The sequence below is a fragment of the Aureispira sp. CCB-E genome (assembly GCF_031326345.1).
Taxonomy (GTDB): domain Bacteria; phylum Bacteroidota; class Bacteroidia; order Chitinophagales; family Saprospiraceae; genus Aureispira.
This window is the reverse complement of record NZ_CP133671.1, coordinates 5186580-5241689: the sequence shown is the minus strand read 5'-3', so window position 1 is coordinate 5241689 and position 55110 is coordinate 5186580. Positions and strand designations below refer to the sequence as shown.

The window sequence follows — 55110 nt, the reverse complement described above, 5'->3', positions numbered from 1 at the left end:
CATAAGCTTTGGGTTCTAATCTTAATAAGGGGTGGATTGCCAAGTTTTGGTCATAAAAGGAAATACCAGTGTATTCAGATGTAAAACCTTTAACTTTTGCTGCAAAAATATACTTTGGAGTTATCCAGACTTTTAAAATTCTGTTTCCAATGATATTTATGTACTCCATTGCATAGAAAATATCAATTTTATCATTCATGAGTTTGTATGTTGATAGTTCTGTTTTTTAATCTATATGTTTAAAATCTAAAAGCATTAAGAGTTCAGAAATTATTGCTTGTAAATAATGCGAGCACATATGTTTGTGACACATTATTTTTTATTCAGACATAATGGATGGATTTAAAACCTGCTCAAGATTTCCCTTTTTTAATAGGGCAGAGATTGTTTTTTCAATGCATTCTCTGGAAAGCTCCTTTACAAACAAGTCTGGAGGTATTAGATACAATCCATTTAGATTTTTACCATTTTTTATATCGTAGTTGATTGAAGTTTCAAGAAATTTGTAGGTCCAAACATTGATTCCATAATGTCTGCCATCAGATAAGTCAACATGAATATTTGTAAATTCATTTTCTTTGTTCCAATCTCCAAAATCAACTTCTTCAAATTCTAGCCAAAGTTTAAATTTCATTTTTTTTGCTTTTATATATAATATCTGTTCTAAGAACATACTTTAATCCTTTAGTGATAATGTTTCCAGAGTGTACTCTTTCATGTTTAAATATAATAGCAGTTCCAGTTTTAGGCTGGATTTTTAATTTAGTAAACTCTGTTTCGCCTCCAATCATTTCTTCATTTAGATAAATAATCAATGTGTATTCACTCCGTTCATTTGTATTTCGTATGTATGCTCCGTCTTGATGTCTTTTAAATTCTTGACCAGGAGAGTATTTATAAAATCGAAATCTTTCATTTAGACCACAAGCTTTAGCATATTTAGTTTCAGAAACAACGAAAATTTTAATTTTTTCCCAAAGCTGATTTGCTAAATCAAGACTGTTGTAAATAACTCGTTCATTATTTCGAATTCCTGTATTTACTACTTGACTTCTAAAACCCATATTGATTTTAGCGACTTCATATCCCTTTTTTTCACTGAACTCAATCCAATGATTACATTCTTCTTTTGATAAGAAATTTTCAATTTCAAATACTTCGTCAGAGAGTCGTTTTACTTTCATAATAAGCTATTCTTTAAACTAGATTTAAGAGTACTATTTTCATAAAACATTTTAAGTAAAAATAGTTTCCAGATGATAGTATTTAAAAGGGTTTTATGGTCTATAGTAGACTTATAAATAATTCCCTGTAAAGCCTTCTAGTAAAAAACAGCAGCAAAGAATCAATTCCTTGCTGCTGTTTTCATTTTTTTGAAGACCGTTTCAATTTTACAAGTCGTTCAATCTTTTGGTTAGCAATCTTGTTTTCTGTCTGTTTGATGCGTGTGTCAAGCTCAGATAGTTGTTGTAACAACGCATCTTTTAGTTTTAGATTTGTTTTCATTAAGTAATTGTACAGGATTTAGCCGATTAGTTAAACCATACAATAAGGGACTTAATACAACGAATTAGACAGCAAAAAGATTCATATTTAAAGTAAAAAATTATTAAAAATTAAAACGCTACAACGCTTTATTTATAATGGTTACAGCCTTTATTGAGTTAGTTTATTCTTATTCAGTTAGTAGATTATTAACATCTTTATAATAACTATTTTGAAGATGTATTTTGAAACATAATCATCTGTCATATTACTAACTTTAATTCTTAATAAGTTTCCCCAATATCTTTAACCCATCCCATGAGCAACTTCTATCATAAAATGTTATCATCTTATTTTTTTGAACAAAAATGATTTTAACAGAGGACATACACAATCCAAAAGGAATTTCTAAGCAGCTTTCTTCAAGTTCTTTTAATCTTGCTTCAAATTCAAGCTTTGGTATTTTTGATATAGAGGTCGTAGATTTCTCATAAAACTTAGATTTCATTTCAATAAGACAAGAATCTTCAAGCGAGTATATTTTATATTTTGAATAACCGACATATGCAATATCTCCTATTATTTCAGATAAAATAAACAAAGTATCTGATTCCCATTCCCTTAAAAAAGATTCATCATATTCATCATAATTGCTTTCATATAGGTCTTCTATATTCACGACTCCTCCTTCTTGATTTTGAGTCGTATCTATTTTAAAATCATTAAAATATTCAACCTGATAATGGTTTGTTACGTTATGGGGGGGATTTAGAATATTAATAGAATCAGATAATACAAAAGTAGTATCAAATTTAGTATTCAACCCTATATAGGAAATGTCGATTTGGTCTCTTTCTACTTGATCAAGTAGAAAATAATGTTCTAGTTTTTTGTGATCCCATGTAAAATCCTCAGAAGAAACTATAACTTTTTCTTCTCCCAGTGAAATTTCAACTCTTTCCCAAAGAAATGATGGAGTAAATAAAATTTTAACTTTACTTGCTTTGGAGAGAGTATTTGGAGATTTTGTTTCCAAACAAGCAAAAGTAGTATAAAATACAAGTGCAAGCGATAGGAAATAAAACGCAAGTTTTCTCATTAGTTTTCAGGTTTATCTTTCATTTGATTGCCTAGATTTTACTGACACCATTGCATCAAATATATTTCTAATCCTCGTCTGGTAGTGCTTCTACTATTTTTCTGATCCGATCTAATTCTTCAGCTAGTCCATTAACTTCTTTTCTAAGCATCGTATTTTCTCTTTCTAAACTATCTGCCAAGCGATCCAAGTATTCTTTACTCATTGGATTTTCATCCACAAACATTTCTCCCTTTCCTGAAATTAACCAATTTAAATTAACAGTAGGGTATTTCTCTAGTAGAGGAACAAATAACTTTGAGCTTGGCAAAGTTGCACCGCTCAATGTTTTTGCAATTGTAGGTTGTGAAATATTAAGCTCTTTTGCCAATTGATTAGCATTTACCTTAAGCTCTTCTAATAATTGTTTAAATCGCTGATTGATAGCCATTTTGGGATATTGAAAGATTTTTAAGTATAATTTTAAGAATAATTTTATACTTTTTGTTTGACTTTTTTAAATAATAATTATATGTTTGTATTAAGAAATAGCTACAGATATTAATACAAATAAAAAAACATTACGATTAAAAATATATTCGACTCAAATAATTAAAACTCTATTCAAGGTTTTAAATATACCTTTTATCATTTACCATGTAGACCAATGTAAACAAATGTAGACGAAAATCCGAGAATCGAACCTAAAAAAATAACATTTCATACTAGGATGAATGGTTTTGGGCGTACCGAGTGGTATTGTTGAGATTTTATGAGGATGGAGGATCAACAACTAGAAGGCGACTTCTAGCGTCCAACAAAACAAATAAATTTTAATGTATTAGCTCCTTTGTTTGTGAACTCAGCAAATGTTAAAGCGAGTTGATGCTTTCACTTATTTTATTCATGTGGCTTGTCACTGCTTTTAAGCGGTAGGGCGAAGCCATGCCCAAACAACAAATTTTATGACCGATTTTGAAACACCAACTTTTTGTCAATTCCTAAGACAAAACCTTTCGATTGACCAATACGAAGCACTAAACACCACCTTAGGCATTAGCCAAAACAAGCTTACTCGCTTGCTCAAAACGCCAGCCAATACGCCTTATGAGGTGGTATTAAAACTGGAAAAACTATTAGAAATAAAAGCCATTGAATTGGTCGAACAATTCGAGTTAGGCATAGATAGAATAACGATTCGACAGCATTCAGAAATACAATAAATAATTATTTAAAATCCAACAGGATTCATCCTAAAAATACAAATATGGAGGATCAAAACAGTAGAGTAGATAAAATGGATGAGAAACTTGAAAAAATTTATCTACTACAGCTTATCGAAACGAAAGACTTCTTAAACACAGAGGAAACGGCATATTTCCTAGGTTTCAAACCTAGAACAATAAGAAAGCTTGCGGACGAGGGCAAACTAGATGGATTCAAATACAAAAAAACAGGCTATTTGTTTTTTGAAAAAGAATCCCTCAAAGCTTATCAGCGAAACAATTTAAGACATGTTTCATCTTTTGATTAAGCATGTTAAAACAGAATAGGGTGAGCTACAGCTCCGCCCTATTCAAAAATTTTGACAACAAGAAACGATCAGGCGGGGAAGATTGTCTATCCGCAGCAATCAAAGGAGTTCGACTCTCCTTCTGGTCACAGGGTAGCAAGTTTTTACTTGTATAGTTACGGCGACTTATATGCCGAGGTACAGCTGCAAGGCTGTGCCATTTTTTAAGCTTTAAACAGAATAACAATATGGCGCAACACGCCCAATTTTTAACCAAGTTTCATCAATTCTCTATCTACGATCTACTGGACCGAAAAGCCAGCTTGGAAAAGATTTATGATTTGATGGAGATCTATCAACGAAAGTGGCTTCGTACGCACAAACGAGGTGGTATGGTTTCTAGTGTACACGATGTCCTACAAGCAATCTTGTCGCTGATGCCTCGCACCATGGAAGCCATGAAAACCGAGCAGCCCAATGTTTTTGATTGGTCGATACACCAACAAGAATTCTTTTGCTTTGCCAACAACGAGTACCTGGCCACGATGGTCAACCAGCAAGCCGCTCGTCCCCTACTCCAAATTAGTGGGCGCACGGTGCGCTCTTGTATTCAAAAGCTCTTAGAGGCTAAAATTTTGGTGCAGAAGGTCAACTTTATGCACACAGGAAAAGCGTATCCTTTGCCCATGCATGAGGATCCTAGAGGACGTGGAAAATTTAAGTTGATTCTGAATTATGAGTTGCTAGTTTGGGGCGAAATAGAGGCAAATGAAGCCTTGGGCTCCTCTCGTTCTGATGCTGCTCAGCCCCTTGATGCTGCGGATAGAAGGACATCTTTTCCGCAGATGTCTATACTAGATAATATAGATACTTTAAAACAATATAATACAACACCAACAGGAGTTGTGGATAAGGCTTCTGCTAGCGCAGAGCTAAATCACAAGATTATCTCAGGTGCAGAGCAGGGAAGCAAGTCAATTTCCAATTGTCCTCCAAATCTTTTGCCGAACAATTTTGTGCAAAAAGTCTTCATTCCGAGCAGCAACAAAGAAGATTTTTTGGCTCGTCAGCTCTTTGAGCAAGCTCGAGTCGCACTTTGGGGCGGCAAAAATTTCAATGTCGCTCAAACAGAGCAAGCCGTTGACCTGCTCCGCTCGCATTTGCGCTTGGTAGAGGATCATGTGCGCCTGTTTCGCAAACAAAAGCTCGAGCAATTCAAGGATTCTGCTTATTTCAAAGGTTTGGCCAAGAATCCAAAGTATCAATGGAAGATGTTGAACGAGTGGTTTGCCAAAAAACTGCCCAATATTGAGCTATCGGCTCTTAGAATTGTGTCCGAAGCCATTCAAAAACAACGAGAAAATGCTTTAAAGAATGATTATATGGACAAAATCTTTGCGCCAACTCAATATTTCATTTCTAAGCATTGGGATCGTGCACTGGGCTATTCTAAAGATGATTTTAATACCATCTATACCAAGTTTAGTCCCAAAAATCGAAGCCTCTCTTATTATCAAATGGTGATGGAGCAAATCAACCAAGCACATACTTCAGCCTTGCAAGCCTTACAGGATGGTAAGACGCCTTATGCAATGCGTGTCACCGAAAAAGCCTGGAGAAAATTGAGGGGCATGATTGCACAAGCACCTCCTTGTATGAGTGCCGCTCAAAAACAAAAACTCATTCGAAAATTCAAAGATCGTTTACAACCTATTTTTTCAAATCAACTCTCTTAATTATGGCTAGTAGTACCAAAACCGAATTTAAAATCAAAAGAGATTCTTTAAGTTATTTATTAATCAAAACACCAGGTAACCCCACCCCAATCAAACGCTATTCATTGGATGCTAAAACCCCTCAAAACCCAAGCTTGGGCATTCATCGCTTGGAACGTGTTTTTCTCAAAGGAAAAGTATTTGAATGGGCGGTTTTGTATGATAACAAAACGGGTAAAATCAACGCTTATTACCACCCTCAAAAGCAGGATCAAGCCTTGAGTAAAGAAGCTTTTCAACAGCTCTTAGGCAGCGTCAAACTAAAGCTTTATATCATTTACAAAGCGGCTTACAAATTAAAAACAGGTCGTACCAAAGGCTTGAGTATGCCAATTGAACGACTGGATGAAACGCCTCAATATTGGAATCAAGACGTAGAGCGGATTATGGTCTACCAAAATGGACAACACACGCATAATTTTATCAGAGGACAATTTTTTAGAGTATGACCTATTATCAAGCCATTGAGCAAATCAAGGTTCTACATATTCCAATCAAACTGACTTTGAAAGATTGGATCTACTTGGCAAAAATGCTGCTCCCCTTCTCTGCTCCAGAGCCTGCCGATGATTTTATACAAAAAGGTTGGAGAGCTGCCTTGATTCAGATTATTATCAAAATCAGCAAACGACAGGAGAAACACTGGCAAAACGAAGCTAAAATCTATCGAATCCAACTCACGCCAACAGAGAAATATGCTTTGGAAGAGTTGCTTTACAACGACGACCCAAGTGATCTTTATTTAAGGACGATCTTCTACGAAATCAAAGTACAATTGGAACAATTTGACCAGCATAAAAAAAGGATCCCTAGCGGCAACTAGAAATCCTCTTAGACAAATTCTTAAAAAAACAAATTTATGACATCTTTTGCAGAAAATCCACACAACAAGCAGCGTAAAGTTCAAAATTACGCCATTTTCAATTGGTCTTTAAACAAGACATTAGAACAGAAATTTGAACACAAAAACTTTGCCCATCGTTTTGCTTGGGCAAATCGAGCCTTTTTAGGCATGGGTATGATTGCACAGCTGGCAAGTTTAACAACAGCATTCACCATGCTTTCTTATCTATTTCTCAACATTCATTGGGTGATTCGAATCGCTTGTTCTATTGCTTTGGTGATTATGATTGAGGTCATCAAACGAGAATCAACCGATGATGTGATGAAGGGCTTATTTCAGTACAAAGAAGTTGAAAAGTTCTCTGCTCTCTTGGCAATCGTAGCGGTTGGGGCAAGTATTTACATTTCGATAGAAGGGGCTAAAATTCTCCCTTCCCTACTGGTTGAAGAAGCGACTCCTCAAGCACCTGTTTTAAAATCTTCTGAAGGCATTATTTCTGATTATGATAATCGAATGGCAGCGCTCGAGATACAACGGGATAATTTTCGGAATACTAGGTTGTACAAAGGGCGTTTGGCTCGAAAGGATTCTAAAGTGGTGCAAGAATACAATGAAAAGATTGAAGCGACTCAAGCACAAAAAGACGCTGCTCTGGCGGCTCTTTTACTCGAGAACCAAGTCATCGAACAAAAGGCATTGGAGGATTTTGAATCTAGGAAATCTACCATGACTTTGGAGCGAGAAAAATTGAGTACACAATTGGTTCGAGCAGCCATTGGTTTTGAGTTGTTGTTTCTGCTTTCGATGGGCTTTTCTTGGTGGTATTATACCGAATGTGAGAAGGAGAAAAAGGAAACTGCTCAAAATACGGAAACCCCGATAAACACAGGAAGTACTACTGCAGTACTGCAGCAGTACTACGGCGAAAAACCACAAGAAAAAGCTCCTCAACCACATGCGGCGCCAAGTATCCAAAAGATTGGTTTTATTGATTATGAAAAGCAAAAAAAAGATCCTCCAAAAGAGGAAAAAATTAAGAAGGAATATACTCGTATTTGCCCTGAATGTGGCAGTGGTTTTATTCACAAATCGCATAATCATACCTATTGCAAACGCTCTTGTTTGATTGCTGCTAGAGAGAAAAAAACAAATCTTTTATCCAATTCATAATCAAGCAGTACTGCAGTAGTACTACTGCAGTACTGCCCCATAAAACAGCGACTCATGACAACAAAAAATGCTTGTGTTATTCTTGATCAATTGCTGCAGAAGCTACAGCAGAAATTAGAAAAAGAACAGCAAAAATTAACTCAAATGAAAGGAAGTAAGAATCCTTTACAATTGCTTTGTCAAGAACAACAAATTTGCTTGCTAAAAACAAAAATTAAAAGCACTCAAACTTATTTGCAGCAGCTGAGACCCAAAGCCTCCTCAGCAAAAATATAGAAAAAATCAACCTTTAAAATTTACGCCATTAGTTCCTAGTGGCGTTTTTTATTGCCTTGTTTTTTGCATTCAAAGTCCGTATTTTAGGGGCTTTCATTCTTTCATCAAATCTAAAAACACATGAAAAAACTAAAAAAAACCAGAGCTAAATTACATCCTGATGAGCAGATTGTTGGGAGAGGGGTTCCCTTATCCATGCTCAACCAAAAGAAACTAAAACGATTAGGAAAACTTAAAAAAAGACGCTAAGCCATGAAAATTGTAGATACTTTAAGTCCAGAAGGAGGCTCTAGAGCCGAACGATGGTGGGAAGATCAAGGTTTTGTAGAATTGTATCAATTCTTTCGAAAAGGAGCGATGGAAAAACGCTTTTATGACAAGCTCAAAGATGTTCGAACGGTGCACGAAGTCTTTCAATTGAGGGGCTATCAGTTTGGTAACTGGGTAACGCATGAAGACCGTTTTAATTATTTGGCTGCTTTAGGCATTTGTTTGTATGACTTAAATCGAGTGTTGCGATTCAAAGGAAACAACCTTGGTTTGGACAAAACTTTGGGCATTGCCTTTGGAGCCCGAGGGGTAAAGGGAGCTTTAGCCCATTATGAACCCTCTACCAATATTATCAATCTCACTCGTTACTACGAAGAGAACCGTTTTGATGAACCTACCGAGAAAAAAGTCCGCTTTGTCTTTTCGGGCGGGGTGGGATCCTTTGCACATGAGTATGGTCATTTCCTGGATTATTTTTTTGGCGCTAGGGTAGAGGCGAACCCCAAAATCTATGCGCTATCCGATGGTCGCTCGACAGATCCTAGACGCATCACTTACGATGCCGCTAAAATGCCCATGCGTTACTGGATGGAGGAGATTCTTGAAAAGGCGTATTGGGACAAGAGCAAAACAGCGGATTCTAGTTATGTGAGACGTATTCGAAAAGCAATTCCTAAACAATATCTAGATTACTTCTTGAGAAGAAATGAAATCTTTGCTCGGCTCTTTGAGCAGTACGTTGGTTACAAACTCCAGGAGATGAAGATTCAAAATATCTTTTTGACCAAAACGAAGTACCATGCTATCCAATATATGACACCTACTGAGTTAAAAACAGTGGTGCCTTTGTTTGATAAGTTGCTGCTGCAGATGCGGAAACATTTTTAGAAGGCTTCCCATTTTAGGTTCTATTTTCAAAATAGAATAAATTATAATATAATTAAATATATAAAACCTTTATTATTAAGTATTTTTACTTCTTGGCATTGCTTTAGCATTTATAGTAAGTGTATCAAAAGTGATCATAACTAACTAAGAATAAATTTGGGTTTTAATTGGGGTGATTTAGACCTTACATGGATGGGAATACATGTAAGGTCTTTTCTTTTTATTTTTTATTGTAAGGTAATTGTATTTGTGGAATTAGACCAGTTTTATGATGGCAATACTGCGATACTCCACAGTTAATACATTTATTGGGTTTTAATGAATTAACATTAAAATTTATAGCTTTTTTAGTGTTAAAATCTCTTATATTTAAGATAACTTGATTATAGTATTTCCTATTTTCAGGAGTCAACTTTACTTCATGAATCTTTACATTTCTTAATCTATAGTCGGTTGAAACTCTATTTTCATATCGTACTTTTTCAAAATTCCATAGCCAATAAATAATGTACCCATTTTTTGCACCCAATTTATCTAGTTCAATCATTTGAGCTAATAATTCTGCTTTATGATTTAAATACTCATTTTCACTACTTACTTTATTTTCATTATAACGTGTAAATTTTTCTTCTACGACAAAGTTTTCATTATTCGAAAGCCAATAATCAGGTACCCCACAAAAATCATTTGCTTTATTATAAAAAATTATTGATTTTTTATTTTTTTTATTTTCTTGGAGTATTTTAGAACTTAATATGTATCCTATACTTTTGGGTAAAGTTCCAATTTTATTCATTTCTTCTGAAGAGAACGCATGATTTATATTTTTTGCTTTTTTGTAAGCATTAATTCGATCTAATAATATTTTTTTTTCATCCCAAATAAGTTCAACATTACTCTCTGGGTCTTCATCTACTAAAAGAGATTTCTGAATACTATATGAAACTGGGCAAAACACAAAATTCCCAACTTCACTTGCTGAAATCATGTTATAATTTATAGTAAGAAAACTAGATGTTGTTGCTTTTAACTCTATTTCTTTATATAATCTCTTAATAGCTCGACCTAGCATTAAAACCTGAAAATTTCTTGAATAATCATTAGGGAATCCCATTGTCCAACTCTCAGTATATTCAAGATTTATCAATGCTTTTAAATAATTCTTTCTAACTCTATCAATTTTAAAGCCTATTTTTTTTAACATTTTATCGAATAAATCATATCCTTTGCAACTGAATTCTTGGTAGTGATGTAGATTGTATGATAAGTTAGAAAAAAAGACAATGAAGACTATATTTGTAAGATGTGTTCAATATCTATACAAATAAAATGTCCTCATTGCCACAATTCAAAGGTCGTTAAAAACGGGAAAAAAACCACAGGAAGACAAAACTTTCTGTGTAAGAATTGTGGCAAACAATTTCAAGCTGAATATTTATACCAAGGAGCAGATCCAAGTATGAAAGCCCAGCTACAAAGTTCTTTATTACATGGTAGTGGTATTAGAGATTGTTACAAAATATTTGGAATTAGTCCTAAAACTACTCTTCGATTTATACTAGAGCAAGGAGAAAAAATTAAAATTACTCCTAGACAAAAGAAGTATAAAAAAGTGCAAATTGATGAGTTATATTCCTTTGTGAATCAGAAAGGTAAAAAAGTGTGGGTTTTCTACGTTTACGCTCCTGAGACCAAAGAAATATTAGCTGTAACAATGGGCAAACGTACAAAAAAGCAACTTCGATATTTAATGACACAATTAAAGTGTCTAGATATAGAAATTGAATTTTACTGTACAGATGCTTTTAAGAGTTTTAAAGAGGTCTTACCTTATTATCAACATATTATTGGTAAATCTTTTACTAAAGATATTGAAGGTATTAATACTCTTATTCGCTCTAAAATTGCACGATTTCACCGAAGAACTACCAAGTTTTCTAAGAAACTTAAGTATCAATGGCATTTGTTTAAAATTTTTGTCTTTTATTTCAATGAACTTCCATCATACATTTAACAACACAACCGAATTCTTTTTCTGCGATTTTTAATAACATTTCTGACAACTTATTCCAAAAAGGATATGTATAAAGAGCTTCTATTATTAAAAGTTTAGCTTCTTCATTTTTCCCAAGATTCAGCAAAGAATTACTCATATAAAGATAATATTTAGCTCTTTGAGGGACAAAAACAATAGTTTCATCCCCTTTCTTGAATTTCCCTATTTTATTCAATTTTTTGCCATCCAATTCTGATAACCAATTGTAACAATTTTGATAATTACCTTTATAATGGTAAAACTCAGATATATATAATAAAACAATGTCATATGGTGTAAATTCTCTATTACTTACGTTTTTGAATTTAGTTTTAACTTCATTAGCAAAATCCAAAATTTTATTTTCAGAAACATCAGATATATTCCTACCTTTTATATCTTTATAAAATAAAGTCCAATAATATTCACTTAATATAGGTTTAAAATTTGGAGATCTTTTCTTTACAATGTTGCAAATATTCAAAGCCTCTTCATATTTCTCATTCTTTCGAAGAGCATTTGCAAAATGCCGAAAATCCCAATCAGAAAAAGAAATTTTATTTTCATCCCACATTTTATAGCATTCTACTAATTCTTTAAAACGTTTAGCTTTTCTAAGAATTTCAGCGTATAAGGGCATAAAATCCTTCACTAAGGAAGGATCAGCTATAACTTTTTTTGCTTCTTCAACAGCCTTTTTATATTTTCTTTCTTTGATTAAGCTTGATACCAAGTCAATTTCATTTGACATAACAAATCATTTTATAATTATGAAACTGAATAATAAAAATATTTAATTAATAATATAAAAATATTTCCACTAAGTTCTTTATTCGTAATAAAAAGAATTTTATTTTTTAATCAAATATACGCCACAAAATTCCCCAACCTCAGCAGCAAAACTTTCCAATACCAAACACATACAATACTTTTACAGATATAAAATATTCTATTCTAAAAAAAAGTAACGTATGAAAAAACAACAACTGGGCAATGCCCAAACCGACCATCCACAACCGATTGACAAAACAATTGTAGTAGGCTTAATTAAAGCACAAATCCAAAAACTAGAAGCCCACGAAATTCGCATTCTCAACAATGGCATTTTTGAAGACGATTGGCTGGAGACAGACGAAAATCAAGCGATGGCAGACAACTTTTCTTTGGCAGCACACGCCACCAATGCCACCCTTATTATGGAGTTAAAATCCTTGTGCAAAAAAAATCCAACAACTGACTTAAAAAACGATTTTCAAACTAACGTAGAAACTGGATTAGAAACTGCTCAGAAACTGGCTAGAAATTAACAAAAACTGCGTCTACTGGCTCTACTAGCACAAAAACTGATTTTCAAACTGCCTAGAAATGAAACAGAAATTAGCTAGAAACTGCTCAGAAATTAAACAGAAACTGCCATAGAAACTACTAAAAATTATTACAAAAATAACTTCAAAAAAAATGGAAAACAAGCAACCAAATACCACCTATGATTTGGAAGAGGAGCTGCGCCAACAGCTGCTGGAGCAAGCCAATAACAAGGATTTGACCACCGATCTAGACGAAGAGGAAGAACTAGATTTTGAAACCGCAAAAGACCTAGAGCAAAAATCAACAAAAACCGCCTCTACTGACTCTACTGGCACAAAAACTGATTTTTCAGAAGTAGAAACTGCTGCAGAAACGGCAGAAAATAATTCTGATATCCAAGAACAGTTGGCAGAAAATTGGGAGGAAGAGCCTATCATTGAAATTGAAGAAGATCCACTGGATGGATATGTCCAAGAACCACCCAAAACCAATCCTGTTGAAGAAATCAAAAAAGCAACAGGCTCCAGTAGCAAAAATCTCAAAAACTTGGCAGAGTTGGGAGAAATTGCCTTCACCTATATTGACCTAGCCAAAGCTCAATTGTGTAGCTCTATTAGTGGGCAGCATGTGGCAGAATATACGGCAGATGAAAAAGCAAAAAAAGTTTTAATTGCTGCCGTTCAAGAATACTTGAGTACTCAAGAAATTAAAGCCCCCACACCTTTGATGACGCTGCTCTTGGCAGTGGGTACTTGGGCAGCGGCTGGTTTGGGAGCTGCTTTTTGGCATCGTTATCAAATTCAACAAATGGAATCTAAAGCCACACCAAGTACTTCTGCAGCAAACACGGCAGAAGATCCCTTGGAAGAGGAACAAGAGCAGGAGCAAGGACAAGCCAGCTCTGATTTTTCCCATTTAAAAGAATACCAGGATGGGCGCAAATTATTCAGCATTCACAAAACAACAGGGAGATACAAACACCTTCCCAACAATACTTATTGCGCTATTGATGTTGCCGATGAAGTTCCCAGTCCTGAAATTCAAGCCTTGATTGACCAAGGAAAAACGAATCCTGAAATTAGAGCAATTATTTACGATGAGTAAGCTTACAACCACGACAATAGACCAACACCATCCGTTCTTTTTAGCTTATTTTGGAAAACCCCATTCAGGAAAGACCTACGATTTGCAGCAATTTGCATTGCGTTGTAATCGACCCACTATTTTTGTGTACAATTCGGGTTGGGACAAAGATTGGGTGGGTTATGAATTGATTGAATTGTGGTCGGATAAAAAAGAACAGGAACTTTATTTTTCTTACAAAGGCAAAGATTATGTCTTTGAAAAGCACTTTATGAAAAAGTTTCGAGGCAAAAAAGTCAAAGCCATGATGGCAGATGAAAAACTTACCGAGATGCTTTTATACAAACGCCTTTCTCGCAAAGGCTATGAAGGGCTGTTTTTTATTATTGATGATGCCACCAATATTTTGACCTCTACCTTGACCCAAGCACAAAAAGCTTGTTTCTATCGAGCCAAACATGTGGGTATTTGGTTTGCCTTGGTTTTTCACGATCCCAATATGTTTCCCAATGGTGCTTGGGGAGCTTTGACCAAAGCCAAGTTTTTTAAAAACAATGTGGCACCACCGACTCAAAAGAGTAAAATCATTCCACACTTTAGAGAAATTATGAAAGCTTACAAAGTTCTTAAAGAGGCTCCAAAATACAGCTATTGCACCTTGATTATGGACACGGGCGATTTATCTTATACACCTTTTAAAACAAAGAAAAACAAAACATAACGATGCTAAAAACCTTGCTTAAACTGAATCTGCCAACGCTGCAGAAAAACCTAGAAGCCATTGTTGAAGATTTGCTCACAGAAGTAGCGGATCAACACCAATGCAATCCCTTTGATTTGCAACTGATCTTAACCAAAGTCGAGCAGCAAGCACTTGGAAAAATCTATGATTCTGACAACAACTGCTTGCATCAATTAAATGCCGCTCAATTGTTAGAAGACTTATTTTATCTCCAGCTGGAGCAATTGCCTGCTGTTGTCCAAAAATTGGTTCAAAAACAGGTTGGCACCATCAATATCCAGGACTTTATTATCGAACAGCTCGAAACAATGAATCTTTTGATTCGATACAACGACGCTTGTCAATTGCAATTATTTAAAATTACCACGGCAGGCACCGATCCAATTGATCTAACGGCTTTTTTTGCTAACTTAGAGCTGTAGTTTTTTATTTTTATAATCGTCCTTTTTATCATTTTTAAACACACATACATTTTATGAATCGTCAGGGCAATAACTTGACCATTCATCCACCCATTTCCTCCAAGCTCCTAGGTCGCTATCGACACAAAAAAGGCATTTATGTCATTCGGTTAAAAGACCAGGTCATTTATATTGGCAACTCGGTTAATATCTACAAATCAGGCTTGCGCCTCTTTCAAAAAGGGGGCGTTTTACAAGCCATTCCAGTCCAAAAGGTCAGCTTTGAAATTCTATTGACCAGCATGCGCTTATCATCGGTAGAGATGGTGCTCAAACGGCATTTTCAACCCCAATACAACTACATTGGTAAATTGCCCAACCATCAATCTACTTACGAAAAAAAGCAGATCCAACGCATTCAAAACATTTATTTTAGTCAGAGCCGCTTTAGCGTTGAAGGAGCTCGACCATCTAATACTTAACCCCAAAACTAACGTTATCATGTCTTGCATTCCAATTATCAGCAATGGGCATGGTGGTTTGATTGGCAACGTCTACCAAACAAAGGGCAAACGCTCTCCTGTTTGGTCTGACGGTGCGGTTCTTTATGAAGGAGAATTTAATCGAGCCATCAAAAACCGTTTGTTAGAACTGCTCCATTTTAAAGGCATTCCTTATTATGATTTGGTGCCAGAGCAGCACGACATTCATCGGAGTGTTCGAGTTGCTCGAGCAAATCGTTTTCATGCCCAAAACAAAAATACCTTTCTGCTCGACTTGCATTCCAATGCGGGAGGAGGCAAAGGATCGGAAGTTTTTATCTCCAGTGCTGCCAGTAGCTCCAGCTTGGCTTTAGCGCATTGGTCTCAAGCCTTGTTTGTCCAACATTTTCCAGAAAGTACGTTTCGAGGCATCAAACGCAGGAATTTTGATTTGGTACATTTGACCGACATGCCCGCCATTCTCCTGGAGCATTTTTTTATGGACAATGAACAAGAATGCAGAACCTATTTAATGACAACCAAAGGAAGAGATCGGATTGCCGCTTATACCTTGGCAATTATTGAAGCCTACCTTAAATACCATCATTCATGAAAGATAAGTTACAATTTGCCTTGATTCTATGTTTGTTTGGATACGTAATTTTCCTCCAGCAATGCAAGCAAGGATCTAGCTCGAGTAATCAGCAAACAATTCGAATGGATACAACGATTGTTCTAGATACGATTTTGCCAGCTCCTGTTATCGTGCAATTGCCTCGACAAGTTATTCCTGAACCTAGAATTATTTATGTGGATAGTTTCCAAAATAGAATAAAATCAGAGTTTGTTGATACCACTCAACACATGGCTGCAAAGCTTTATCAAGACAGTTTAGAAGATGATAATTTGACGGTCTATTATGAATCGTTGGTGGATGGTCAGCTGTTGCAGAATCATTTAGATTATAAACTAAAAATACCAAAGCAGATTACTAAAACCATTCGCATCAATACCCCTGTTCCAACACCTAGCAATGGGCTGTTTTTGAATGCGGGGGTGGGTGGGAATGTCAATGCTTTTTCTAGTTTGACGGTTGGTTTGCAATTTGTCTCCCAAAAAGGTTGGGCACTCGGTTATGATTATGATGTGTTGCAAAAGGTACATCAAGTTAGATTGGGGGTTCGTTTGCTGCCTTTTAAGAAACGAAAACAGTAAAAGCGTAATTTTAGGCGTATATTTTTTTCAGCCCTCTTTTTAATCCGTTTAACTGCCGTTTGTTCAAGGTTATTTTTAATCCAAAAAGCTGCTTTAAAGTTGCTAGAATTACGCCCATTCTGAGGACTAAAGCCCCGCTCATATTCGTTTTTTTAGCATTTTTTACCGCATCTTTGTCTTGTCAAAAAAGCAGCCTAATTACTTCCTAAAACCCTTGTTTTTATTATGCTCATCCCTGATGAATCCAAACACACCCTCATTATCAAACCCGATTACCTTGGCGTTGGTGTCATTGGATTGGTGGTTTTACTAATCCTGATTATCAACAAAAAACTCCTTTAAATGAAAGCGCTTCTTAAATCGGTTTTTACCAGTTTGTTAAGCCTGTTTAATGTCGGGATCTATTGCTCGGATGGCGTAGATAGTTTGTTGCAACAATTGCACTTGTTAGAACTCGAAAATCAAGCCAATGAAATCCTCCGATTGTATGCCTTGATGGAGTATCAAAACCAATTGATCCTTGCCTTAGATGCCTTTAGAACGGGTTTAATGTTCCTTTCCTTGCTCTTTCTTTTTATCCTCAATTTTGCCCTCTTCAAACGCTCTTATCTATGGGCAATTAAGAAAGTCCAAACTGCTTATTCTTTTATTACTACCAAACTCAAAACGAAACTTAGAAAATGGCGAATGTAAAACGTATTTATGCCCCTTTCACCAAAGATTTATGCATGGCGAGCCCTTGGGCTTATGTCGATGGTGAATTATCCTATCGTCCTCTACCTGCTGGGACTGTTGAGCAGGAATTAATCACCGATGTCCAAAAAGCAGGTGGTATTGTTGATGCCAACTATTCTATCTTGGTTCAAAAACAAGGCAGCGACGAACAAGGACAATTGGAATTGACCTTGCTTTTGTCCGATGAAAAAAAGGAAGATGGCAGCTATAAATTTCCAGAAAAAGCCATGGTGAAGATTGGTATTGATGGCGATAGCCCTGAAATTTTCCCTGGTGATCATGCTGACTTTTTGATCGGCTTGGAAATTGGTGGAACCTATGGTCCTGGTACCTTACAAACCATTGCCCAATTGGCTCGTCAAGGCAAACAATTGGTCATTAATGGCATGCACATTGATGCGGACAACGACAAACATTTTACCGCTAAAATGGTCGAGCGTCAATTCAAACACGATGGTTCTAGCATGGGCGACCGAAATATTTTGTATCCCAAATCGTTGGCTAGTGACGAACAAACCACCATTCGAGTCCTAGCAGACATTGACGTCACCTTAGATGGCTTTGGCTATTTAGAAGTGCCTATTTATCGGGGCATTGGTGCCAACATCACCCTAGATACCACCTTCACCAAATAACACCAACCCTCCTTTAACCCTTAAAGCCAAGTTGCGGGAAGACCTCCCCCGTACTTTTTAGGATCTCCTCCTTGTTGCTCGACCCATCAAAAGGAATTGTCTTCCCTCATGCAACTTGGCTTGTTTTAATGCTTTTTCTATGGCAGGTTCTGTTTTTGAATCCATCTCCACAGGTGATATTGGCATCTTGGATGGTGGTTTAAATATTGGCACCCAAGGACTGTCCAACAAAGACCTCAAAGTCATTTTTGGCTCCTTGGCTCAAGCACAAACGGCTCAGGCTAGCCAACAACTGCAAGTTCAACAACGGCGGGATCAACTGCTCATCATTAGCGCCTCTGTTGTTGTTTTATTGCTGCTTCTACTCCTTCTTTTCTTTTACTCCAAACACCCTACATCATGAGTCTAGGTACCCTTTCTGAATCTCGTATGGCAACGGCTCCGATTGCAACGATTACCACCACTGCAATGCCTTCTGTTCCTGATCCCAAACCCACTAAAAACACTCCTCAGGTATTAGAAAATACGGTCAACCCAACCAATACCTCCAATACGACCAACTCCAACAATGAGAATTTGGTCAACCCATCCAATCCAACTCTTAGTACGACTACCATCACAGTACCAACAACAACGCCAACGCCCACACCAACAGCAACACCCAACAAACCTTGTGGTTATTGCACGGCTAAAAGCATCACAGGGCTTGCGCTGCAAATCAGCATCGTTCTTTTTATGTTGGCACTTTCTTTTCACTTCGTTAAAAAAGTATAACCATGGCTTGTGAAGATCCTAATGCCCCCCTCTTTATGGCTTGCCATTTAGAAGGGGAAGGCACGGTGAGTGAAGACCGAAACAAAAACCAGAACAACAACGCTAACAGCGATTCCAACCAAGAACCCAACAAAAAACCACAAAATGCCGCTGATATTATCAATGCCAGTGCCAATGGTTTGGACAGCATTACAGGCTTCTTAGGGTCCTTGATGGGAAAACCCAGTCCTTCCACTCCAACTTATGTGCCTGCTCCTGATCCTCCACCCAAACCTTCGCCCTGGTTGATTGGAGGCGTCATTGGTGGAGTTGTCTTATTAATCGCCCTATTAATCTTTTTTAAGCATGGAAAATCCAACGAATAAAACACCCTTATTGGTCATTGGTTTGCTGCTCATTCTAGCCCTTGGCGGTTGGGCGGTTTGGGCGGTACTCCGTCCTAAAAAAGAAGAAGAGCCCACTGTTACCACCAAAAAAGAAACCGCTGCTTCAACGCCAGTGGTTACAGGACGCAACAATGTCTCCAGTCAAAACACAGGTTTGACCAAAGAACAGATTGCCTTTTTATTTGGTCATAACAATTCTAGTTTTAACAGTGGCAACACAGGCAACGAAAACCAACCCAAACAAAAAGAGCCGCTTTACATCAAAGGCACTCGAGCACAAGCTTTGATTACTGCCAAAGCAGAGCATTTACAATCCAAAGTAGCGGTCATGGACATCATTCGTGCTAAGTACGATATTGGCAGGGAGTTGATTAAATTCAACTCCGATACACAAAAAGCCATTGACCAGCTCTTTGACAAAGTATCTGGCGTGGACGTCCATTCGGATCCTGCCAAGCGTTATTTGACCTTCCCGATTTATGGCAAACACGAATCACAAGGACCTGCCCTAAGATCGGATTTACAAAAGCTCTTGGATAGGGGCTGGGAGGGCTTAAATCTCAGCAACAAACGAGATCCCACCATGCCTTGGTGGTTGCCCTCGGTACAATTGAATTTGCTGCTAGGAACAACCGTTTCAACCACCATTAGTGCCGATAATATTTGGTGGTATTGGGGACAACGCAGCGAGTTGGACTTTTTTAAAGATTTTAATGGGCATCAAGTGGATGATCGTTGGTTGGTCAAAGTGAACGACAACGGCAAAGCCGCTTATCCTGCAGGGAATCTCTATACTTTTGTGCAGCGCTGGGTGGAAGCCATTGATCAGCTCAACAAAGTAACCGAATGGGAAGCCATCCGAACCTTAACCGCTCCAACCTCCAAAGGGGGCGATGGGTGGCTGTTTACCTACCTAGATCCTGAGACAGGAACGGACTACAGCAAGAACTATGATCCGCAAGATAGTCGTACCAACGATGCCCTTGATCTTATTTTAACCTAATTCAAACTTCCCCTAAAAAGCCCATTGTTATGGAAAACAAACACCTATTTTTAGGCGCTGGGGTACTCCTGGCAATTGCTCTTGCTTATCTGATTGGTAAACGCCAAAAGAAAGCGGTGGAGCAACGAGAAATTGATGTGACAGTCAACCTCCAAGACGAGCATGGACAAACAGTGGTTTATGATCCGAATCCTTTACTCGTTCGACTCAACAAAGGGTTGATCACTCGATATTACTTTGATTTTTCAGAGCGCTGCAATCCCATCAAAGAGCTCTATGATTTGGATCCTGCTCGTTTTATGGCAACGGTCAAAGCCTACAAAGTCAAGTATGGCGTGGACATCACCATTCCTATGAAAGCTTGTCATGTGGATTGTAATCTAAAAACAGGCATCAACAGCTTGAGTTATTTTGACTTGATTTATCAACGCATCCAGCAATTGCAAGCCGTGACCAGCTAGTTAATCCTTTATTTTATCACCTTCTTTTTTTAATTGTCAATCATCATGTTATCAAAACCTTCGTATAAAATAGCGGGCATTTTCTTTGTTGTGGCTCTTTTGGGAGTGGGCACTTTTTTCTACCTCAAGAAAAAGAAAGCCGAAAAGCAAGCGGCTGAAAAAGCAGCTCCAAAGAAAACGACCAACAAAGATTTGACTAAAAATGCCCCAGCGCCTCAAACCACCAACGCTCAAGCCAAAAACTTGGAAGTAGCAGGAGGAGAAAACCAAGATCAACCCATTTAACATGAAAGAAAAACTGATCCAATATCAAAAACCACTTCTTGCCGTTGGTTTGTTGGTCCTCTTGCTTGTCTTGTATTTTTATCGACATCGCCTTTTTAAAGGAACGCTCTTAACAGGGGCTAAATCAACAGCGGTTTCTAATAATACAACTACCTCTAATCCTGAAAGCCTCCTTCTTAAAAAAGGCAGTCAAGGAGAACAAGTGCGACAGCTGCAACAACTCTTAAATCAAGAGCATCAAAAACACGCTCCAACCTTCATTCCTCTACTAGAAGAGGATGGCATTTTTGGAGATAGAACCGAGCAAATGCTCCTTCGATACACCCAACAAAAGAGCATTACTTTAGCTCAACTGCAGACAAGTCTTGCAGCTGCTTAAAACAATCTAAACCCATGTTTTTATTACTTCCTTTTTTATTAGGTGCTGGTAGTACAGGCTATTGGTGGTGGTCGAGTCAAGAGCAAAAAGAACCTTCTTTAATGCAAGAACTCTTTGACCTACTCAAACCTATTTTGCTTGTGCTACTTGTCCTTTTATTCTTTCGTTGGCTCTACGCCCAATCTACTCCAGCAACTCCAGCACCAAGCGCTTGAGTTGCTGTTGCTTTTTCAAAACCACTTCAAAAACCTCTTCCTATGGCTAGTTTCAACAGTTGGATGCTGCCCACCAAACGACGGTGGCGGCGTATCATGGCAGGTTACCAGGATTTATATAACGACAAGGGCAATTGGTCCTCAAATAAAGTAGGTGTTGGTACTTTGATCGGTACCAATCGAAGTATTGCTGCTCCGACACTCATTGCCTGGCGTGGGCGCATGGTCTCTAAAGCAGAAATGGAAAACTTATCTATTACTGAAGCCATGCAGATTTACAAGGTGAGGTATTGGGATAAGATCCAAGGCGACTTGATCCAGAGCCAAGCCCTTGCAGATATTTTGGCGGATATGAAAAGTTCGGCTGGAGGTAATGCCATCAAAGAAATGCAGCGCACCCTTAATGACTTGGGAGAGCGCCTTTCGGTGGATGGTGCTTTTGGGGTGGCTTCTGTTCAGGCGCTCAATCGGCAAATCCTGCGAGTAGGGCAGGCTCGTATTTTTAATGCTTTTAGACAGCGAATGATTGGCTATTATCAACGTATTAATAGTCCTTATGAAAGGCAGTTAATCGGTTCTTTGAATCGGGATTATCCTGCTATGAAAACCGATTGGACTCGAGTGGCAGTGACGGTTGGGATTGTCACTTCAGTGATTTTGCTTTTGGGGTATACTTATTATCAATTTAAACAACATCAAAATACAAAAGTATCCTTTAAAAAGTATATATATCACTTCTAGTTACTTTTTTACAATCAGTATTTCTCTTGTAGTAAATTCCATCCAAGCAAAATCATAGACATAATAATAAATCTTCTTCTTCGAATTAACATACGTACTTGTATGATAGTTAAATTGAAAACCTATTTGCTCCAATACTAAACGATTATAATATATTTTTTTCTTTCCCTCTGACATTAGCATTCGTAATATTTCATAATTTCTATGTAATATAGCGTCTATTGTTTTTGTTATTGTTTTTGTATCTCGTCTCAATTCATAATTAAATGTATTTTTACATTTTAAGGAACAAAATTTTTTATCCCTTCTTCCTTTTAATCCCTTCTTACAATAACTACAAGTCTTATCTTTCATCTCATTATAATTTTTTATTATTCTCTACCATTTTATTTCACACTGCTTTTTTCCTAAATACAAATCCCCTCTAATTATCTTCATCTCTCTTATTAGATCAAATAATCGTTTATTATCTGATTGTAATCGTTTATTATCTGATTACAATCAATTAAGATAATAAAATCCTGATTAAAAGCTTTTTATCCTAATTGTAAAGTCTTAATTTTATATACAAAAATCATTGAGCCTATGGGAAATTTGAACAAAAGCACTCTTTTAGTCAACTATGAAGAACAGTTGATGATAAAACGATATAGTTACAACACGATAAAAACCTATAAATCTTGCTTTAAAGAATTTATTGATTTTTATCCTAAAAAGAATTTGAATCAAATGAAAAATTCTGATATTCAAAGATTTATGATCCATTTGATTAGAAGAAAAAACATTGCACGTTCTACTCAAAACCAATACATTAATGCGATTAAATTTTATTTTGAAAAAGTCTTAAATCGCCCCAAAGAAACTTACCAATGGCACCGTCCTAGAGCTGTTAAAAAATTACCTCATGTATTTTCAGAGCAAGAAGTCATGTTAATAATAAAATCTATCAAGAATTTAAAACACAGATGCATCATCTTAACGATTTATTCTGCAGGGTTACGACTTAGTGAAGTGCTTAATCTTAGGATAAGTGATATTCATAGTAAAGAAAACTGTATTTTTATAAGAGATGCCAAAGGTAATAAGGACCGATATACGCTTCTTTCCGAAAAATTGCTCCTAACTTTAAGAGAATATTATATTAATTACAAACCTTCTTTTTGGTTATTTGAAGGAGCTAATGCTGGTAGGTATAGTAAAAGTAGTGTCCAAGCTATTTTTAAAAGAGCTTTAGTTAAAGCGAAAATTGGAAAAAATGGAACGATACATACATTGAGACATAGTTTTGCCACCCATTTATTGGAAAGAGGCGTCAATTTAAGATATATTCAAACCTTACTAGGACATAATTCCATTAAAACTACTGAAATTTATACTCATATCTCTAAACAAAATTTAAAAAAAATTGCTAGCCCTTTAGATTTTTTAATAATTTAGGATATCTCTATATTAGAAATAAACACAATAGACTATTGCGTTTAGCAAGTAGTTATGAGCAAGTTAGAAAATTGCACCCACGAAATTGAGACTCAAATGGCTAAAGAAATTAAAACCTGCAATGAATGTAATGGAGAATTTTATTCTAAATCTTCTCAAATGGCTGGACTTTGTCCTGAATGCTCCCACTATCTGTATGGATATGAAAATTGCGTCCATATCTTTAAAAAGGAAAGATGCATTCATTGTTATTGGGATGGTAAAAATTCTGAATTCATAAATAAAAAAAGAAGAAAAAATAACGAAAATGCTGACTAAGAATGAAATACTATCCAAAATTACATATAAAGTTGACAAGAAAGCTTTCTTCTTTATTGGAGATGAAATAAATCAAAATGAATTTGACCTTGAAAAAGATGAAAAAATAATTGTCTTCTATACGAAGAATAAAATCCTATTCCTACTATCAAATACCAAGCTACATTTTAAAGATGAGAAAGGGGAAAACAAAAGCATTTCTCATTCGAAAATTTCGGGGAAAGAACTAAAAATTCGTGTAGAAGAAAAATCTTATATCCTAAAAATTTTTGTAAAAATCAGCAACCAGAAAAGGCTACATATTTCTTTAAATTTTGAAAAATATGATGATGCAAATGTAGCTTATGAAATATTTGATTTTATCCCTCAGTGGTTCCGAAATAAAAAATCGAAAGAAAACCTTGAACGGATAGATAAAGTTACCATATCCATTCTTGAAGAAAATTGGAATAGAGAATTAACTGTAGAAGAAAAAGAAAACCCAACTAAAACATTCACTAACTATGTAAAAACTCTCAATAAAGTAGCACAAGCAAATATTGTTAAAAAGCTTCTAAAGAAAATGTAAAAAAAACCAGCTCATAACAGGGCGCATATGGCCATTGGGGCTATATTTCGGCCGCAAAAAGTACCGTTTCTACGCCCGCAGCGCCAAATCTACGATTTGACGATAACTAGGAAAAATAATCGAAAAATCGTAGATTTGGCTATGGGTAACGTTCGGCTTCGTCGCCTTGCTATTCCCCAACGTCATATGCGCATTCGTTGGCTGCCATGAGAAAAAAGAAAATAACAAACTACAAATAATGGAATACGATGCAGATATTTTTGATGCGGTTGAATTTGGAGATTTAGAATCGGTAAAAATGTATTGGTCGAAGGAGATGAATATTGATTGGCAAGATAGTAATGGAATAAATTTGATAATGCTTGCATCAAGATATAACCATAAAGAAATCGTAAAGCATTTATTGTAAAGGTCCCCTAAATAATCCGACAAGATTACAGATAAAAAAGTGTAATTTAGGATTATGGAAAAAAGAAGATTCACAAAAGAAGAAAAACTAAAGATTTTGCGGGAAGCCTCTCTAAATGGCGTAAAAGTAACATTGGATAAGTATGGAGTTTATGCAGCAACCTATTATTCTTGGAAGAAAAAGCTAGAATCAGAAGGAGAAGAGAATTTTGGCAAAAAAGTATCGAAAGCAAGGACAAAAGAGCTCAAACGCTTGGAGGATGAAAATCGTAAACTCAAAGAGCTAGTAGCAGAAAAAGAGTTAATGATACGGATGTTGAAGGATTTGCGAAAAAAGCCCTAAGCCTGAGTGAGTTGAAAGAATTGGTTCGGAAATACATGGCTTTAGGCTTACTACGAGATCAGGCATTAGATTTGGCAGAGATAAGTAAAGACCAGTTTTATTATAATCCCAAAGAAGGAAAACAAGGGAAGAGGGCTAGTAAATCAACAAAGTACCGAAAAGCAGGAAGTTGGGATATAGTAGATAATCAAGAAGTAGTTGAAAAGATAAAAACACAATTATCACAACGAGATATGAACTATGGTTATCGAAAAATGAGTTATTTTTTGCAACAGTCTGGCTATTTGATTAATCACAAAAAAGTCTATCGGCTAATGAAAGAACATAGTCTTTTGCAAGCTAAGAAAGTCTCCGCCCAAAAAAATTATGTAAAATATCGCATAGTTGTACCCAATAGACCATTAGAAGTATTAGAAATGGACATAAAACAAATATGGGTAGAAGAACAACGCAGATATGCATATAATTTGACAATATTAGATACTTTTACAAGGGCAGCTTTGTATTTTACGGTTGGTTATAACATGCGTCAAACTCAAGTTAAACAGGCTTGGGAGTATGTGATAGAGCATTATTTGCAGCCAGCAGATGCATTGAATAGGAAGTTACATATTGAAGTTCGAAATGATAATGGTCCTCAATTTTCAGCAAAAATGATTCAAAAATTCTTTGAAGAAAATGGGCTAAATCAGATGTTTACTCATCCTTATACACCTCAAGAGAATGGTCATGTGGAAAGCTTTCATGGCATTTTGGCTAAGCATCTAAATAGACAAACATTTTGGACTTTAGAGCATTTGGAACAAGATTTAACCCTCTTTTATGAGCGATATAACAATACAAGAATACATGCTTCTATTGCTTATCTGTCTCCTCATGATTTTTGGAAACTTTGGGAAATAGAGCAAATTGAAAGAATTGAAAAAGCTAAAAATAAGGTGCAATTCAAATTAAAGATACCTTATTATAAACTCAAAGAAACTTTACTTACGTGAGCCTTCGGGTTCGGGTTTTATGAACATGAGGGAAGTTGTTCGCTTCAATCTGAAGGGCTCTATGCCCTGATAGATTGACAAAAAAAGGGAAGTGATTAAACGGAACACCTCCCTCCAACTTTTCGGTATAATAATCACCTTCGGTTGTTGTTCGTTAATGCAAAATTACGAAGATGATTTCGTTTATTGTTTAACAACTGTAAAATTGTCGGATTAATAGGGGGCTAGACCATTATTAACGCTCAATCCAGATTTGTACCTAAGAAATAAAGAAGAAGAAACTGTTTTTGAAATTGCTGAACGATTAAAGGATAAAGAAATATTCAAAACCCTACTCCAATACTGTTGGAAAGAAAATGAAAAATTATTCATCTTCGAATATCATGCAATACCAAAATTTGAGTCTGATTTTTTAGGAGCTTATGTGAATTGTTGGATAATGAATGAAGACCTCAATTATGCTAAACACAAAAGTAAAAGTTTAATTGAGGAAGAAAACTGGGAAATTGATTCCTTTGAAGACATCGCAGAAATAAAAGAAGGTGAAATCAAAGAAGAGGACGAAAGATATAAATACTACGAACAAGTAATAATAGATAAAGAAGTCTTGGTATTTCACACTTACGAGAATTTAGAAGAAGAATAAAGAGGTGCTTCGAATTGAGTTTTGCTGATAAAAAGAAAATTCAGTTCTTCCATTCGGGCACAAATTGAAAAAAGAAAAGAACACGGCAGCCAACAAAGTGTATGTGTTCATTGCGAGCAAAAGCTCGCAACGCCACATACACTAAACGTTGTGCATCATAAAACCAATACCTTGACCTATCTAGCCCATGAAAAAAATAACCATAACAGCTATATTGTTAATCTCAATCAGTCTTATAGTTACTTATTACCTAAACTCCAATTACTTTGAATTATGGAACAACAATAATGTCCAAATTATCACTAAAAAACCATTACTAGCGGAAAAAGTAAAAATAGAATTTGGTGTGAGTGTGAACACAATTAATCGTGAAAATGATCTAGACTTATTTAAAAATAGAAATAAATACACTATAATTTTTGAAGGAGAAAAAAAGAATAGCATAGCAAATAGTTACGGTGAAAATGATTACCTAATAACCTATGACAATAAATACTATTTATCCTTTAGACATTTTAAATTTAGTCCCAATCATCAACACAATTATGAATTTAAATTTATACCTCAAAATAACAGCATTATTCTATCAGTTTTCATTGATGGTGAAAGTGGGATGAAATTCGAAAGGGAAATGCTAAAAATTGATGACGCAGAAAAGTATGTCTGTAATACTCCTATAGATAACGCAGGAGGTATTTACAACATGGTTGAACTAGAAAATGATAAATAAACTCAATCATTGAAAATTTCACCATTCTTAAATATGGTTTAATGAATAAAGAAAAAAAAGAACAATGGATTCAAGCAATTTCCTGGTTCGAAGAAATTTGTGAAGAATTTGACTATGAGCTAAAGCCTCTAATAGATTATATGTATCAAATCAAAGAAAACCAATTTTGGGATAAATATTACCCAAGTTTTTCACATGATTCTTTAGGAATTTGTAAAGCTAAAGATTTTAATGATAGATTATATACTCCTATGATTTATATAACCTACGATTCAGAATCTGATTTTTTTACGATTCATTATCAAGAAGGTCAAGGAAATGAATTAAGTAAAGAAACAGTTGAAAAAGAAATAAATGATGAGATAACTAAAAGAATACAGAATTGGCTTGAAAAATAAAACGATGCACAACAATGTGTAACATATGACCATGCTAGATGCAGGGCTAAAGCTAAAGTCTCGTATTATGTGAGACGCCGCAAAATCGCAGATTTTGCTAGTAGCTTGAAGCTAAATTACTACCAAAATCTGCGATTTTGCTCTCGGAAAAGCTTATCTTCAGTCCGCATAGCCTCTAGCACAGGCATATACACTGAACGTTGTATTCAACCAATTTTCGACGTTTTTTGGCTTCCAACTAATCGACAAAAGAACTAATTACCTTCTTTTATTATTTTCTTACTGATAATAGTTCCTTCTTTGCCTATTAACTTCAAAAAATAAATCCCATCCAACAAATCATTTAGTGAAACAGAAATTAGCTCAAAATTCTGTTCAAAATTATCATTCATCAATAAAATTCGACCAGTAATATCGCAGACTTCAAGATGTTTAAGCTCAAACGATTCAGAGAGATCCTCAATTAAAATCTCACTAGAAGTAGGATTAGGATAAACCTTAATTTCTTTTTCAATTACCTTGGTAACAGCTGTTCCTACACTTGGATTAAAAACATATGTAATCCCTGCATTGGGCGAGCCATCTATAAAAGTATAATTGGGGACGCACGAATTATAAAACGAATACGATGGTAAATTCGCGGATCCTTGAAGACCAAGCATATCATTACAAGTATCATATAAAAACTTAACACTCAAAGTTTGAGTTCCTGGCGATTGACCAAAGGACTCTCTGTTGAATTGATTTGGACCAAAGCGAATTTCGATATGATTGTCGCTTTCAAATAGCCAAATTTGATAGTCTATGAAGTCAGCTGGATTGGGATTGGGAACAGTTTGAGGAAATCCTGCATTTTTCCATTCAATTTTTAAAATTTGATTTCCTGCTGTCCCAGAAATCTCATACCCAATTGGAGACTGTGAAGAGGATGTCCCCTTATCTGTAAGAAAATAGCCTCCAAAAGGAGAATGAACAACAAATAACTGCTTATTTCCTAAACCTGGAAAATGCAGACCACCTCCAGCGTAGACATTAAGAGCTGTAAAGTTCTGCCCATAAATATCAAAATCAAAGTTGAAAAAAATTTGATATGTTGTTGCATCTGTCCACATTGCTCCCTGATTTAGAGAAATAGGATTACTTAAATCCTGATAAGTATTCATTGTTGTTGTTACTGTGTATTGTGCTATAGTAGTGTAGCTAATTAAAAGGTATAATAATGTTAAGATGTGAGTTTTCATCGTTTTGAAGAATTTAGTAAATTACAACTCTTGGGGAACAAGTTAGTCTTACACAATAATAGTTCATATTTAGTGCATTAGCAAGTCCAACAGAATAAAAATAAAAAAGGCAGAAATACAACAATGCGTATATCGCTATCCCGCCGTTTGGGCTAAAGCTAAAGTCCATCCTTTTGTGAGGCTCCACAAAATCTACGATTTTGCTCTCGGGAAAGCTTATATTACACAGCGCATATCATGCGGCACATGATATACGCCACCGTTATGGACAATTCTAAAAAAACGCACTCAATAGAACGATTGAGGATAAATTATAGTTAATGTACTAGTCTTGACTTTACATTAAATAAATTTTTCACTCTTAAAATATAATTATGGCTATTGCCCTTACAAAATATGTCTATCCTTTAGAAAATAGTATTTTACTTTCTCAAAGTTTGGGATATACTTTAGACAACCCAAGATCTGAGGAAGAAATTAAATTAATCTCAGATTTTATCGCTAAATCTTTAGAAAACTATAAACCAAGCAAAGATTATAATCCTATTTTCTCTTTAACTTATTCAATAAGCGAACTTAGAAAAGCTTTAGAAGGAGATGTTGAGCATGAATATGCCTTCAACTTTTATAAGGAAAACTATGAAACTAAAACCTTAGATGTAATTGCAAAATCTTGGATAATCATTCGTTATGAAGATGATGGATTATTTGAAAAGGTTCAAGAGGATGATGAAATTCTATTTGATTTACTCTTAGATCAAAGTAATAAAGAGAACTCTTTCATTGAATCATTTTTTGAATTATCAAAATATTGCTACTCTCTCTCTCTGATTTCTATTACTGAAAACGAATTTATAGGTGAATCTTTGTTGTTTTTGGAAAATCCTCAAACTATACTCTATAAAATAGAATCTTATAAGCTTATTCGATTTCTTGAAAAAGTATCTTTTGCATACGCTTCAATGAGAAAAGGAAAAATAAAGTATAAGCCAAGTTGGCTAAATTGGCCTCTCAATAAAGATCGTCTATTAATTCAGTCTGAGTTATTGGATTCTGTATTAGCTATTAATGAAAAAGCAAATGTAAGCAGAAAGAAAAGAAAAGCTAGCCAAAACTTATCTCCAAAGGACAAGTTATTATTTGTAGGAGATATATTAAGAATGGTCAATGAAGACACTAGAGACATAAAGGTGAAATTGTTACTTTTAGTCAGCATTATTGAGTTCATGCTAACTAGGAATCCCGATTTTAATAGGTTCAATGTTGAGGATAGTATAAGTAAGCAATTTAAACTTAAAACTGCAATATTAGTTTATCAACATGATAAAAGTCAAGATTTAGCAATAATTCAAAAACACTTAGGAAACTTTTATAGCCAAAGGTCAAATATTGCTCACGGAAATTTTATAGCTAAAAAAGAAGAAAGTGAATATCTAAATTCTGTCTATATCTTATATTCATACATTAAAGCAATAATCGTTGAATATCTGAAAGATAGCAACTACGTTGATTACTTAAAAGACAATTAATACTCAAATAAAAAAACTGTCCATAACAATACGCATATGGCAATAGGGACCACTTTGTGATGTAAAAAGGTAGGGCTTACTCTCAAACCGCAAAATCGCAGATTTTGCTAGTGCTTGAAGAAAAAACTACTAGCCTTTACTTTGTATCAGGTAATTCTATGAACTAAATAAAGTCGTATAATTAGAAAAAAGAGAAGTAGAGGTGAACTATCTTACTAGCAAAGCTAATAGGCTTATATTTTGCATTAGTCCTCTACATTCTCCCTTCGTTGAATAGCTTCAAATAGAATAATAGATTAGCAGATCTACTAAAGGCGTGAAAGAAATTCAACATCAAATTAATGATCTAAATTATGAAAAAGTATTCCCATTACATTGGTGTAGATGTATCTAAATTAAGCTTAGACTTATTAGCACTTAATTCATCCAATGAAATTGTTATATCAGCTTGTACAATAGCTAACAAAACAAGAGAAACTAAGACTTTCTTTTTAAACATTGTTAAACAATTAGGAGATAAAGATTTTGTAGTAGCTTTTGAGAATACAGGAGTCTATAGCTCTTTACTTGCATGTACATTGGAAGAACTAGATATTGATTACTGTCAATTATCTCCTTTAGATTTGTTCTTGAGTAAAGGACTCAGTAGAGGAAAGTCAGATAAAATAGATGCTTATAGAATTGCCCAATATACCTTATTTAATCGAATGAAGTTAAGCTTGAGTCAAAACAACCCAGCTTCAATAGAAAAACTAAAAGTCCTTCATTCTCAAAGAGAAAAGATTGTTAAGTCTATAAAAAAATATAAGAGCAATAAAGAATTAGAGGCTTTTTTGCCAAAGGAAATGCTTAAAGAATTGACAAAATCAAGCAAGAGTATCTTGAATAATTTAGAGAAGAACTTGAAGTTAATCGAACAAGCAATCTTAGCCACTATAAAATCTGAACGTCAACTTAAGATAGATTATGAGTTGGTCCAAAGTATTCCTGGTATTGGTCCTCAGATTGCTACTTATTTGATCATAGTAACTCGTGGTTTTTCAAAGTTCAAAAGCGCAAAAAAGTTAGCTTGTTATGCGGGAGTTGCGCCATTCCCATTTCAATCTGGAACGAGTATAAAAGGCAGGACAAAAGTAAGTCCCTTTGCTGATAAAAAATTAAAAAGTCTATTAATAATAGGTGCTCTCAATGCTAAAAGAGCGGATAGAGAATTAAATAACTACTACCTAAAAAAAGAAAGTGAAGGAAAGAATCCCATGCTTATTTTGAATAATATCGCAAACAAAATTTTGGGTAGAGTTTATGCGGTTATTAATAGGCAGCAGCCTTATATCAATACTCAAAAATTTGCTGCTTAAATATTGCTTCTTTTATTTGGTTTTATAGATAGAATGCAATATCTACGATTTTGCTCTCAAGATTACTTATCTTCATAGCGCACATTTCGTGGCACGGCATATAGCGCGACCGTTAGCTACAATTCAATAAAAATCACGCAAAAATGATTGCCTCCAGAAAAGAAATTCTAAAACTCAATCCCACATTTTCAACCTTTATAATTCAGTTGCAAAACTCAACTTATAATCCTGAATTATCTCATCAGTATAAAGAGGGAGAAGAAATCCTCTTTGAAAATGATAAGATTGAAAAACTCACAAAAGAAGCTGCACAAAGACTAAATCAAGAAGCAATCGATGAATTTATAAAAAAGAAAGATTACTTCCCCTTTGAAAAAGAAACTAAACTAAATTTCTGTGGTAGAGCATTATTTAAGTCGACTAAAACAGATACCATCGACTATTTAAATGACATTGCAGATATTCTAAATATCATCAGACAAAGTTTAAATGAATCATCAATACTTATTTTGGGGCTTATAAAAAATAGCTGGTTTCAAGAAAATGATTATGCTCCTATCAGTAGAGCAATGAATTACCTGGAAGAAAAAATAAATAAAAACTTTGATGGAGGTTTCATTCTAAAAGAGAACGAAATTTTAAAATTCATTCCTCATCTCTTTTGGTTAATTCGATGTAATGCTAGTCTTCCAGAAACTTACATGACTTTTCCTAAATCAAAAACCATATTCTATATCTGTAAATACGGAATTATTCATTTTGAATTTTATGATGAAGCTGAAAAAAAGCAAATTCTAGAAATACTAGAAAAAAAACATTTCGAAAAAGTGAATTCTTGTAATGATCCTATTGAATTTGAATCTTTTGAAGGACGAAGAATAAACTTAAAATAACTGTAGCTAACAATGTGCACAGAGCAATAGCGACTATGGGGACGATCCTAAAGCCGGAGTTTTGCTATATTGGTTAGCTCGGCGAAGCGGCGCTGCCTTTTCGCTACTGTCTATCCACTGCCGTTGTGCAACATTAACGAAAAAACTAAACATGAAACTCATATTTTTTATTGCTTTTTTGTACTCCACTAACATTTACAGTCAAAACTCTAATATAGAAAAACAACTTGGAGGAAAAATTCAAATTGCATATTTTCACAAACATAACTGTGAAAACATAGCTTATCCTTCAAACAAACTTCTATTTTCTAAAGTAAAGAAGGATACTCTTGAACTAAAGCTTCAAGCAGCAGATAATTGTAGTATTGATTTTCTAAATCTCAAAGGAAAATTTAAACTAACAAATGATACTCTAAATTTATTTTACGAACAAATACATCCTGGTTTTGACCCTGAAAATCCAGATAAATTATTAGAACCCATTCCAGAAGCAGAATGTGATTGCCAATTTTGGCTAGATTATAAAATAGTGGGATGGAAAAATAAAAGAAAACCTCTGATAACTTTTTTTAATAAAAAAATCAAAGAATACATTGGTTATGAAATAATAGGACTAGACACCTTAAATAAAATAGATCTAAATGGTAATAAACAAGGAAAGTGGCTTATTTCACTTGAAGATTACAAATCAATGGATTACAGATTCGACTACTTTGAAAATGACATAAAAGTGAAAAGCGAAAGGTTTCAATTCCTATCTGAGTATGAAATTGACCCTAAAACAAAAAAGTTTAAAGAGTTTTTATATTCCCAAACCATTGAGAATCATCTTAAAAATAAAGGGGTAACAATTATTTACTCTAAATCAGGGGAAGAAAAAGGAAAATTCTGTTATCTCCTATCTAATCCAGATAAATCTATCTCGTGCGAATAAACAACGCCAGCACAACAAAGTGTATATTTTCATGGTACGAATCGGGAATAGTCTTACAAGAATGAACGCATGTACGACACCGCAAAATCTGCGATTTTGCTTCGGGAATGGCTATCTTTATATTGGCATGGCTTGTACCACGCAATATACACGAGCCGTTATCGACAATTCACCTACCAAAAACGAATTCTAAATTCTTAAGTTATATTCATAAAAACATATAAAAACTTTCGCAAAGGATAAAAAAAACAGATATTGCTTACCACATATGATTACCGAATATCATATAAAATTATCAACTAAACTACTAATAAACTTTATTCAAAATGCTTGATGACGATTTTTATAGTACAATTAAAACCTCCTTCAAAGAATTTGGTTCAAAACTAAAATTAGAACATTCATGGGGATTAGAACATTTCAGTTATAACTACCGTGCAGAAAAGGAAAGAGGCTTTGGGTTAAACAACCACTATATGAACGGATCTTTTAGTCTATTTTTACACGAAGACTCATTACATGTAGCAAGAGCTCATTCTAAAGATATTTACATGCTTTTAAAAATAGCTTTCTTTTGGGTAGATAAAAAGCATAGTCTCAAATGGATTAAAGAAAAATACAATATCGAAATTTTTAAAAAGATTGCTCTATCAAACCCTGCGCTAGAAAAAAGATGGAACAAAACAAAAAATTCATATTTTTCGCATTTACACTTTTACGAAAATGAAAGCATGATTGAATATGAAGAAATGTCAAATTTGATAGATAGTATTGTAAATCACGAAAAACTCTCAACATTCATCCCATCCTTAAGCCATTATTCGTTACATTTATACCCTAGTAAAGAAGAAAGACATATTCCAGGGTATATTATTTATCCTGAAAACGGCAACTCCATTAAAATCGTAACTTCCTTCTATGTGATGGATGACCTAATTCCAGACAAAAAAGTTGATGAATCTTTTGATGAAATTAACGATGCTCTTGATTATTACTACTCCTTATATAATCCATCAAAAACAAAAAAACAATAAACTGTCGATAACAATCTATATATGGTCATCCCAGTCGGGCTAAAGCTAAAGCCTCGTGGCATATCTCGCTCCGCAAAATCTGCGATTTTGCTCTAGGGATTAGCTATATTTCGTTACGCATAGCTTCGGGCACGTCATAGGCGCTCACGTTAGATGCAATCAAGGTTCACCCAAAAGAATATGACAAGTACTATGGAAATAAATTTTAAAGATAAAACAGTTAGTATTACGAGTCTTCATCAATGGCATACTTATGAAGGGCTTATTGAAGGTGTACCTCATGATAAAATGAATGAACGAATTTTAAAATTTATTCCTCAAAAAGCATTAAAACTAACTAATGATGCCAAATACATTCTTATTGAACCAGAACAAACTCCAATAGATATAGGAAGAGAATATCCATTTGGTAAGCCCATGAGCCTTCCAAGTTTTATTTGTGTTGCAGGATTAAGACATCATGGTACATCAAAACCTGAAATTGGTGGTATTTCTGAACTTACATTAATCTGTTTTCAAAATCAATTCACCCCTCCATTTGAATCTAAAGTATTGGAAGAGATAGAAAAGCTAAATTGGTTTGATTTTGCTAAAGATATTAGTTGGGATGAGTATTAAAGCTATCCCACGAAACCTATTAAACTATGAGAAATTCATTACAAGAATTGGAAGACTCTTTATTAAAAGATTACAAATTTCAGTTGCATCCCGATGCTAAAAAAGTATTGGCTATAACTCCTGAATTTTTCACTTCTTATGGAGAAATGGATATTTCATGTTCTGATAGAATTTGGGATTCTTGGATGGATTACCTCGAGTGGAGACCTAAAAACCGCAATAAATGTTCCGTTGAGTTCTTAAAAAGCAAACTAAATCCATGGTGTGACAAAGCTGAAAACTTCAATATTTGGACTAAAAAACTCCCTCGTAAGTTTCTTGATGAAATCAAAGATAAATATGATGCTTTTCATTATGCAATAAGAACAGATCAAGTAATAATTGGAATCTGTTTTGCTCAATTTATGCTTGAGGGAAAAATTGTGAATGAATTGAAAAAGCTTCTTCTGCATACTCTTGAGAGAAATTTAGACTCTGAAGCTCTAAATCGATGGGGAAATCCAAATGACATAACTAGAAAAGAGATTGAAAATTCATTGAAAGCATATAAAAAAGTTATTGGCTTACTATAAAATAAAAAAGACTGCATCTAACAATCTGTATATCGCCATCCCACGTACGGGCTAAAGCTAAATTCTCGTCGTATGTGAGACTCCGCAAAATCTACGATTTTGCTCTGGGAAAAACTTATCTTTAGTGGCGCATAGCTTGCGGCACGTTATATATAGCAACGTTGTATGCCATACAATAGAACTACGTGAATCATTATAAAACCATACCAGAATATTGCAAAGCGATTAACATTTCATCGCCTATACATCCGCATTTCGATATTCGGAATTTTCAGGACAATATGGCCACCGTAATAAATGAAATGCCACCATTTAGGCACGAATTTTATGCCATTGCTGTAAAGTCAAGCGGAAGTGGAAAAGCAAGAGTAGGTCATCATACTGATTTTCCCGAAGGAGCGACTATCTTTTTCAATTCGCCTTTTCAAATTTTATCTTGGGACATAAAACCCAATTGGGAAGGGTTTTATATTATGTTTTCGCAAGAGTTTATTGCTAAATCTTATTTTTTGCAGGATATTTTACAGCATTTCCCATTCCTTAAAATTGAAAAGGATATGCCTTTTGAAGTAGCACAAGAAGATGTAGAAACTATTTCCAAAATCTATCAATCTATACAGTCAGAATATCAAAATAACAAGTCTGACAAATTTCAACTGATTGAATCTTACGTCTTATTGCTACTGAACTTTGTGAAACGTTATTTTGGCAAAAGCATTTCACAAAAGGATGCTTTGGGAGCCATTAGGAAAACTGATTTGAAATTGCTATCACGTTTTCAAACCCTCATTGAAACGAGTTTTCAAAATAAAGCTTTAGAAACGTTTGCTAATTTACATTCCACTTCGTATTACGCTCAAAAACTGAGCATACATCCTAATCATTTGAATAAAATTGTTAAAGAGATTACTGGCTTAACCGCTAAACAACACATCCAAAATCATCTGTTAAATTTAGCGAAATCACAACTCATTCATACCGAGAAAAGTATCAAAGAAATTGCCTATTCGCTTTATTTTGATTCGCCTAATAACTTTAGTAGTTTCTTTAAAAAACTGACTTCTAAATCACCGAATACGTATAGAAAAGAAACCATTCTTTGATTTTCATACTTCTTGCTTTGATTTTATAAACTAATGTCGCTTCTATCTGTGCAACTTTGTATTGTCATAAAATTTAAGAGTTATGAGAACAATACTTACAACACTATTAATACTTGTTTTAGCACAATTAAAAGCACAGCATATGGAACAACCAAAAGATGTGGTTACACAGTTATTTGTAGCCACCGACCAAAACCAATGGGGCAAATTAGAAAACTATTTTGCCAATGAAGTCCTGTTAGATTATTCCTCTATGGGAAATCCAATATCAAAATTAACACCTAATCAAATTACTAATGCTTGGAAAACCATTTTGCCAGGATTTACCCATACGCATCATCAAATAGGAAACATTCAAGAAGTCATTCAAAATGATAAGGCAGAAGTTTTTGCTTATGGAACGGCTACACACTATTTAGAAGATGAAAATGGTTCGGTTTGGACAGTTGTCGGTACGTACAATTTTGAATTAATTAAAGAGAACAAGCAATGGAAAGTGAGTGCAATGACCTTCAACTTAAAATACCAAGATGGAAATCTATCGCTTCCACAAAAAGCAATTAATAAAGTAGCAGGAAAACCCAACCAACCAACAGTTGGCGAACGAAATAAATCAGTTGTAAAAGCATTTTTTAAAGCATTAGAAAATGAAAATGCTACCGAAGTAGCCAATTTATTTGCCGAAGATGCAAAGCATATAAACCCCTATCATTCCGATATATTTCCAAAAGGAGCTAACGGAAAAGAAGCCATTAAAAAGTATTGGGAACCTGTATTTCCCAATTTTGATGGAATGTCTTTTCCTATAGATGCAATATACGCTATGGAAGACCCAAATATTGTATTCGTAAAATATACAGGTAATATCAAATTGAAGAACAATGCAGGAGTTTATAGCAATGATTACTATTCCATATTTAAGTTTAATGAGGAGGAAAAAATAACAGAATATGTAGAAATTTTTAATCCAATAACTGCGGCTCGTGCTTTTGGATTGTTAAATAAATTAAAATAACCAATATGAAAAGAATAATAGTAATAACAATCATAACCACACTTATGGTTTCGTGTGGTCAAAAATCAAATAACACAGAAATTCAAAACATTTCAGAAACCACAACAACAGTAAAACAAGAAACAATGAAGAAAATAAATTTTAAAAGTGAAGGATTGAATTTAATCGGGAACCTATATTACCCTGAAAATTATGAGTCAGGTAAAAAGTATCCGGCTATTGTAGTTTCAGGAAGCTGGACTACCGTCAAAGAACAAATGGCAGGATTATATGCCGAAAAGTTAGCAAAAGAAGGATTTATTACTTTGGCTTTTGATTTCAGAAATTTTGGTGAAAGCGAAGGAGAACCACGTTTTTTTGAAAGCCCTAACCTTAAAAAAGAAGATGTTAAAAACGCAGTAACGTATTTAGCATCATTAGATGAAGTTAATAACGATAAAATTGGTGCTTTTGGCGTGTGTGCTGGAGCTATGTACACACTTATGGCATCTGCGGAAGATAATAGGATTAAATCAGTTTCTACCGTAGCTTCTTGGTTACACGATGCCGAAGCTGTAAAACTATTTTATGGTGGAGAAGAAGGTGTTCAAACAAAAATTAAAGCGGCACAAGAGGCGAAGAAAACCTATGCGGAAACAGGAGAAATAAAATACATTCCAAGTATATCTGAAACTGATGAAACCGCTGCAATGTATGGACCTTATGATTATTATCTAAATCCAGAACGAGGTGCAGTAAAAGAATGGAGCAACGACAAATTTGCCGTTGCAAGTTGGGAAGATTGGCTAACAATAGACCCAATGCCTTATGCTAAACAAATCAATAAACCTGTATTGATGGTACATTCAGATGGAGCGGTATTACCAAATTACACCAAGAAGTTTTTTAATGACATTGTCACGACTGACAAAAAATTATATTGGATGAATACCGAATTGGATTCGCCTTTCCACCAATTTAATTACTACGACCAAGATGTTGAAGTAAATGAGTCAATTGCACAAGTAAGTAATTGGTTCAGAGAGAAAATGTAAAAAGTACGGCATACAACAATTAGCGATCAAAATTAAGTGGGTCCATGAGATCCCACTAATTTTATCGTGTTGTTGCACTGAACACCCCGAGTACAGTTGGTAAAATAGCTCTTGTGTAATTTCAATAAATTAGCGCTTAGTTGCCCATTGTTCTAGAAGGCTCTTTTTTTGAAAAACAGATTGATAGAGTTAGTCAAGATAGGTAGGCACTGAGATAAGGGAAAAATGATGGAGATTATTAAAAAAACTCTAAGAATTCCTAATCTTGAGGCATATTGACAATATGTTACTTTGTGTAGAAAGAAGCCTTTCTCTTTTTGCCCTACTTTAGTACCCGAAATAAAACAATTTTCTTATCTTATTCGTTCACAGAGTGATATAAAATGCATTACTCATTCTGTTGTGGGCGCTACTCAGACTATCAAAAGTCTACATTTAGCAGCATAAAACATAGGCTACATCGCTGTTTCAGCCGTTTAATGCTGCTTTTATTTTTTGTTCGCTTTTCTCTCTTTTACATCTGTTTACAGGGCTTTTTGTTCTTCGTTTGTTCACCAAATAGAAGGCTTTTTCCGTAGCTTTCTATAAAAAAGAACAAACTATGATTCAATTTTCTGTTGTCCACAACTACAAAAACAAACTACGAAAGAACGGAACTGGACTAATTCAAATCAGAGCTTACACAAAAGACCAATGTAAATTCTTCTCTACTGGAATTTACGTTACCCCCTTTCAATGGAGCAAACGACTCAAGCAAGTTATTGATCATCCCAACACTTTTCAATACAATGCTGAAATTAGAAGACAAATTAATGCACTAGAAGCCTTTGCTTTGGATTGCATCAAAAAGAACGGCGTTATTACTATTAACCAGGTAGAAGATTTCTTTCGTTATGAAGATGTAGAGTCTTTTACTGATTTTTGGCGTTGCGAACTTGCTGCAGATACCAAACTATCTAAAGAAACGAAGGGGAAACACAAAGCTGCGCTCAATCATTGGACTGACTTTCGAAAAGATGTTCAATTCTCAGAATTGAATTTTAACTTGATTCACGATTTTGATACCTTTTTATATAAAAAGAATTTGCACACCAATACCGTATTCACACATCACAAACAAGTACGCAAATACATTAATTTGGCTATTAGTAAAGGAAGTTTTGAAGCGCATAAAAATCCATACTTAAAATTTAAGCCTAAAACGGTCGCTACTGAGCGCCTAGTATTGGTCTGGGAGGAAGTCGAGCGCCTAGAAGCCTTGAGTTTTTCTCCCAAAGAGTCTTATCTGGAGTTGATTCGAGATATGTTTTTGTTTTCTTGTTATACAGGTTTGCGTTTTTCAGATGCTTGTAATATTCAACACCAAAACATTGAACAGGAAAAAGAAGGTCTGCTCCTAAACATCATTGCCCAAAAGACAGGCAAGCAACTTTTACTTCCTTTGTACAAATTGCACTTGAAGAAACCTGAGCAGCTCATCCAAAAACATTTAATTTCTGGCGCAGCTCCTCATGTCCTAGTTTTTCATCAATATACCAATCAATATTTTAATCGAACGTTGAAATTGTTGGCGGCTCGTGCTGGGATTAATAAGGCAATTAGCAGCCATGTGGCTCGGCATACCTTTGCGACTCATTTAGCTTCTAAAATTCCATTACATGTTCTGAAGTCGATTTTACAGCATTCTAAGATTGAAACAACTATGATTTATTTGCACCTTTCCAATAAGGTGGTGAATGATGCTTTGGATGGGGTGGATTGGTAAAACTCATCTTTTAGGGTAGGTTAAATTTATCCTAAGTAGGGTAGCTTTATTCTTTTTCACAGCTACCCTAACTATTTTTGTCCACCTAAATAATAAATCTATGTTAATTATTATACTTCTTATGTCTTTGATGTTGTCTATCAATACTGTAACGGTAGGACAATCCACTAAAGTAGGAATTATTGATACTGCTTACGTCAATAAAAATATAGTATTGCAAACATGGATAAAAGAAGATTTACAAAGCCTTGTCGATTACCTAGAGGATTCTGTTCTTCTCCCTCAACGTAAAGAAATAGAAGATTTTTATCAAGATGTTTTAGAACAGAGTGATAGATGTGATTGGGGGATCCTTTTCTCTTAGTTGATTTAGAACGTCAACTCCAGGAGTGGCAAATAACCTTTAACTCTTTGCTTCGGGCGTGTGATACTACCTTGATAAACTATGAGAAAAAATTGCTCAAGATAAAAGAGGATAAACTAAAACAAGCTGTTAATGCTTTGGTTGATGAAAATGAATTAGAATATATCGTTTATTCTGAAGGTCTGTTATTTTCTAATATTGAAGTAGATAAATATCATTTCTCAGCTCAGATTTCCATAAGACTGAATAATAACTTAGACTACGATGAATGGGAGCAAATGTCAACTGTTTTAAAGGATGAACTTATACAGAATTTGCATTCAAAAGGACACTTTTTATCTGTTAAAACCAGACTATCCGACATTTATACTTATGCCTTACTTACAAAAATGTTCTTTGTTTTATGCCATTTCTACAATTCACTTAGATAAGCAAAAAGTAGGCAGTCCTCAATATTACGATAACCTAAAATCAAAACAACCATGATTGACCTACACCATCTGAATAATATAATACTAATATTTAACACTTACATTTATAGTATTTGACTCCAAAACATCCCTAAAATAATGAAGTGTAAACTCATACTCTCCTTTCTTTTTTCCTATCCAATTTAATTCTACTCTTCTTTTAAAGGTACTTCCTGGCATTATATCTATTTGCTCAGTATACTTTTTATACATCTTATACACTCCTGGATCCATATAATAAGACATAGTGAATTTATGCCATAGATAATCACCATTTTTCTCTTTTACAGAGATATTGAGGCTTAACGGAATTTTATTTTTAGCATAATTAAAGTTATACCAATAAGCTGTCCGATGTGAATCTGTTGGATTGTGAAATGTTATATCCAAAAAAGTAAGAGAATCATTTTCAGGAATGTATTCTTCAATTTTCAATACTAATCCTTTTGCTTCTTTTACATTAATCTTTATAGCTCTTTGGCGCTCTGTGCTATGCTCCCCAATATAGCAGGAGTTCAATATTCCTGTGATGAGAATCAGTGGTGAAAAACGAATGATTTGGGAAAGGTTGATTGCTATGATATATATAATGGCTTTTTTCATGGTAGATAAGGTTTATAACTCAATATCAAAAATATCAAATTATTGCCAATTTTAACATACTTTTTCAGTCTAAAAAAATAAAGGATAAGCTTCAATGAAACTTACCCTCTATTATCTAAAATTAAGCTTAACGACTACTTTCGAGTTAATTTCAAATAATTCACTTTTGCAACAACTTCCTCTCCTTTCTCATTCGTGTATTTCATTTCTGCTAGGTGGCGACTGTCATCCAGACCAACAAACAACGTTTTATGCCTGAGATAGCATGCTCAATTGAAATTCTCATACTCCCAAAAGAAGCATTAAACCATTTTGCAACAGCACTTAATTGCTTACCTCTTGGCTTTTTAATTGGTTGTTGTATGTGGACTCCTGGAGGAGCATAACCTTGAAAACCTTTATCTTGACGAAGGTAGATTCCTTCAGGAAAAGTACAGTTTTCTTCATCAGCAATTCGCTTATCAAATACAGTTCCATCGCGTGTCTGGCTTAAGAACAAAATTTGCTGGCTATTAGCACCAATCAAGTTGTTCTTTATGGAATGTCTTTTTTTTTGTTACTATATTGGCTTTCTTGAACATCTTGGTCAGAGTTTCGATGTATACTACGTTCTGTTACGTCTTGGTTATAAGAATCGTCACCAAATTCTTCTAGTAATTGTGCCAATTTATGCCCTTCTCGTAAGGGCACAACTCCTAGTTGTTTGAGACTTTCTAATAGCAATGGTTGAAGTAGTTTCATCCAAATACTAACCTTTGCTTGGGACAGCCCAAAATTGGCTGCTTGAAATTGCTGCAAAGGGTAATTTTTTAAATAAACCAATACAAATAGTAATTTGTCTTCGACAGTAGCTAATGTTTTGGTGTCTTGCTCTGGTCTAGCATTTGGAAATTTATGTTTTTTACCTTCCAATGTATGCCATCGAAAATATCGAACCCATACACCATAAAATACGGATAGAAGTTTTTCAAACTCTTCTACCTTTAGGCCCGTTAGAGACAAGAAATTTGTCGGATTCTTTTTTAAGTTATCATAGTTCATGCTTTTAATATACGAAAAATAATTCTGCCTTGCGTATGCGTACGCGCAGTCAGGCTTTATTCCTAATAATATCTAATAATGTTGTTTTTTTGTTCAAAAATGAATTAATTTTGTTTTAACAAAAAAAACAGCAGTCAAACTAAACTTACTTTGTAGGGTAATAAATAAACGTCTAATAACAATTGGCTTACTTATTTATTAAAATAAGATATGACCTTTTGTTATGCTAAACTATGTAGACAAATGTAGACGAATATCCGAGAAATGAACCTAAAAATTTTAATTCATCTTGGGTGGTGAATGGAATTGGGCGTACCAAAGACGACCGTTAGGCACAATTTTTCATCCCAAACTCAAACTTTCTATTTTAAAGACTTTACAATAAATCATAAAAACCTCAAACTGATTCTAAAGCATGAAAAGTATTTCTTCAATCTTATTAATTTGCTCGTTATTTTTCCCTCAAGAAAACTCTCTTCATAAAGCTCCAAAAATTTTTGAAGGGATAATTACATACGAAATAATCACAAAATCAAACATTGAAGGAGTCAGTGATGAAAGATTGTCTGAAATTACAGGCACTAAACTTATAAAGTATGTGAAAGGGAATAAAGTTTTATCCAAGTATTATTCCTCCCAAAACACTCTTATAGAAGAAAGGCTACTTCTAAAAGATGAAGGAAAAAATTTTTCATATTCCCCTAAAAGAGATTCTATATTCTGGTATTACTGTTCAGAAGATAAAAATCAAACTAAAATAATTGATGTAAAGTCAGAAGGACATAAAAAGTTCTTAGGTTTTAAATGTAATATTACTATATTCGAAATTAAGTTTCTCAGCGAACCTATAGACTATACAGTTGAATATGTATATTACTGTTCTAAAAAGTTTCCCAAAAACAATGAAAAAAATGCTTGTACTGATGTAATTGATAGCACTTTAAACTCTATGGTTATTGCATGGGATGTTAATGGGTTTCCCACTTGTGATAGAAAGTTTGTCCCTCAAAAAATTGAAAGAAAGAAGTTAGATGATTCTATATTCAAGCTAAGTAAAGACTTACCCTTAAAAAAAGTATAGAACTGTGCCTAATAATGTGCATATGCTCATGCCCAGTTTAGGGCTAAAGCTAAAATCGTGTCGTATGTGAGACGACGCAAAATCGTAGATTTTGCTTTGGAGATTGGCTATATTTCGGTTCGCATAGCCATAGGCACTCACGTTATGAGCAATCAAAAAAAAATCACGGAATTATGTACACAAAATCAATGTTGCTTTAAAGTATATATCAAGCTTCAAAACATCTTAATTAAGACCTATGCTCACATTAAATAAATACCTTATTCCTTTCAATATCTTTTGTATAGTCCTAGGGAGTTACATTATTCTATTCGCTTATAAAAAGGATGAAATAACAAATTTCAAATCTATATCCTTAACTTTAAAATCAAAACCTGAAGTAAATTCAACATTTACTTTCTATGTAAAAGAAAATAACAATCGATACATATTAAATGACTTTGGACTAGAATCAATTAATAGAGCAGATTTGAAATATTTAGGGACTCTTTCTAAAAATCAAAAAATTGAGTTCAGTATAAAAAAATCAGAAGCACATGGTATTCATGAAAAGTTGAATGGTTCTATGGGAATTGTAAACGTATATGGCATGAAAACTCATTCAAAAGCTTTTTTGAGTCTAAATGATTACATTAATTATAGAGAAAACGAAAACAAAAGCCTTTTAGGAAAAAGTATCTACATTTTCATATGTTGCTTAACTCTTCTATCAATTCACTGGATAATTTGTATGGGACTTTGCGTTCTAAATCCTAAAAAAATCGACATATACTCTAAATCTAAATGGTTCAATCCTTTAGTAGTCAGAGAAACTGAAATTTCTTAATAAAATGGTTCTAATAGTACAACAAAACAGCTCATAACAATGTATATACTACCATACGCAGTTCAGGGCTAAAGCTAAAGTCCATCTGCATGTGAGACGACGCAAAATCGCAGATTTTTCTTCAGGGAATAGCTACATTTATTGGGGCATGACTTTGCGTATAGAGTATATACTGCCGTTAGCTACAATTCAATAAAAATCACGCAAAAATGATTGCCTCCAGAAAAGAAATTCTAAAACTCAATCCCACATTTTCAACCTTTATAATTCAGTTGCAAAACTCAACTTATAATCCTGAATTATCTCATCAGTATAAAGAGGGAGAAGAAATCCTCTTTGAAAATGATAAGATTGAAAAACTCACAAAAGAAGCTGCACAAAGACTAAATCAAGAAGCAATCGATGAATTTATAAAAAAGAAAGATTACTTCCCCTTTGAAAAAGAAACTAAACTAAATTTCTGTGGTAGAGCATTATTTAAGTCGACTAAAACAGATACCATCGTCTATTTAAATGACATTGCAGATATTCTAAATATCATCAGACAAAGTTTAAATGAATCATCAATACTTATTTTGGGTCTTATAAAAAATAGCTGGTTTCAAGAAAATGATTATGCTCCTATCAGTAGAGCAATGAATTACCTGGAAGAAAAAATAAATAAAAACTTTGATGGAGGTTTCATTCTAAAAGAGAACGAAATTTTAAAATTCATTCCTCATCTCTTCTGGTTAATTCGATGTAATGCTAGTCTTCCAGAAACTTACATGACTTTTCCTAAATCAAAAACCATATTCTATATCTGTAAATACGGAATTATTCATTTTGAATTTTATGATGAAGCTGAAAAAAAGCAAATTCTAGAAATACTAGAAAAAAAACATTTCGAAAAAGTGAATTCTTGTAATGATCCTATTGAATTTGACTCTTTTGAAGGACGAAGAATAAACTTAAAATAACTGTAGCTAACAATGTGCACAGAGCAATAGCGACTATGGGGACGATCCTAAAGCCGGAGTTTTGCTATATTGGTTAGCTCGGCGAAGCGGCGCTGCCTTTTCGCTACTGTCTATCCACTGCCGTTACCTACAATTAAAAATCGAAAAATATTAAATAAAATATCATATATTGGGTTTTGTTTAATCAAACTTAAGCTAATCCATGGAATCTGATGATTTAAAAAAATATACTTTTGAAGGCTTTAAAGACTCCTTTAATTCCATTCAAGAAAAAGAAAATGAAGATTTCTTTGAACAAACCTTACAAAATAATGACTACAGAATAGATGCTCTGTACGAGTTCGGCGAAGGAAAAGTAGAAGGGAAAAGTGGAGTCTCTATAAATTATACCGCTGTCGGAAAAGGTGATCTTGAGTTACGTGAAAACGTTTCCATTTTTACAAGCTATATAGAATACGATATAAAAGGTGCTATCGATGAGTTAGCTAAAGTTGACGTACCAGTGATAGATTACTTATTTAGCTCTAAAGATTCTGAAAAAATTGGGATTCTTGAATCAGTTTTTTATAACCCATTTGTTAAGCCAGAAATCATTCAAGGCTGGAAAATAATTATTGGACCTCAGAAGAAAATGATAGGTGATAATATTGAATTTGTAAATGGGAATGATGCACAAGATATCTTACAAGCTGTATATCCTGAACTAAATAATCAACTTTTTCCTAAAGCAGATACTTATTTTATTAAATCTTGGATTACAAGAGTTGGGAATGAAGGAATGTGGGCAGACTGTAGAGTAAATATGGAAAATTGGGAATTAGGTCAAAACTTACTCTTTGATTATGGAGACACATGGAATATTGGAACTCAAAAGGTATCTCTAAAACAAATCATATTGCTTATCCCTAAAGAACTAGATGAGCTTGAAAAGGGGGGCGAGATTCTTGAAAATTTAAAAGAGCAAGCAGCCCAACACGTGAAAAATAAAAGAGAGGAAAATACTCCACAGCCTAAAAAGAAAGCTTGGTGGCAATTTTGGAAATAAAAATAAAACTGTAGGTAACAATCTTCATATGTCCATCCAGACCACTATGAGACGCTAAAGATTGGGTTCTTGTCCAAGCCGCAAAATCACAGATTTTGCTCTCCTGGAACGCCTATTTTTCGTGTTTTGCTCTTCTGCACGGGCATATGCAGTAAGGTTGTATTCAACCAATTTTCGACGTTTTTGGGCTTCCAACTAATCGACAAAAGAACTAATTACCTTCTTTTATTATTTTCTTACTGATAATAGTTCCTTCTTTGCCTATTAACTTCAAAAAATAAATCCCATCCAACAAATCATTTAGTGAAACAGAAATTAGCTCAAAATTCTGTTCAAAATTATCATTCATCAATAAAATTCGACCAGTAATATCGCAGACTTCAAGATGTTTAAGCTCAAACGATTCAGAGAGATCCTCAATTAAAATCTCACTAGAAGTAGGATTAGGATAAACCTTAATTTCTTTTTCAATTACCTTGGTAACAGCTGTTCCTACACTTGGATTAAAAACATATGTAATCCCTGCATTGGGCGAGCCATCTATAAAAGTATAATTGGGGACGCACGAATTATAAAACGAATACGATGGTAAATTCGCGGATCCTTGAAGACCAAGCATATCATTACAAGTATCATATAAAAACTTAACACTCAAAGTTTGAGTTCCTGGCGATTGACCAAAGGACTCTCTGTTGAATTGATTTGGACCAAAGCGAATTTCGATATGATTGTCGCTTTCAAATAGCCAAATTTGATAGTCTATGAAGTCAGCTGGATTGGGATTGGGAACAGTTTGAGGAAATCCTGCATTTTTCCATTCAATTTTTAAAATTTGATTTCCTGCTGTCCCAGAAATCTCATACCCAATTGGAGACTGTGAAGAGGATGTCCCCTTATCTGTAAGAAAATAGCCTCCAAAAGGAGAATGAACAACAAATAACTGCTTATTTCCTAAACCTGGAAAATGCAGACCACCTCCAGCGTAGACATTAAGAGCTGTAAAGTTCTGCCCATAAATATCAAAATCAAAGTTGAAAAAAATTTGATATGTTGTTGCATCTGTCCACATTGCTCCCTGATTTAGAGAAATAGGATTACTTAAATCCTGATAAGTATTCATTGTTGTTGTTACTGTGTATTGTGCTATAGTAGTGTAGCTAATTAAAAGGCATAATAATGCCAAGATGTGAGTTTTCATCGTTTTGAAGAATTTAGTAAATTACAACTCGTGGGGAACAAGTTAGTCTTATACAATAATAGTTCATATTTAGTGCATTAGCAAGTCCAACAGAATAAAAATAAAAAAGGCAGAAATACAACAATGCGTATATCGCTATCCCGCCGTTTGGGCTAAAGCTAAAGTCCATCCTTTTGTGAGGCTCCGCAAAATCGTAGATTTTGCTAGTACCACGAAGAAAAAATTACTAGCCTTTACTTTGTATCAGGTAATTCTATGAACTAAATAAAGTCGTATAATTAGAAAAAAGAGAAGTAGAGGTGAACTATCTTATTAGCAAAGCTAATAGGCTTATATTTTGCATTAGTCCTCTAGATTCTCCCTTCGTTGAATAGCTTCAAATAGAATAATAGATTAGCAGATCTACTAAAGGCGTGAAAGAAATTCAACATCAAATTAATGATCTAAATTATGAAAAAGTATTCCCATTACATTGGTGTAGATGTATCTAAATTAAGCTTAGACTTATTAGCACTTAATTCATCCAATGAAATTGTTATATCAGCTTGTACAATAGCTAACAAAACAAGAGAAACTAAGACTTTCTTTTTAAACATTGTTAAACAATTAGGAGATAAAGATTTTGTAGTAGCTTTTGAGAATACAGGAGTCTATAGCTCTTTACTTGCATGTACATTGGAAGAACTAGATATTGATTACTGTCAATTATCTCCTTTAGATTTGTTCTTGAGTAAAGGACTCAGTAGAGGAAAGTCAGATAAAATAGATGCTTATAGAATTGCCCAATATACCTTATTTAATCGAATGAAGTTAAGTTTGAGTCAAAACAACCTGGCTTCAATAGAAAAACTAAAAGTCCTTCATTATCAAAGAGAAAGGATTGTTAAGTCTATAAAAAAATATAAGAGCAATAAAGAATTAGAGGCTTTTTTTGCCAAAGGAAATGCTTAAAGAATTGACAAAATCAAGCAAGAGTATCTTGAATAATTTAGAGAAGAACTTGAAGTTAATCAAACAAGCAATCTTAGCCACTATAAAATCTGAACGTCAACTTAAGATAGATTATGAGTTGGTCCAAAGTATTCCTGGTATTGGTCCTCAGATTGCTACTTATTTGATCATAGTAACTCGTGGTTTTTCAAAGTTCAAAAGCGCAAAAAAGTTAGCTTGTTATGCGGGAGTTGCGCCATTCCCATTTCAATCTGGAACAAGTATAAAAGGCAGGACAAAAGTAAGTCCCTTTGCTGATAAAAAATTAAAAAGTCTATTAATAATAGGTGCTCTCAATGCTAAAAGAGCGGATAGAGAATTAAATAACTACTACCTAAAAAAAGAAAGTGAAGGAAAGAATCCCATGCTTATTTTGAATAATATCGCAAACAAAATTTTGGGTAGAGTTTATGCGGTTATTAATAGGCAGCAGCCTTATATCAATACTCAAAAATTTGCTGCTTAAATATTGCTTCTTTTATTTGGTTTTATAGATAGAATGCAAAATCTGCGATTTTGCTCTAGGGATTGCTTAACTTCACAGCGCATATCCTTCGCACAGGCATATGCGCTACCATTATATTCAATTAATAAATGACCGAAAGCAATAAAATAGAAGTTGAATTTGGAATTCCAGAGCATGGATGGTTATTGACCAATTTAGTTCACAAAGAATTCTATTTAGAACTGGATATTTCAGATGTTCCTCTCGATCCTATGGTTCAACTTTGTGATGCTTTAATTGAGATTAGTAAAGGAATAAAGGAGCCGACCAGAGTTATTTGGCATCTCGAGCCATATTGCTATTATCTTCAATTGGAAAAACTTGAGGCTGGATATAAGGCTATAATTTTAGAATCAGATGAATTTGCCAGTTCTGCAAGGGTCACCAAAGAGATTTCAGGGACTTTTGAAGAAATTATTCTTCCTTTCTACAGAGGAATAAAGAAATTTTGGTCTAAATCCTTTAAGCCACCACATTGGGGCCAACTCGATTCAAAACGCATTGAACAACTAACAGAATTAATTAAGAAGAATAAAGAATATAACAAGGTGTAAAAAATGCATTAAAACGCATTTTACACTAAACGTTAGACAACATTAAGAAATTAGAACCGTAAAAATTCAAGAAAAATCATTCCCTGAGAGATGGATAAACTTGCAATAAACTCAAGAAACAATATTTTTTACTTACTTGAAACGCTTTCTTCCAAACAGGATCAAATAAATTTCAAAAATAATACGCCCTTTGTTCATGTTCCTCAAGAACTTCTTCAAGATTGGTTAGGTAGATTCAAAATCGATCAAATTTGGTTTAAAAACAGTTGGTCAAAAAATCAACTTAATCTACTTAAAACTTATAATACAGAAATATCAAAATTTATTAATGCGCATTTCGAAACTTTAAATGATATTCCAACTATCCTAAAAAATGAAATTTGGATAAAGTTAATGACTGAGTCATCCTTAGTTTTAGAAAAACTATATAAAACAATATTGCTCGATATAAAACATAAGTACGATGCTCTATTTCATTACAAAAAAGTAGTTGAATTACTAAATCGAATCCCAGAACAAGAAGAAACGCAGACATGTCTAAAAGTTCTCTCAAAAAGAAATATTATTTACCTAAATTCCATCACCTATAATTTTCAAGGATTCAATGAAAACTACAATCCTTTAAAAGATAGAGGCAAAATGAATTTAAAAATGGAGGCTGAAGGCAAAAAACCTCTAGTCAAAGGATTTAAAGTCCTCTACCCAAATTTAGAAAACCTAATAGATGAAAATCATAGAGAAACTTGTATCTATACTAACGATGGGTTATTTATGGTTCATTCAAATTTTAACTACACAGAACTGCAAGGTGTCCTTCATTCACCAAGAACAATAAAAAGCTTACAAGAAAAAGGGTTCATTGATAAAGAACTCAATATGGAAAAAACAAAAATTGGCTGGCAAGTAAAAATAAACGTTGTCTAACAATGTGTCAATTCCGTAAAGTTAAGGACAAAAGCTGGTCTATAATTTGTTAAAAACCTATTTTTAAGGCTGTCACATTTAAGGTAATAACAATTTTGGAAAAAGCGTACTAATTATGTTATTTATGAGGATAAGGAATTCCCTAGCTCTAAAATTATAGTTCTATTTTAGAGTTTTATTATTAATTGTATACCAGTGTTTTATAAAGCCTATGTATTAAAAGGCTGGTTTGTGATTTTTTCTGTCATATACCGTTCATTCAATCTCATTTGCTTCTTACGCTTTCTGTTGGTGGTCGTGCCGAACCTTTTCATGGTAACGTTTTATTAGGTTAACTGCAGCTTGAACGCTCTGAAAACAACAAATTAAACTAGTCTTTCTTTACTATACTGATCGCTATATTTCTGTTAATCTGATGATTATTCTTTTTTGCATTTAACTCTTTCTCGACTACATGAAGAAACATCGAGCGTATATTATAAAAGACCAATACCAACCATAGATCTTGTAATACGTATTGTGCCCTATATCCTGAGAACACGCCTAACTTTAGTTGGTTTTTAACTCATCGAATGCCGTTTCTATTCCCCATCTTTTTGCATATAAATCCTTAAAGCCGCTCTTTAGAAACTCATCTACTACTTTTATCCCTTTAATCTTCATTCTTATTAAACAGGGCTTTTTTGACTTTATATGGCGGTCTAGTAGCAAACTATCACAATAATGACGGTCATGAATCATGATCGAATGGCAATGAACAATGTATATATATACTACCATACGTAGTTTAGGGCTAAAGCTGAAGTCTTGTTGCATGTGAGACGACGCAAAATCGCAGATTTTGCTAGAGCCTGAAGAAAAAATTCTAGCATGAATTTTGATATAGAATATTTTAATTAAGAACATGTCTTAAATTTACTATCTCATGAAACAATTATACTTCACCCTTTTTCTTATTTTTTTATTTTCCTTTCAATCTTTTTCGCAATCTAATTGTCACAGAAATCAATGTAACTGGGAATACATCAGTACTACAGAAAAAATAAAAGGTATTGTTTTAAGTAATGAAATTTCAGTAGGAAATTGTGGTGGGCGAGCATATGCTTCTATAACAATTATAAAGACCCATAACGATACTCTAAGAATTTTAGAATTATGTAATTTAGAAGATTACTCTTTAGGAGAAGAAATATTTATCACTCCAATAAAAAAACCAACATTTTCTGTCTCAATAGGCTCTAACTATATTTTACCAAAAATAAAGAATAAGCAAGTATCTAAGGAAGAAAAACTCCCTACTCGATTTGATAAAACTGTGTTAAAAAGTATTTGGGGTGAAATAAGTAAAATTAATTAATACACTTTTAATATTCCTAGCCAACTCTTCACCAATACTCTTATCATCTTTAAAGCTCAGATCGCCTTGTTAGAAAAGAAAATTAAAGATTCAATTGTATTTGAAATAATATTGTAACAACTTTCAAATGCAAAAAGTTAGGGTCTGAAATTGCTTCCTAAATCTAAAAGAAAAAAGGCAGCATCTAACAATCTGCATATAGCCATCCAAGGCACTCTGTAACGCCTAATTCACGACTTTTGTCTAAGCGCAAAATCGTAGATCTTGCCAGTACACTAAACGAAATTTACTGCCAAAATCTACAATTTTGCTTAGCTGTAACACTCACTTTTCGTATTTTGCTCTCTCTGCACGTTATATGCAGTAACGTTGTGTGCCATAAAAAACATACCTATGGAAAAATCAAGAGATTATATTATTGAAAGTCTTGCTGGATATGGTAATTTAGAAGAACTTAAAGCTATTTTTGAGAAAAGTTATACTCAACTTGAAATTGATGTAGCCTTAGAAAATGCCGTTGCCTATTCTCAAATGAAAGTCATTGATTATTTGCTAACGTTAGGTGCTAATTTTTCAAATTACGATTTTCAAGGTGTTTACTATGCTGTACATAATGATGAAATTGAAGGTTTGAAATATTCAATCCTAAAAGGAGTTGATATAAATGTAAACCAAGGAATGATTATTAACACAAGTATTTTCACCGCAATAAATACCAAAAAAGAAGAAATGGTAAAATGGATTTTAGAAAATGGTGGAAACCCTAAATTTCTAACTAAAGACTCTTTGGAATTAGTTAGAAAATATGGCTCAAGTGAATTAAAGAAAATTATCAATGAAAAAATTTAATTTTTATAGTCTTGAAAATGAGTTTAATCAAAAGAATGAAGAAGAAAAAGTCTTTGAAGTTAAAAGAGATGCATACCAACTACTCATCAAGTATGCTAGTCTAAAAATCGACTTCAATGAACTACTTGAAGGCATAAAAATATTAAGTACTTTAGATATTTGCACGGAAAAAGAATTAAGAAAATTCATTAAAGACAGAGTTGGCTATGAAACTTTAGAGTATAGTCATGGAAAAAGTAACGAAACTAGAGACTTGCTAAGAGAAAGAGTATTTTTTGCTCAAAAAAAATTATAAAAAAAACGTCACACAACAATCTATATATTTTCATGGGGGGTATAAGAACCGCCTAAAGCCTCGTTTCTACTCCTAAGTCGCAAAACCTGTGATTTTGCAGGTTGCGCCTGAAAAATTATCCGCAAAATCACAGATTTTGCTTATCTTGGGGCTTGGGTGTACGGTTTCGCTTGCCCCCAAGCAAAATACAGTAACGTTGTACAGAATTTTGCGTAACCTAAACCAAAAATCATTGTTATTCCCTAAAACTAAAACATGAAATTTCTATTCTTACTCTTTATCCAAATCACCTTGGTTGGTAGCCTAAAAGCAGATTACTCTCGACTCCTTTTGCATGAAGTTGTAGACTTATCTGAAATAATAATTGAAGGAAAAATTACATCTGTTGATGAGCTCGACTTTCAAGTAAACATCAATGAAGTTCTAAAAGGTGAAATCAATAGCAATTCCATAAAAATTAAAAAGTTTAAAAATTGGACTTGTACATCTCGATGGGGAAAATACGAAGTGAATCATCGCGGGATTTTTGCGTTACAAAAGAAGAACGACGAATGGCAAATTATAGGAGCTGGAAACGAAGGAGAAATGCCAATTGAAAATGAAAGCTTGTTCTTTATTACCATATTCGGATTAAAAGGAGGTGATACCTACAAAAGATACTCTTCACTAAAATTCAATCTAAATGAAGCGAAAGATGGAATAAAAGAATATTTAAAAGTAAAAGAGGAATTACAAAAAATGATTGAAAACAAAACTATCCTAAAGTATAATCCAGAAAACGAGTTCCTAAAAAAGATAAAAATTGAACTTATCCTAAGGACCTTTTACTTGTTAAATCTGTCAGACAAGGAAAGAGAGGAATGGTTAAAACTGTATTCTGAAAAAAAATAACTCTGTACAACAATGTATATACTACCATACGCAGTTTAGG

The 55110-nt window shown here is 34.1% G+C and carries 75 protein-coding genes (1 of these 75 cut by a window edge); 62 read left to right on the top strand and 13 right to left on the bottom strand.

What is annotated here, in order from left to right; all coding sequences use genetic code 11:
* The 5 genes from QP953_RS20420 to QP953_RS20400 form a co-directional block, all read right to left on the bottom strand.
* Positions 1–199, bottom strand: the 5' portion of a protein-coding gene (locus tag QP953_RS20420) for a hypothetical protein (protein ID WP_309552748.1). 293 nt of this gene lie to the left of the window's left edge; the window shows 199 of its 492 coding nt (coding positions 1–199); it begins with the start codon at positions 197–199; its stop codon lies off the left edge, out of view.
* A 120-nt stretch (positions 200–319) separates the two neighbouring features.
* Entirely contained in the window at positions 320–634 is a 315-nt protein-coding gene (locus tag QP953_RS20415; protein WP_309552746.1) for a hypothetical protein, read from the bottom strand.
* On the bottom strand, positions 624–1184 hold the full coding sequence (locus QP953_RS20410) for a 2OG-Fe(II) oxygenase (protein ID WP_309552744.1): 561 nt from the start codon (positions 1182–1184) through the stop codon (positions 624–626). Before QP953_RS20410 ends, QP953_RS20415 begins: the two co-directional genes overlap by 11 nt.
* A 578-nt stretch (positions 1185–1762) precedes the next feature.
* Complete coding sequence (locus tag QP953_RS20405) at positions 1763–2584, bottom strand: hypothetical protein (RefSeq protein WP_052600306.1); 822 nt, start codon at positions 2582–2584, stop codon at positions 1763–1765.
* A 67-nt stretch (positions 2585–2651) separates the two neighbouring features.
* Positions 2652–3014 (bottom strand): helix-turn-helix domain-containing protein, encoded by a 363-nt coding sequence (locus tag QP953_RS20400; protein WP_052600305.1) that lies wholly within the window; start codon positions 3012–3014, stop codon positions 2652–2654.
* A 514-nt stretch (positions 3015–3528) separates the two neighbouring features.
* Between QP953_RS20400 and QP953_RS20395 the strand changes: the two genes are divergently transcribed.
* The 9 genes from QP953_RS20395 (at position 3529) to QP953_RS20355 (ending at position 9299) form a co-directional block, all read left to right on the top strand.
* Positions 3529–3786: a hypothetical protein gene (locus tag QP953_RS20395; RefSeq protein WP_052600304.1), complete on the top strand. Its 258-nt coding sequence runs from the start codon at positions 3529–3531 to the stop codon at positions 3784–3786.
* A 44-nt stretch (positions 3787–3830) separates the two neighbouring features.
* On the top strand, positions 3831–4097 hold the full coding sequence (locus tag QP953_RS20390) for a helix-turn-helix domain-containing protein (RefSeq protein ID WP_052600303.1): 267 nt from the start codon (positions 3831–3833) through the stop codon (positions 4095–4097).
* A 227-nt stretch (positions 4098–4324) separates the two neighbouring features.
* Positions 4325–5812 (top strand): hypothetical protein, encoded by a 1488-nt coding sequence (locus QP953_RS20385; RefSeq protein WP_052600384.1) that lies wholly within the window; start codon positions 4325–4327, stop codon positions 5810–5812.
* Positions 5813–5814: 2 nt separating this feature from the next.
* The gene (locus tag QP953_RS20380) at positions 5815–6300 is read left to right on the top strand and encodes a hypothetical protein (RefSeq protein WP_309552742.1); all 486 of its coding nucleotides are present in this window, start codon (positions 5815–5817) and stop codon (positions 6298–6300) included.
* Positions 6297–6674: a hypothetical protein gene (locus tag QP953_RS20375; protein WP_309552740.1), complete on the top strand. Its 378-nt coding sequence runs from the start codon at positions 6297–6299 to the stop codon at positions 6672–6674. Before QP953_RS20380 ends, QP953_RS20375 begins: the two co-directional genes overlap by 4 nt.
* 36 nt (positions 6675–6710) lie before the next feature.
* Positions 6711–7865 (top strand): hypothetical protein, encoded by a 1155-nt coding sequence (locus tag QP953_RS20370; RefSeq protein WP_309552739.1) that lies wholly within the window; start codon positions 6711–6713, stop codon positions 7863–7865.
* A 54-nt stretch (positions 7866–7919) separates the two neighbouring features.
* Positions 7920–8141 (top strand): hypothetical protein, encoded by a 222-nt coding sequence (locus QP953_RS20365; RefSeq protein WP_309552738.1) that lies wholly within the window; start codon positions 7920–7922, stop codon positions 8139–8141.
* A 120-nt stretch (positions 8142–8261) separates the two neighbouring features.
* Positions 8262–8390 (top strand): hypothetical protein, encoded by a 129-nt coding sequence (locus QP953_RS20360; RefSeq protein WP_255351982.1) that lies wholly within the window; start codon positions 8262–8264, stop codon positions 8388–8390.
* A gap of 3 nt (positions 8391–8393) precedes the next feature.
* Entirely contained in the window at positions 8394–9299 is a 906-nt protein-coding gene (locus QP953_RS20355) for an LPD1 domain-containing protein (protein WP_309552736.1), read from the top strand.
* A gap of 220 nt (positions 9300–9519) precedes the next feature.
* On the opposite strand, the gene QP953_RS20350 is transcribed toward QP953_RS20355, so the two are convergent.
* A complete protein-coding gene (locus tag QP953_RS20350; RefSeq protein ID WP_309552734.1) occupies positions 9520–10503 on the bottom strand; it encodes a hypothetical protein in 984 nt (327 codons plus the stop codon).
* Positions 10504–10602: 99 nt separating this feature from the next.
* Here QP953_RS20350 and QP953_RS20345 point away from each other — a divergent pair, with 99 nt between their 5' ends.
* Positions 10603–11313, top strand: coding sequence for an IS1 family transposase (locus QP953_RS20345; RefSeq protein WP_309551951.1), 711 nt, complete (start codon positions 10603–10605; stop codon positions 11311–11313).
* Here the strand turns inward: QP953_RS20345 and QP953_RS20340 are convergent.
* On the bottom strand, positions 11288–12085 hold the full coding sequence (locus QP953_RS20340; protein WP_309552732.1) for a hypothetical protein: 798 nt from the start codon (positions 12083–12085) through the stop codon (positions 11288–11290). The genes QP953_RS20345 and QP953_RS20340 overlap by 26 nt on opposite strands.
* 220 nt (positions 12086–12305) lie before the next feature.
* On the opposite strand from QP953_RS20340, the gene QP953_RS20335 reads away from it, so the two are divergent.
* The 18 genes from QP953_RS20335 to QP953_RS20250 all read left to right on the top strand — a co-directional run bounded on the left by QP953_RS20335 (position 12306) and on the right by QP953_RS20250 (position 22179).
* Entirely contained in the window at positions 12306–12641 is a 336-nt protein-coding gene (locus QP953_RS20335) for a hypothetical protein (RefSeq protein ID WP_309552730.1), read from the top strand.
* A 151-nt stretch (positions 12642–12792) separates the two neighbouring features.
* Positions 12793–13746, top strand: a complete 954-nt coding sequence (locus QP953_RS20330; protein WP_309552729.1) for a hypothetical protein — start codon at positions 12793–12795, stop codon at positions 13744–13746.
* On the top strand, positions 13739–14446 hold the full coding sequence (locus QP953_RS20325; protein WP_309552727.1) for a hypothetical protein: 708 nt from the start codon (positions 13739–13741) through the stop codon (positions 14444–14446). The genes QP953_RS20330 and QP953_RS20325 overlap by 8 nt, the downstream gene beginning before the upstream one ends.
* A gap of 2 nt (positions 14447–14448) precedes the next feature.
* Positions 14449–14889 carry a hypothetical protein gene (locus QP953_RS20320; protein WP_309552725.1) on the top strand — a complete coding sequence of 147 codons (441 nt, stop codon included), beginning with the start codon at positions 14449–14451 and terminating at the stop codon, positions 14887–14889.
* A gap of 53 nt (positions 14890–14942) precedes the next feature.
* The gene (locus QP953_RS20315) at positions 14943–15350 is read left to right on the top strand and encodes a hypothetical protein (RefSeq protein WP_309552723.1); all 408 of its coding nucleotides are present in this window, start codon (positions 14943–14945) and stop codon (positions 15348–15350) included.
* Positions 15351–15369: 19 nt separating this feature from the next.
* On the top strand, positions 15370–15963 hold the full coding sequence (locus QP953_RS20310) for an N-acetylmuramoyl-L-alanine amidase (RefSeq protein WP_309552709.1): 594 nt from the start codon (positions 15370–15372) through the stop codon (positions 15961–15963).
* The gene (locus QP953_RS20305) at positions 15960–16565 is read left to right on the top strand and encodes a hypothetical protein (protein ID WP_309552708.1); all 606 of its coding nucleotides are present in this window, start codon (positions 15960–15962) and stop codon (positions 16563–16565) included. The genes QP953_RS20310 and QP953_RS20305 overlap by 4 nt, the downstream gene beginning before the upstream one ends.
* Positions 16566–16907: 342 nt before the next feature.
* Positions 16908–17258 carry a hypothetical protein gene (locus tag QP953_RS20300; protein WP_309552705.1) on the top strand — a complete coding sequence of 117 codons (351 nt, stop codon included), beginning with the start codon at positions 16908–16910 and terminating at the stop codon, positions 17256–17258.
* Positions 17246–17935, top strand: a complete 690-nt coding sequence (locus tag QP953_RS20295) for a hypothetical protein (protein WP_052600386.1) — start codon at positions 17246–17248, stop codon at positions 17933–17935. Before QP953_RS20300 ends, QP953_RS20295 begins: the two co-directional genes overlap by 13 nt.
* 139 nt (positions 17936–18074) lie before the next feature.
* Positions 18075–18338: a hypothetical protein gene (locus tag QP953_RS20290; RefSeq protein ID WP_156039973.1), complete on the top strand. Its 264-nt coding sequence runs from the start codon at positions 18075–18077 to the stop codon at positions 18336–18338.
* The gene (locus QP953_RS20285) at positions 18335–18709 is read left to right on the top strand and encodes a hypothetical protein (protein ID WP_309552704.1); all 375 of its coding nucleotides are present in this window, start codon (positions 18335–18337) and stop codon (positions 18707–18709) included. The genes QP953_RS20290 and QP953_RS20285 overlap by 4 nt, the downstream gene beginning before the upstream one ends.
* A gap of 2 nt (positions 18710–18711) precedes the next feature.
* Positions 18712–19074, top strand: a complete 363-nt coding sequence (locus QP953_RS20280; RefSeq protein ID WP_309552701.1) for a hypothetical protein — start codon at positions 18712–18714, stop codon at positions 19072–19074.
* Positions 19055–20098 carry a hypothetical protein gene (locus tag QP953_RS20275; RefSeq protein WP_309552699.1) on the top strand — a complete coding sequence of 348 codons (1044 nt, stop codon included), beginning with the start codon at positions 19055–19057 and terminating at the stop codon, positions 20096–20098. Before QP953_RS20280 ends, QP953_RS20275 begins: the two co-directional genes overlap by 20 nt.
* A gap of 29 nt (positions 20099–20127) precedes the next feature.
* Positions 20128–20559, top strand: coding sequence for a hypothetical protein (locus QP953_RS20270; RefSeq protein ID WP_309552698.1), 432 nt, complete (start codon positions 20128–20130; stop codon positions 20557–20559).
* A 45-nt stretch (positions 20560–20604) separates the two neighbouring features.
* On the top strand, positions 20605–20844 hold the full coding sequence (locus tag QP953_RS20265) for a hypothetical protein (RefSeq protein WP_309552696.1): 240 nt from the start codon (positions 20605–20607) through the stop codon (positions 20842–20844).
* A 1-nt stretch (position 20845) separates the two neighbouring features.
* Positions 20846–21223 carry a hypothetical protein gene (locus QP953_RS20260; RefSeq protein ID WP_309552692.1) on the top strand — a complete coding sequence of 126 codons (378 nt, stop codon included), beginning with the start codon at positions 20846–20848 and terminating at the stop codon, positions 21221–21223.
* Between the two features lie 14 nt (positions 21224–21237).
* On the top strand, positions 21238–21438 hold the full coding sequence (locus tag QP953_RS20255) for a hypothetical protein (RefSeq protein ID WP_052600239.1): 201 nt from the start codon (positions 21238–21240) through the stop codon (positions 21436–21438).
* A 42-nt stretch (positions 21439–21480) separates the two neighbouring features.
* Entirely contained in the window at positions 21481–22179 is a 699-nt protein-coding gene (locus QP953_RS20250; protein WP_309552690.1) for a glycosyl hydrolase 108 family protein, read from the top strand.
* Here QP953_RS20250 and QP953_RS20245 read toward each other — a convergent pair whose 3' ends face one another.
* Positions 22180–22533 (bottom strand): hypothetical protein, encoded by a 354-nt coding sequence (locus QP953_RS20245; RefSeq protein WP_309552688.1) that lies wholly within the window; start codon positions 22531–22533, stop codon positions 22180–22182.
* Positions 22534–22764: 231 nt separating this feature from the next.
* Here QP953_RS20245 and xerA point away from each other — a divergent pair, with 231 nt between their 5' ends.
* From xerA to QP953_RS20200, 9 genes are all read left to right on the top strand, one after another.
* Entirely contained in the window at positions 22765–23616 is an 852-nt protein-coding gene (gene xerA / locus QP953_RS20240; protein ID WP_309552686.1) for a site-specific tyrosine recombinase/integron integrase, read from the top strand.
* 54 nt (positions 23617–23670) lie between these two features.
* Positions 23671–23934 (top strand): hypothetical protein, encoded by a 264-nt coding sequence (locus QP953_RS20235; RefSeq protein ID WP_309552683.1) that lies wholly within the window; start codon positions 23671–23673, stop codon positions 23932–23934.
* Entirely contained in the window at positions 23924–24502 is a 579-nt protein-coding gene (locus QP953_RS20230; protein WP_309552681.1) for a hypothetical protein, read from the top strand. Before QP953_RS20235 ends, QP953_RS20230 begins: the two co-directional genes overlap by 11 nt.
* Before the next feature lie 238 nt (positions 24503–24740).
* On the top strand, positions 24741–24911 hold the full coding sequence (locus QP953_RS20225; protein ID WP_309552678.1) for an ankyrin repeat domain-containing protein: 171 nt from the start codon (positions 24741–24743) through the stop codon (positions 24909–24911).
* 54 nt (positions 24912–24965) lie between these two features.
* Positions 24966–25253, top strand: coding sequence for a transposase (locus QP953_RS20220; protein WP_309552676.1), 288 nt, complete (start codon positions 24966–24968; stop codon positions 25251–25253).
* A 35-nt stretch (positions 25254–25288) separates the two neighbouring features.
* Positions 25289–26248, top strand: a complete 960-nt coding sequence (locus QP953_RS20215) for an IS3 family transposase (RefSeq protein WP_309552674.1) — start codon at positions 25289–25291, stop codon at positions 26246–26248.
* 253 nt (positions 26249–26501) lie between these two features.
* On the top strand, positions 26502–26894 hold the full coding sequence (locus tag QP953_RS20210; protein ID WP_309552672.1) for a hypothetical protein: 393 nt from the start codon (positions 26502–26504) through the stop codon (positions 26892–26894).
* Between the two features lie 187 nt (positions 26895–27081).
* On the top strand, positions 27082–27624 hold the full coding sequence (locus QP953_RS20205) for a hypothetical protein (RefSeq protein ID WP_309552670.1): 543 nt from the start codon (positions 27082–27084) through the stop codon (positions 27622–27624).
* A gap of 41 nt (positions 27625–27665) precedes the next feature.
* A complete protein-coding gene (locus QP953_RS20200; RefSeq protein WP_309552668.1) occupies positions 27666–28022 on the top strand; it encodes a hypothetical protein in 357 nt (118 codons plus the stop codon).
* A 254-nt stretch (positions 28023–28276) separates the two neighbouring features.
* On the opposite strand, the gene QP953_RS20195 is transcribed toward QP953_RS20200, so the two are convergent.
* Complete coding sequence (locus QP953_RS20195) at positions 28277–29263, bottom strand: T9SS type A sorting domain-containing protein (RefSeq protein ID WP_309552666.1); 987 nt, start codon at positions 29261–29263, stop codon at positions 28277–28279.
* 374 nt (positions 29264–29637) lie between these two features.
* On the opposite strand from QP953_RS20195, the gene QP953_RS20190 reads away from it, so the two are divergent.
* The 13 genes from QP953_RS20190 to QP953_RS20130 all read left to right on the top strand — a co-directional run bounded on the left by QP953_RS20190 (position 29638) and on the right by QP953_RS20130 (position 41913).
* Positions 29638–30792 carry a HEPN domain-containing protein gene (locus QP953_RS20190; RefSeq protein ID WP_309552663.1) on the top strand — a complete coding sequence of 385 codons (1155 nt, stop codon included), beginning with the start codon at positions 29638–29640 and terminating at the stop codon, positions 30790–30792.
* Between the two features lie 353 nt (positions 30793–31145).
* On the top strand, positions 31146–32150 hold the full coding sequence (locus QP953_RS20185; protein ID WP_309551837.1) for an IS110 family transposase: 1005 nt from the start codon (positions 31146–31148) through the stop codon (positions 32148–32150).
* A gap of 143 nt (positions 32151–32293) precedes the next feature.
* Positions 32294–33043, top strand: coding sequence for a hypothetical protein (locus QP953_RS20180; RefSeq protein WP_309552661.1), 750 nt, complete (start codon positions 32294–32296; stop codon positions 33041–33043).
* A 151-nt stretch (positions 33044–33194) separates the two neighbouring features.
* Complete coding sequence (locus QP953_RS20175) at positions 33195–33977, top strand: hypothetical protein (RefSeq protein WP_309552660.1); 783 nt, start codon at positions 33195–33197, stop codon at positions 33975–33977.
* 326 nt (positions 33978–34303) lie between these two features.
* Complete coding sequence (locus QP953_RS20170) at positions 34304–35011, top strand: hypothetical protein (RefSeq protein ID WP_309552658.1); 708 nt, start codon at positions 34304–34306, stop codon at positions 35009–35011.
* A gap of 192 nt (positions 35012–35203) precedes the next feature.
* The gene (locus QP953_RS20165; protein ID WP_309552656.1) at positions 35204–35629 is read left to right on the top strand and encodes a hypothetical protein; all 426 of its coding nucleotides are present in this window, start codon (positions 35204–35206) and stop codon (positions 35627–35629) included.
* Between the two features lie 26 nt (positions 35630–35655).
* On the top strand, positions 35656–36201 hold the full coding sequence (locus tag QP953_RS20160) for a hypothetical protein (RefSeq protein WP_309552654.1): 546 nt from the start codon (positions 35656–35658) through the stop codon (positions 36199–36201).
* Between the two features lie 185 nt (positions 36202–36386).
* Complete coding sequence (locus QP953_RS20155; protein ID WP_309552653.1) at positions 36387–37304, top strand: helix-turn-helix domain-containing protein; 918 nt, start codon at positions 36387–36389, stop codon at positions 37302–37304.
* Positions 37305–37386: 82 nt separating this feature from the next.
* A complete protein-coding gene (locus QP953_RS20150; RefSeq protein WP_309552652.1) occupies positions 37387–38319 on the top strand; it encodes a nuclear transport factor 2 family protein in 933 nt (310 codons plus the stop codon).
* Positions 38320–38324: 5 nt separating this feature from the next.
* On the top strand, positions 38325–39353 hold the full coding sequence (locus QP953_RS20145; protein ID WP_309552651.1) for an alpha/beta hydrolase: 1029 nt from the start codon (positions 38325–38327) through the stop codon (positions 39351–39353).
* 601 nt (positions 39354–39954) lie between these two features.
* Positions 39955–41118, top strand: a complete 1164-nt coding sequence (locus QP953_RS20140) for a site-specific integrase (RefSeq protein ID WP_309552650.1) — start codon at positions 39955–39957, stop codon at positions 41116–41118.
* A gap of 100 nt (positions 41119–41218) precedes the next feature.
* Positions 41219–41482 carry a hypothetical protein gene (locus QP953_RS20135; protein ID WP_309552649.1) on the top strand — a complete coding sequence of 88 codons (264 nt, stop codon included), beginning with the start codon at positions 41219–41221 and terminating at the stop codon, positions 41480–41482.
* Positions 41461–41913, top strand: coding sequence for a hypothetical protein (locus QP953_RS20130; RefSeq protein WP_309552648.1), 453 nt, complete (start codon positions 41461–41463; stop codon positions 41911–41913). Before QP953_RS20135 ends, QP953_RS20130 begins: the two co-directional genes overlap by 22 nt.
* Before the next feature lie 84 nt (positions 41914–41997).
* Here the strand turns inward: QP953_RS20130 and QP953_RS20125 are convergent, their stop codons facing one another.
* From QP953_RS20125 to QP953_RS20115, 3 genes are all read right to left on the bottom strand, one after another.
* On the bottom strand, positions 41998–42555 hold the full coding sequence (locus QP953_RS20125; RefSeq protein ID WP_052600070.1) for a hypothetical protein: 558 nt from the start codon (positions 42553–42555) through the stop codon (positions 41998–42000).
* A 211-nt stretch (positions 42556–42766) separates the two neighbouring features.
* Entirely contained in the window at positions 42767–43054 is a 288-nt protein-coding gene (locus QP953_RS20120) for a transposase family protein (protein ID WP_309552647.1), read from the bottom strand.
* Positions 43055–43089: 35 nt separating this feature from the next.
* On the bottom strand, positions 43090–43596 hold the full coding sequence (locus QP953_RS20115) for a transposase family protein (protein ID WP_309552646.1): 507 nt from the start codon (positions 43594–43596) through the stop codon (positions 43090–43092).
* 415 nt (positions 43597–44011) lie between these two features.
* Between QP953_RS20115 and QP953_RS20110 the strand changes: the two genes are divergently transcribed.
* The 4 genes from QP953_RS20110 to QP953_RS20095 all read left to right on the top strand — a co-directional run bounded on the left by QP953_RS20110 (position 44012) and on the right by QP953_RS20095 (position 47507).
* Complete coding sequence (locus tag QP953_RS20110) at positions 44012–44677, top strand: hypothetical protein (RefSeq protein WP_309552644.1); 666 nt, start codon at positions 44012–44014, stop codon at positions 44675–44677.
* Positions 44678–44915: 238 nt separating this feature from the next.
* Positions 44916–45503: a hypothetical protein gene (locus tag QP953_RS20105; RefSeq protein ID WP_309552643.1), complete on the top strand. Its 588-nt coding sequence runs from the start codon at positions 44916–44918 to the stop codon at positions 45501–45503.
* Positions 45504–45712: 209 nt separating this feature from the next.
* On the top strand, positions 45713–46462 hold the full coding sequence (locus tag QP953_RS20100; protein WP_309552641.1) for a hypothetical protein: 750 nt from the start codon (positions 45713–45715) through the stop codon (positions 46460–46462).
* Positions 46463–46664: 202 nt separating this feature from the next.
* Complete coding sequence (locus tag QP953_RS20095) at positions 46665–47507, top strand: DUF6348 family protein (protein ID WP_309552640.1); 843 nt, start codon at positions 46665–46667, stop codon at positions 47505–47507.
* A 211-nt stretch (positions 47508–47718) separates the two neighbouring features.
* Here the strand turns inward: QP953_RS20095 and QP953_RS20090 are convergent, their stop codons facing one another.
* Positions 47719–48705, bottom strand: a complete 987-nt coding sequence (locus QP953_RS20090; RefSeq protein WP_309552638.1) for a T9SS type A sorting domain-containing protein — start codon at positions 48703–48705, stop codon at positions 47719–47721.
* Between the two features lie 450 nt (positions 48706–49155).
* On the opposite strand from QP953_RS20090, the gene QP953_RS20085 reads away from it, so the two are divergent.
* From QP953_RS20085 to QP953_RS20050, 8 genes are all read left to right on the top strand, one after another.
* The gene (locus QP953_RS20085; protein WP_309552636.1) at positions 49156–49656 is read left to right on the top strand and encodes a transposase; all 501 of its coding nucleotides are present in this window, start codon (positions 49156–49158) and stop codon (positions 49654–49656) included.
* Positions 49657–49684: 28 nt separating this feature from the next.
* On the top strand, positions 49685–50161 hold the full coding sequence (locus QP953_RS20080) for an IS110 family transposase (RefSeq protein WP_309552634.1): 477 nt from the start codon (positions 49685–49687) through the stop codon (positions 50159–50161).
* A 128-nt stretch (positions 50162–50289) separates the two neighbouring features.
* A complete protein-coding gene (locus QP953_RS20075) occupies positions 50290–50754 on the top strand; it encodes a hypothetical protein (RefSeq protein WP_309552632.1) in 465 nt (154 codons plus the stop codon).
* A 90-nt stretch (positions 50755–50844) separates the two neighbouring features.
* On the top strand, positions 50845–51678 hold the full coding sequence (locus QP953_RS20070; RefSeq protein ID WP_309552630.1) for a hypothetical protein: 834 nt from the start codon (positions 50845–50847) through the stop codon (positions 51676–51678).
* A gap of 925 nt (positions 51679–52603) precedes the next feature.
* The gene (locus QP953_RS20065) at positions 52604–53035 is read left to right on the top strand and encodes a hypothetical protein (protein WP_309552628.1); all 432 of its coding nucleotides are present in this window, start codon (positions 52604–52606) and stop codon (positions 53033–53035) included.
* 393 nt (positions 53036–53428) lie between these two features.
* Positions 53429–53884 carry a hypothetical protein gene (locus tag QP953_RS20060; RefSeq protein ID WP_309552626.1) on the top strand — a complete coding sequence of 152 codons (456 nt, stop codon included), beginning with the start codon at positions 53429–53431 and terminating at the stop codon, positions 53882–53884.
* Positions 53871–54179: a hypothetical protein gene (locus QP953_RS20055; protein ID WP_309552624.1), complete on the top strand. Its 309-nt coding sequence runs from the start codon at positions 53871–53873 to the stop codon at positions 54177–54179. Before QP953_RS20060 ends, QP953_RS20055 begins: the two co-directional genes overlap by 14 nt.
* A gap of 255 nt (positions 54180–54434) precedes the next feature.
* Positions 54435–55070: a hypothetical protein gene (locus QP953_RS20050; protein ID WP_309552622.1), complete on the top strand. Its 636-nt coding sequence runs from the start codon at positions 54435–54437 to the stop codon at positions 55068–55070.
* Positions 55071–55110 lie beyond the last annotated feature (40 nt).

Bases quoted from the DNA above. Each gene is read 5' to 3' on its own strand.
- QP953_RS20245 (WP_309552688.1), bottom strand. From the start codon at position 22,533: ATGAAAGATAAGACTTGTAGTTATTGTAAGAAGGGATTAAAAGGAAGA.
- QP953_RS20190 (WP_309552663.1), top strand. From the start codon at position 29,638: ATGGCTATTGCCCTTACAAAATATGTCTATCCTTTAGAAAATAGTATT.
- QP953_RS20305 (WP_309552708.1), top strand. From the start codon at position 15,960: ATGAAAGATAAGTTACAATTTGCCTTGATTCTATGTTTGTTTGGATAC.
- QP953_RS20365 (WP_309552738.1), top strand. From the start codon at position 7,920: ATGACAACAAAAAATGCTTGTGTTATTCTTGATCAATTGCTGCAGAAG.
- QP953_RS20230 (WP_309552681.1), top strand. From the start codon at position 23,924: ATGCTGACTAAGAATGAAATACTATCCAAAATTACATATAAAGTTGAC.
- QP953_RS20310 (WP_309552709.1), top strand. From the start codon at position 15,370: ATGTCTTGCATTCCAATTATCAGCAATGGGCATGGTGGTTTGATTGGC.
- QP953_RS20105 (WP_309552643.1), top strand. From the start codon at position 44,916: ATGCTCACATTAAATAAATACCTTATTCCTTTCAATATCTTTTGTATA.
- QP953_RS20385 (WP_052600384.1), top strand. From the start codon at position 4,325: ATGGCGCAACACGCCCAATTTTTAACCAAGTTTCATCAATTCTCTATC.
- QP953_RS20375 (WP_309552740.1), top strand. From the start codon at position 6,297: ATGACCTATTATCAAGCCATTGAGCAAATCAAGGTTCTACATATTCCA.
- QP953_RS20100 (WP_309552641.1), top strand. From the start codon at position 45,713: ATGATTGCCTCCAGAAAAGAAATTCTAAAACTCAATCCCACATTTTCA.
- QP953_RS20290 (WP_156039973.1), top strand. From the start codon at position 18,075: ATGGCAGGTTCTGTTTTTGAATCCATCTCCACAGGTGATATTGGCATC.
- QP953_RS20410 (WP_309552744.1), bottom strand. From the start codon at position 1,184: ATGAAAGTAAAACGACTCTCTGACGAAGTATTTGAAATTGAAAATTTC.
- QP953_RS20175 (WP_309552660.1), top strand. From the start codon at position 33,195: ATGAAACTCATATTTTTTATTGCTTTTTTGTACTCCACTAACATTTAC.
- QP953_RS20055 (WP_309552624.1), top strand. From the start codon at position 53,871: ATGAAAAAATTTAATTTTTATAGTCTTGAAAATGAGTTTAATCAAAAG.
- QP953_RS20340 (WP_309552732.1), bottom strand. From the start codon at position 12,085: ATGTCAAATGAAATTGACTTGGTATCAAGCTTAATCAAAGAAAGAAAA.
- QP953_RS20350 (WP_309552734.1), bottom strand. From the start codon at position 10,503: ATGTTAAAAAAAATAGGCTTTAAAATTGATAGAGTTAGAAAGAATTAT.
- QP953_RS20050 (WP_309552622.1), top strand. From the start codon at position 54,435: ATGAAATTTCTATTCTTACTCTTTATCCAAATCACCTTGGTTGGTAGC.
- QP953_RS20285 (WP_309552704.1), top strand. From the start codon at position 18,335: ATGAGTCTAGGTACCCTTTCTGAATCTCGTATGGCAACGGCTCCGATT.
- QP953_RS20355 (WP_309552736.1), top strand. From the start codon at position 8,394: ATGAAAATTGTAGATACTTTAAGTCCAGAAGGAGGCTCTAGAGCCGAA.
- QP953_RS20395 (WP_052600304.1), top strand. From the start codon at position 3,529: ATGACCGATTTTGAAACACCAACTTTTTGTCAATTCCTAAGACAAAAC.
- QP953_RS20270 (WP_309552698.1), top strand. From the start codon at position 20,128: ATGGAAAACAAACACCTATTTTTAGGCGCTGGGGTACTCCTGGCAATT.
- QP953_RS20195 (WP_309552666.1), bottom strand. From the start codon at position 29,263: ATGAAAACTCACATCTTAACATTATTATACCTTTTAATTAGCTACACT.
- QP953_RS20225 (WP_309552678.1), top strand. From the start codon at position 24,741: ATGGAATACGATGCAGATATTTTTGATGCGGTTGAATTTGGAGATTTA.
- QP953_RS20150 (WP_309552652.1), top strand. From the start codon at position 37,387: ATGAGAACAATACTTACAACACTATTAATACTTGTTTTAGCACAATTA.
- QP953_RS20320 (WP_309552725.1), top strand. From the start codon at position 14,449: ATGCTAAAAACCTTGCTTAAACTGAATCTGCCAACGCTGCAGAAAAAC.
- QP953_RS20060 (WP_309552626.1), top strand. From the start codon at position 53,429: ATGGAAAAATCAAGAGATTATATTATTGAAAGTCTTGCTGGATATGGT.
- QP953_RS20070 (WP_309552630.1), top strand. From the start codon at position 50,845: ATGGATAAACTTGCAATAAACTCAAGAAACAATATTTTTTACTTACTT.
- QP953_RS20390 (WP_052600303.1), top strand. From the start codon at position 3,831: ATGGAGGATCAAAACAGTAGAGTAGATAAAATGGATGAGAAACTTGAA.
- QP953_RS20160 (WP_309552654.1), top strand. From the start codon at position 35,656: ATGAGAAATTCATTACAAGAATTGGAAGACTCTTTATTAAAAGATTAC.
- QP953_RS20170 (WP_309552658.1), top strand. From the start codon at position 34,304: ATGCTTGATGACGATTTTTATAGTACAATTAAAACCTCCTTCAAAGAA.
- QP953_RS20275 (WP_309552699.1), top strand. From the start codon at position 19,055: ATGGAAAATCCAACGAATAAAACACCCTTATTGGTCATTGGTTTGCTG.
- QP953_RS20065 (WP_309552628.1), top strand. From the start codon at position 52,604: ATGAAACAATTATACTTCACCCTTTTTCTTATTTTTTTATTTTCCTTT.
- QP953_RS20115 (WP_309552646.1), bottom strand. From the start codon at position 43,596: ATGAACTATGATAACTTAAAAAAGAATCCGACAAATTTCTTGTCTCTA.
- QP953_RS20215 (WP_309552674.1), top strand. From the start codon at position 25,289: ATGGCTTTAGGCTTACTACGAGATCAGGCATTAGATTTGGCAGAGATA.
- QP953_RS20415 (WP_309552746.1), bottom strand. From the start codon at position 634: ATGAAATTTAAACTTTGGCTAGAATTTGAAGAAGTTGATTTTGGAGAT.
- QP953_RS20165 (WP_309552656.1), top strand. From the start codon at position 35,204: ATGGAAATAAATTTTAAAGATAAAACAGTTAGTATTACGAGTCTTCAT.
- QP953_RS20220 (WP_309552676.1), top strand. From the start codon at position 24,966: ATGGAAAAAAGAAGATTCACAAAAGAAGAAAAACTAAAGATTTTGCGG.
- QP953_RS20085 (WP_309552636.1), top strand. From the start codon at position 49,156: ATGAAAAAGTATTCCCATTACATTGGTGTAGATGTATCTAAATTAAGC.
- QP953_RS20135 (WP_309552649.1), top strand. From the start codon at position 41,219: ATGTTAATTATTATACTTCTTATGTCTTTGATGTTGTCTATCAATACT.
- QP953_RS20250 (WP_309552690.1), top strand. From the start codon at position 21,481: ATGGCTAGTTTCAACAGTTGGATGCTGCCCACCAAACGACGGTGGCGG.
- QP953_RS20235 (WP_309552683.1), top strand. From the start codon at position 23,671: ATGAGCAAGTTAGAAAATTGCACCCACGAAATTGAGACTCAAATGGCT.
- QP953_RS20180 (WP_309552661.1), top strand. From the start codon at position 32,294: ATGATTGCCTCCAGAAAAGAAATTCTAAAACTCAATCCCACATTTTCA.
- QP953_RS20335 (WP_309552730.1), top strand. From the start codon at position 12,306: ATGAAAAAACAACAACTGGGCAATGCCCAAACCGACCATCCACAACCG.
- QP953_RS20095 (WP_309552640.1), top strand. From the start codon at position 46,665: ATGGAATCTGATGATTTAAAAAAATATACTTTTGAAGGCTTTAAAGAC.
- QP953_RS20265 (WP_309552696.1), top strand. From the start codon at position 20,605: ATGTTATCAAAACCTTCGTATAAAATAGCGGGCATTTTCTTTGTTGTG.
- QP953_RS20300 (WP_309552705.1), top strand. From the start codon at position 16,908: ATGAAAGCGCTTCTTAAATCGGTTTTTACCAGTTTGTTAAGCCTGTTT.
- QP953_RS20255 (WP_052600239.1), top strand. From the start codon at position 21,238: ATGTTTTTATTACTTCCTTTTTTATTAGGTGCTGGTAGTACAGGCTAT.
- QP953_RS20345 (WP_309551951.1), top strand. From the start codon at position 10,603: ATGTGTTCAATATCTATACAAATAAAATGTCCTCATTGCCACAATTCA.
- QP953_RS20145 (WP_309552651.1), top strand. From the start codon at position 38,325: ATGAAAAGAATAATAGTAATAACAATCATAACCACACTTATGGTTTCG.
- QP953_RS20295 (WP_052600386.1), top strand. From the start codon at position 17,246: ATGGCGAATGTAAAACGTATTTATGCCCCTTTCACCAAAGATTTATGC.
- QP953_RS20090 (WP_309552638.1), bottom strand. From the start codon at position 48,705: ATGAAAACTCACATCTTGGCATTATTATGCCTTTTAATTAGCTACACT.
- xerA (WP_309552686.1), top strand. From the start codon at position 22,765: ATGGGAAATTTGAACAAAAGCACTCTTTTAGTCAACTATGAAGAACAG.
- QP953_RS20110 (WP_309552644.1), top strand. From the start codon at position 44,012: ATGAAAAGTATTTCTTCAATCTTATTAATTTGCTCGTTATTTTTCCCT.
- QP953_RS20315 (WP_309552723.1), top strand. From the start codon at position 14,943: ATGAATCGTCAGGGCAATAACTTGACCATTCATCCACCCATTTCCTCC.
- QP953_RS20140 (WP_309552650.1), top strand. From the start codon at position 39,955: ATGATTCAATTTTCTGTTGTCCACAACTACAAAAACAAACTACGAAAG.
- QP953_RS20075 (WP_309552632.1), top strand. From the start codon at position 50,290: ATGACCGAAAGCAATAAAATAGAAGTTGAATTTGGAATTCCAGAGCAT.
- QP953_RS20200 (WP_309552668.1), top strand. From the start codon at position 27,666: ATGAATAAAGAAAAAAAAGAACAATGGATTCAAGCAATTTCCTGGTTC.
- QP953_RS20370 (WP_309552739.1), top strand. From the start codon at position 6,711: ATGACATCTTTTGCAGAAAATCCACACAACAAGCAGCGTAAAGTTCAA.
- QP953_RS20400 (WP_052600305.1), bottom strand. From the start codon at position 3,014: ATGGCTATCAATCAGCGATTTAAACAATTATTAGAAGAGCTTAAGGTA.
- QP953_RS20405 (WP_052600306.1), bottom strand. From the start codon at position 2,584: ATGAGAAAACTTGCGTTTTATTTCCTATCGCTTGCACTTGTATTTTAT.
- QP953_RS20360 (WP_255351982.1), top strand. From the start codon at position 8,262: ATGAAAAAACTAAAAAAAACCAGAGCTAAATTACATCCTGATGAGCAG.
- QP953_RS20380 (WP_309552742.1), top strand. From the start codon at position 5,815: ATGGCTAGTAGTACCAAAACCGAATTTAAAATCAAAAGAGATTCTTTA.
- QP953_RS20125 (WP_052600070.1), bottom strand. From the start codon at position 42,555: ATGAAAAAAGCCATTATATATATCATAGCAATCAACCTTTCCCAAATC.
- QP953_RS20205 (WP_309552670.1), top strand. From the start codon at position 27,082: ATGAAAAAAATAACCATAACAGCTATATTGTTAATCTCAATCAGTCTT.
- QP953_RS20185 (WP_309551837.1), top strand. From the start codon at position 31,146: ATGAAAAAGTATTCCCATTACATTGGTGTAGATGTATCTAAATTAAGC.
- QP953_RS20325 (WP_309552727.1), top strand. From the start codon at position 13,739: ATGAGTAAGCTTACAACCACGACAATAGACCAACACCATCCGTTCTTT.
- QP953_RS20280 (WP_309552701.1), top strand. From the start codon at position 18,712: ATGGCTTGTGAAGATCCTAATGCCCCCCTCTTTATGGCTTGCCATTTA.
- QP953_RS20330 (WP_309552729.1), top strand. From the start codon at position 12,793: ATGGAAAACAAGCAACCAAATACCACCTATGATTTGGAAGAGGAGCTG.
- QP953_RS20260 (WP_309552692.1), top strand. From the start codon at position 20,846: ATGAAAGAAAAACTGATCCAATATCAAAAACCACTTCTTGCCGTTGGT.